This window comes from Burkholderia arboris, assembly GCF_038723655.1.
GTDB classification, from domain to species: domain Bacteria; phylum Pseudomonadota; class Gammaproteobacteria; order Burkholderiales; family Burkholderiaceae; genus Burkholderia; species Burkholderia arboris.
Map to the genome: position 1 here is coordinate 2,948,640 of NZ_CP109821.1, position 55,837 is coordinate 3,004,476.

The window sequence follows — 55,837 nt, forward strand, 5'->3', positions numbered from 1 at the left end:
GCCGCCCTTTCCGGGCGGCTTTTTTTTGCGCGGACGGGATGCGCACGACCACACCGGTGTCGCCGCCGCGCGATGGCACCCCGTACAATCGGTCGAGCGCGTGCCCCGCCCTCGCGGCGCACCGGCTTTTCAGCCGATGGGGCAGCATCGGACGGAACAACCGCTTTGCATGGGCCTTCCTAGGGGCTGAAGCGCCAAGGGCAGTCGACGCTTTGCATGGGACCTCCCTAGGCGCTGACGCACCAAGGGCAGTCGACGCTTTGCATGGGACCTCCCTAGGCGCTAAAGCGCCAAGGGCGGTCGACACCGGAGAAAGTCATGGACATTCGCGGCAACGTCTTTCTGATCACCGGCGGTGCATCGGGCCTCGGCGCCGGCACCGCGCGGATGCTCGCGCAGGCCGGCGGCACGGTCGTGCTCGCCGACCTGAACGAAGCGGCGGGCACCGCGCTCGCAACCGAGCTGGGCGGCGTATTCGTACGCTGCGACGTGTCGAGCGAGGCCGACGCGCAAGCAGCCGTCGACGCGGCAACGCACGCGGGCACGCTGCGCGGCCTCGTGAACTGCGCAGGCATCGCGCCGGCCGCGAAAACCGTCGGCAAGGACGGCGCGCATCCGCTCGACGTGTTCGCGAAGACGATCAACGTGAACCTGATCGGCACGTTCAACATGATCCGGCTCGCGGCCGCCGCAATGGCCGCGACCGCGCCGACCGCGGAAGGAGAGCGCGGCGTGATCGTCAGCACCGCGTCGGTCGCCGCCTTCGACGGCCAGATCGGCCAGGCCGCCTATGCGGCGTCGAAGGCCGGCGTCGCGGGCATGACGCTGCCGATCGCGCGCGACCTGTCGCGCAGCGGCATCCGCGTGATGACGATCGCGCCCGGCCTGTTCGAGACGCCGATGCTGCTCGGCATGCCGCAGGACGTGCAGGACGCGCTCGGCGCGATGGTGCCGTTCCCGCCGCGGCTCGGCAAGCCGGCCGAATATGCGATGCTGGTGCGCCAGATCGTCGAGAATCCCATGCTCAACGGCGAAGTGATCCGCCTCGACGGCGCGATCCGGATGCAGCCGAAGTAAGCGCCCAAGCAAAACGCCCGCGATGCGGGCGTTTTTTCCGGTTCCGGCAACGGCTCGATCGCGGCTCAGTCCTCGCCGTCGCGCTGCATCCGCTGCCGCAATTCGCTCACCTGCGACTCGACGACGGTCGCGTCGTCCGCTTCCGGCCGCTCGCCGAGATACTGCTCGAGATCCTCGAGCGCGGGGCGCAGGTAATCGAGCCGCGCATACGCGAAGCCGCGGTCGCGCACCTCGTCGAGCTGCTCGGGCAACAGGATCACGAGCCGCTGCTGCACCGCGAGCAGCCGCTGCCAGCGTTCCGTCTGCAGATAGATCGTCTTCAGGTTGCGCAGCATCCGCGCGATGATCTCGCGGCTCGTCGCCGGTTGCAGCAGCGCGCGCAACGCGCTGTCGACCGCACCGGCCGCACGCGCGACGTACGGCTCGAGCATCTCGACCATCTCGGCTTCGGACAGCGAATGGCCATTGGTCGGATCGATGATCAGATCGCCGTCCGGCAGCGTCACGCGCAGCAGGAAATGGCCGGGGAACGATACGCCGCGCGCCGGCACGCCGACCTGCTCGGCGAGCTCCAGGTACAGCACCGACAGCGAGATCGGAATCCCGCGCCGCCGTTTCAGCACGGCGTTCAGGTGGCTGTTATCGGGGTCGTAGTAATCGTTGTGATTGCACGCGAAGCCGAGCTCGCGGAAAAAGAAATCGTTCAGCGCGGCGACGCGGCCTTTCAGGTCCGCATCGTCAGTGAAGCGCCGGCGCAGCCGCGCCGCCAGCATGTCGAGTTCGGCCAGCGTGCCCTGCAGGTCGAGGTCGGGATACGCGTCCTGCGCCAGCGACAGCGCGGCCTCCGTGACGGGCAGGCTGTCGTCGTCCGCCACGAGCGTGCTGAAGTAGTCGAGGACGCGGGTCATTGCGGTCGTCACTTGGCGCGCCTTCTGAAGTAAGCGTATTTGAAGCCCATCACCCACAACATACCGAAATATAGTGCAGCGAACAGCACGAGGCACGCGGCCATCAGCGCAATGCGGTCGAGCGGCTGCGCGCGCATCCCGGTCCAGTCGAAGCTGATCGAGCACCAGTGCATCAGGCCCGCGAGCACGAGCGTCGCGCCGACGAGCTGCACGAAGAAGCGCAGCCAGCCCGGCGACGGCTGGTAGATGCCGCGCTTGCGCAGCCCGATGAACAGCAGCAGCGAGTTCAGGCACGCGCCGACGCCGATGCTCAGCGTGAGGCCCGCATGGCCGATCAGCGGCACGAACACGTAGTTCGAGATCTGCGTGACGATCAGCACGCCGATCGCGATCTTCACGGGCGTCTTGATGTCCTGCTTCGCATAGAAGCCAGGCGCGAGGATCTTGATCAGGATGATGCCGACGAGGCCGATCCCGTAGGTGGCGAGCGCCCGCGCGACCATCGTGACGGTATGCGCGTCGAACTTGCCGTAGTTGAACAGCGTCGCGGTGAGCGGCGTCGCGAAGAAGAACAGCGCGAGCGCGCTCGGCGCCGCGAGCAGGAACGTGACGCGCAGCCCCCAGTCGAGCAGCGCCGAATACTCGTGCGAATCGGCGTCGACGTGGGCCTTCGACAGGCTCGGCAGCAGGATCGTGCCGAGCGCGACGCCGAGCAGCGCCGTCGGGAATTCCATCAGGCGGTCGGCGTAGTTGATCCACGACACGGCGCCCTGCCCGAGCCGCGACGCGATGTTGGTGTTGATGATCAGCGACAGCTGCGCGACCGACACCGCGAACGTCGCGGGCACCATCTTCGCGAGCACGCGCTTCACGCCCGGGTGACGCAGCGCGCGCAGCGGGTTCAGGCCGATCAGCGGCACCATGTCGATCTTCTTCAGGCCCGGCAGCTGCACGAGGAACTGCAGCACGCCGCCGACGATGACGGCCCACGCGAGCGCATAGACCGGCACCTTCAGGTGCGGCGCGACGAACACGGCCGCGCCGATGAACGCGACGTTGAGCAGCACCGGCGCGAACGCGGGCAGCGAGAAGCTCTTGTACGTGTTGAGCACGCCGGACGCGAGCGTCGTCAGCGAGATGAACACGATGTACGGGAACATGATCTGCGTCATCGTGACCGCGAGCGGGAACGCCTGGCCATCCTTGTGCAGGCCGGACGCGACCGCGAACACGACCCACGACGCGCCGGCGATCCCGGCAACCGACAGCACGGCAAGCGCCCACGCGAGCACGGTGGACATCGCGTCGACGAGCGCCTTCGTCGCATCGTGCCCCTGCTGGTTCTTGAACTCGGCGAGGATCGGCACGAACGCCTGCGAGAACGCGCCTTCGGCCGACAGGCGGCGCAGCAGGTTCGGAATGCGGAAGGCGACGTAGAACGCGTCGGTATATTGACTGGCACCGAACGCACGGGCGATCAGCGTCTCGCGGGCCAGTCCGGTCACGCGCGACAGCAGCGTGAAGCCGCTGACCGTCAGCAGGGCTCGGAATAGATTCATGGGGCGCTTATTATACGGACGTTGCGCGACCCGGCCAGCGGCGTGATGCCGAAAAGCGCGCACGCCGCCGGCACTCCGTCCGGCGAATGTCACTTCGAACTTGCCACTCGCTTGATTTTGTTGCTATAATCGCCGGTTTCTGGGCTCGTACATGCACGGCAACTGCCGTTTTCATGTCCCTGCCTCGGTTAAAATCACCGTTTTTTTATGCGCCCCTGGGCAATCGTTCTCAGGGGACGGATCGAAAAGCAGCGCTTGGCCGTCAGGCTCCAAGCTCTGGAAACAGGACAGGATAAGGAACCGTCATGGCTAACTCCGCACAAGCACGCAAGCGCGCCCGCCAGGCCGCGAAGGCAAACTCGCACAACTCGGCGCTGCGCTCGAAATTCCGTACCGCGATCAAGTCGGTTCGCAAGGCTGTTGACGCCGGCGACCAGGCAAAGGCTGCCGAGCTGTTCAAGGCTGCCGTGAAGACGATCGACACGATCGCCGACAAGAAGATCGTTCACAAGAACAAGGCCGCTCGCAGCAAGAGCCGCCTGGCCGCAGCCGTCAAGGGTCTGCAGGCAGCAGCGTAAATCCGGTGCGCCCGCTCGCGCGGGCGTTCCTGTTTCCTGCGATCGCAAAAAAGCCCGCCTAGGCGGGCTTTTTTGTTGCCTGTCGCCTGCGCATCACGCGGGCGACGGGTTTTGCCGCGGCGAGCGCATGCGCCCTCGCCGGAAGGCCTTACTTCTTCGCGCTGTAGTCCGGCAATTCGCACGCCTCGGTGACGACGAGGTTGTTGTCCTTCGCGAAATTCAGCACGAAATCGAAAGCCATCGGTTCGATGTCGCGCAGCCGCGAATCGAGGATCACGCATTTCAGGTCGCCGAGCATCGTCGGGCGCACGTACAGCGAATACTTGAGACGCGCATTCGGCCCGCTCGCCCCCGGCCCGAAGCAGGCCATCACACCGGCCAGACGTTCCGACCAGTCGCTCGGGCGAAACTTTTTCCCGTCTTTCGTGATGCCCTGGATGAAGAATTCGGTCGGAGGGGTTTCAGCCATGTGGTTACCCAAGTGACGGCCCGGCGATGTCCAGGCAACGGCGCCTGGATACGCGAACACAAAGCTGGAACGGACGGCGGCACAAGCATTCCGATATCCCCAAAACGGGACGTCGATGCGCGCCGCCGGTAGACTGCACCGGATTTGTGCAGCGCACGGCTTGTGTCCGGCAGAGCGCGAAAAGCCTTGCCTGCCGGGCTGGAGAAAACTTTCGAATTATACCGCAGCGCGCCATCGCGCGTCGTCCCGACGGCCTCCTTCCCGCGCCGTCCGCCCCCTGTCGCGATCGTGCCCCGCTTCGTGCCACGGCTCGTCAAAGCACAGAAAATCCTTTATGCTGCTTTGAGTTATCCACACCCGACGGCGGCGCCGTCCGGCCTCGCTGCCGGGTGAAACCCGCCGTATTTCGCTTCATGACCGCCAAAACCATTCGTCACTACCTGCAGTTCAAGGATTTCTCGCTGGAAGACTACGAGTACGTGCTCGAACGCACGGGTATCCTGAAGCGCAAGTTCAAGAACTACGAGACCTATCACCCGCTGCACGACCGCACGCTCGCGATGATCTTCGAGAAGAGCTCGACGCGCACGCGCCTGTCGTTCGAGGCCGGGATCTTCCAGCTCGGCGGCCACGCCGTCTTCATGAGCACGCGCGACACGCAGCTCGGCCGCGGCGAACCCGTCGAGGATTCCGCGCAGGTCATCTCGCGGATGGTCGACATCATCATGATCCGCACGTTCGAGCAGGAGGTCATCACCCGCTTCGCGGAAAACTCCCGCGTGCCGGTGATCAACGGCCTGACGAACGACTACCACCCGTGCCAGGTGCTCGCCGACATCTTCACGTACTACGAGCACCGCGGCCCGATCGCCGGCAAGACCGTCGCGTGGGTCGGCGACGCGAACAACATGCTCTACACGTGGATCGAAGCCGCGCAGATTCTCGGCTTCAAGCTGCGCCTGTCCACGCCGCCCGGCTATGCGCTCGACATGAAGCTCGTGTCGCCCGGCAGCGCGCCGTTCTACGAGGTGTTCGACGATCCGAACGAAGCCTGCAAGGGCGCCGATCTCGTCACCACCGACGTGTGGACGAGCATGGGTTTCGAGGCCGAGAACGAGGCACGCATGCAGGCGTTTGCCGACTGGTGCGTCGACGAGGAAATGATGGGTCACGCGAACCCGGACGCGCTCTTCATGCACTGCCTGCCCGCACACCGCGGCGAGGAAGTGACGGCCGGCGTGATCGACGGCCCGCAGAGCGTCGTGTGGGACGAAGCGGAAAACCGCCTGCACGTGCAGAAGGCGCTGATGGAGTTCCTGCTGCTCGGCCGCCTCAAGCACTGACGCGCCGGAACGCACACGCGTAAAAAAAGCGCCGATCGACGATCGGCGCTTTTTGTTTGGGCGCACGGAAAACGGTGCCGTGCCCGCGCTACAGGCAGACCGGTTCCGCCTCCAGTTCGACGCCGAAGTGCGCGCGCACGTCGGCCTGGATCGCCTGCGCCAGCGCGAGCACGTCGGCGCCCGTCGCGCCGCCGCGATTGACGAGCACGAGCGCCTGCCGGTCGTGCACGGCCGCCGCGCCGAGTGCGCGGCCCTTCCAGCCGCAGCGGTCGATCAGCCAGCCGGCCGCGAGCTTGACCCGCCCGTCCGGCTGCGGATACGACACGACTTCGGGGGCGCGGGCGCGCAGCGCCTCGAACTGCGCGGCGTCGATCACCGGATTCTTGAAGAAACTGCCCGCGTTGCCGAGCACGAGCGGGTCGGGCAGCTTCGCGCGGCGGATCGCGACGACTGCGTCGAACACGTCGCGCGGCGTCGCCGCATCGGGTGCGATGCCGCGCGCGTCGAGCTCGCGCGTGACGTCCGCGTAGCCGAGCCGCGGCGTCCATTGTTTCGGCAGACGGAACGTCACCGATACGATCGCGAACCGGCCACGCCCGTCCCGCTTGAAGAAGCTGTCGCGGTAGCCGAACGCGCAGCGCGCGGCGTCGAAGCGCTCGCTGCGCCCCGTCGCCAGTTCGACCGCGACCAGCGAATCGAAATACGCCTTCATTTCGAGGCCGTATGCGCCGATGTTCTGGATCGGCGCGGCGCCGACGGTGCCTGGGATCAGCGCGAGGTTCTCGAGGCCCGGCATCCCGTGCTCGAGCGTCCATGCGACGAATGCGTGCCAGTTCTCGCCGCCGCCGGCCTCGACGTACCACGCGTCGCCGTCCTCGCGCACGACGCGGCGGCCGGCGATCTCGTCGAGCAGCACGACGCCGTCGAAATCGCGCGTGAACACGACGTTGCTGCCGCCGCCGAGCACGAGCTGCGGCAGGTTCGCGACGCGCGGGTCGCGGTGCAGCGCCTCGAACTGCGCCGCGTGCGTGACGCGCGCGGCAAAGCGCGCGCGCGCGGCGATGCCGAACGTGTTGTGCGCGGCAAGCGCATGGTCGGGAAGCAGCGACAGGGCGGAATCGTCAGGAGGCATCGGCATTCGCGGTCACGTCGGCCCGGTCCGGCAAACGGCCGGTCTTGGGCAAACGGAGGGGCATCGGTAAAATGGCAAACAGTCCGCAATTATAGCGAGTGCCCGCGCGCGAGCCGGGTGCCCGCATCTCAAGGGAGAATGCCATGCCATCGTTCGACGTCGTTTCCGAAGCGAACATGATCGAAGTGAAGAACGCCATCGAGCAGTCGAACAAGGAAATTTCGACGCGCTTCGACTTCAAGGGCTCCGACGCGCGCGTCGAGCAGAAGGAACGCGAGCTGACGCTGTTCGCCGACGACGATTTCAAGCTCGGCCAGGTCAAGGACGTGCTGATCAGCAAGCTGGCCAAGCGCAACGTCGACGTGCGCTTCCTCGACTACGGCAAGGTCGAGAAGATCGGCGGCGACAAGGTCAAGCAGATCGTCACCGTGAAGAAGGGCGTGAGCGGCGATCTCGCGAAGAAGATCGTGCGCCTCGTGAAGGACAGCAAGATCAAGGTGCAGGCGAGCATCCAGGGCGACGCGGTGCGCGTGGCCGGCACGAAGCGCGACGACCTGCAGAACGTGATCGCGATGCTGCGCAAGGACGTGACCGACACGCCGCTCGACTTCAACAACTTCCGCGACTGATCGCCAGCCGATCCGTCACGTCATTCGGCCGGGCCCCGCATGCGCGGCGCGCCCGGCGCGCGGCAAGCGCCGCGCTTTCTCAGGCTTTCCCGCCGTCCTGCGCGCCGCCGTCCGCGGCCGCCTTCTTCTTGTCGCCGATCCGGCTCTCCTGCCCCGCGAGCAGCTTCGAAATGTTGCCGCGGTGACGCCACACGAGCAGCACGCTCATCGCGAGCACGGCCCACGCGACCGGGTTGTGGCCCGTGCCGAACAGGAACACGTCGAACACCGGCGCGAACACGGCTGCCACCAGCGCCGCAAGGGACGAATAGCGGAAGAAGAACGCGACGATCAGCCAGGTCAGCGCAGTCGCGAGCCCGAGCACCGGGTGCACGGCGAGCAGCACGCCGGCCGCGGTCGCGACGCCCTTGCCGCCCTGGAAGCGGAAGAACACCGGATACAGGTGGCCGAGGAACACGGCGATCGCAACCCACGCGACCGCGACGTCGGGCAGGCCCAGGCGTCGTGCGAGCCAGACGGCAAACCAGCCCTTGAACGCGTCGCCAACGAGCGTCAGGATTGCGGCCTTCTTGTTGCCGCTGCGCAGCACGTTGGTCGCGCCGGGATTCTTCGACCCGTACGAACGCGGGTCGGCCAGGCCCATCGCAGAACTGACGACAACGGCGAACGACACCGAACCGATCAGGTAGGCAACGAGGGCGGCGAGCAGGATCTGCATGCGGAGGACTCTTCTTTCAACGTATCGGTAAAGGGACGGCCGTGCGCGGCAAGCCGGCAAGCCGAAACGGCGCCCATTCTACCGAACGGGCGCGGGGTGCCACGAAGGTGAAACCCTCAGTCGACACTCGCGCACTGCACGGGCTGCGCGCCGAGCAGCGATACGAGTACCGCCGGCGCGAGGCTGACGAGGTAGCCGCGGCGGCCGCCGTTCAGGTAGATCGTCGGCAATTCGAGGATCGTCGCCTCGACGTAGACGGGCATCGTCTTGCGCGTACCGAACGGCGACGTGCCGCCGACGAGATAGCCCGAATGGCGGTTCGCGACCTCGGGCTTGCACGGTTCCACGCGCTTCGCGCCGATCTGCCGCGCAAGGTTCTTCGTCGACACGGTACGGTCGCCGTGCATCAGCACGATCAGCGGCTTCGCGTGTTCGTCTTCCATCACGAGCGTCTTCACGACGCAGTGCTCGTCCGCGCCGAGCTGGCGCGCCGATTCGCCGGTGCCGCCGTGCTCGACGTAGTCGTACGGATGCTCGCCGAACGCCACGCCATGGCGGCGCAACAGCTGGGTCGCGGGGGTTTCGGACACGTGTCTGGATTTGCTCATGGCGGCATTTTAATGGCGAACGACCGGCAGGCGGGCGGCGACGTGCGCAGGCCGGCGGTATACTCGCGGCCCGTTTTCCGCCGGACGGCCGCCTGAGCCGCCGCCCCGATTCCGCCCGCCATCATTGCGGACATCGCGAAGGGCTATTGCCCGATTGGCCGATTGTCGCGCGCGCGACGTCATGGCACGATCGTTCGCAAACAACGTCGCGCCGCCGCCCGGCGCCCTTTTCTGGAGACGCCATGTCCTCGCCCATTCGTTCGTCCGAGTCGCTCGACGTCGACGCCCTGCTCGCCGCGCTGCCGCGCCGCATCGCCGACGTGCCCGCGCGCTGGGCCGCACAGGCGCCCGCGCACCCGGCGCTGATCGAAGACGCGCGCCGCCTGACGTACGGCGAGCTGGCGCAGGCCGTCGATGCGGCGGCCGCGCGGCTCGCGAGCCTCGGCGTGCAAGGCGGCGACCGCGTCATGATCGTCGCGGAAAACTGCGTCGCGCAGATCGTGCTGCTGTTCGCGGTGGCCCGCCTCGACGCGTGGGCGCTCGTGTCGAACGCGCGGCTGTCCGCCGGCGAACTCGATGCGATCGCCGCGCATGCGCGCCCGAAGCTGGCCGCATTCGCGACGGACGCATCGCCCGACGCGCGCGCGCATGCCGCGCGGCTCGGCGCGACACCCGCCGGCGCGCTGCCGGTCGACATCGGCGCGTGGTCGTATCGCGTCGACGCGAGCGCGCCCGCCGAACCGGTCACGGCAGACGGCGCCACACAATGCGCGGCGCTGATCTACACGACCGGCACGACGGGCGCACCGAAAGGCGTGATGCTGTCGCACCGCAACCTGCTGTTCATCGCCGCAACGTCGAGCACGCTGCGCCGCGTGTCGCCCGACGACGTCGTCTACACGGTGCTGCCCGTGTCGCACGTGTACGGGCTCGCGTCGGTCTGCCTCGGCAGCCTGTACGCAGGCGCGACGCTGCGGCTCGCGCCGCGCTTCTCGCCGGAGGCCGTGCGCGTCGCGCTCGCCGACGAAGGCGTGACGATCTTCCAGGGCGTGCCCGCGATGCACGCGAAGCTGCTCGAGCACCTGCACACGCACGGCCACACGTGGCATGCGCCGCGCCTGCGCTTCGCGTATTCGGGCGGCTCGCCGCTCGACGCGAACCTGAAGGCGCGCGTCGAGCGTCAGTACGGCGTGCCGCTGCACAACGGCTACGGGATGACCGAAAGCAGCCCGACGATCACGCAGACGCCGCTCGACGCGCCGCGTGCCGACAGTTCGGTCGGCGTGCCGATTCCGGGCGTCGACATGCGGATCGTCGCGCCGGACGGCACCGACGTGGCGCCGGGCGACGTCGGCGAGATCCGCGTGCGCGGGCCGAACGTGATGCTCGGCTACTACCGCAACGCGGACGCGACGCGCGCCGCCGTGTCGCCGGACGGCTGGCTGAGCACCGGCGATCTCGCGCGGCAGGAGCCGGACGGCGCGGTGACGATCGCCGGCCGCAGCAAGGAACTGATCATCCGGTCGGGCTTCAACGTGTATCCGGTCGAGGTCGAGCAAGTGCTGAATGCGCATCCGGACGTCGTGCAGGCGGCCGTGATCGGCCGCGCGGTCGAGGGCAACGAGGAAGTGCTCGCGTTCGTCGAGCTGGTGCCGGGCGCGACCGCGGACGAAGCCGCGTTGCACGCGTGGTGCGCGGAGCGGCTCACGCCTTACAAGCGCCCTGCGTACATCCGCGTGCTCGATGCGCTGCCGGCCGCATCGACCGGCAAAGTGCTGAAGCACAAGCTGCGCGAGCTGGTCTGACGCCGGCCGCTGCGCGCCTGCGTACGCGTCGAGCGCGTACCGGCGCCCGCGCGGCGCCGGATGCGCGCGCCCCGCGTACTAACCGCGCGGGTGGTGCTGCGCGTGCAGCGTCTTCAGCCGCTCGCGCGCGACGTGCGTATAGATCTGCGTGGTCGAGATGTCGCTGTGGCCGAGCAGCAGCTGCACGACGCGCAGGTCGGCGCCGTGGTTCAGCAGGTGTGTCGCGAATGCATGCCGCAGCGTATGCGGCGACAGGTGCGCGCGCACGTCGGCCTGCTGCGCGTGACGCTTGATGATGTTCCAGAACTGCTGGCGCGTCATCCCGTCGCCGCGCGCGGTCACGAACAGCGCGTCGGCCGCGCGCGCGCCGAGCAATGCCGGCCGTGCACCGCGCAGGTAGCGCTCGATCCAGCCGTGCGCCACTTCGCCGAACGGCACGAGCCGCTCCTTCGAGCCCTTGCCCATCACGCGCACGACGCCTTCGTTCAGGCCGACCTCGACCGTCTTCAGCGTCACGAGCTCGCTCACGCGCAGCCCGCTCGCGTACATCAGCTCGAGCATCGTGCGGTCGCGCAGGCCGAGCGGCGTGCCGACGTCGGGTGCGCCGAGCAGCGCCTCGACCTGCGCCTCCGACAACGTCGACGGGAACCGCGCCGCCTGTTTCGCGGACGTGATCCGCAGTGTCGGGTCGGCGCACGCGCGATGCTCGCGCACGGCCCAGCCGTAATAGCGACGGAACACCGACAGCCGCCGGTTCGACGACGTCGCCTTGCCGTCGCTGCGCGCGGCGATGTAGCCCGTCACCATCGCTTCGTCGGCCGCATCGAGCGGCGCATCGTGCGTCTCGGCCAGCCATTGGGAAAACAGCACCAGATCGCGCCGGTACGCGTCGAGCGTGTTGCGCGCGAGCCCGTGCTCGAGCCACAGCGCATCGCAGAACACGTCGATCGACGCGCGGCTCGCGAGCAGCGCGGGTGACGCCGCGGCGGCATCGCCGTCGGCTTCGGGGGAAATCATGGGTTCACTCATCAGTACGGCACGCCTTCGTGCGCCAGCAGCCAGCGCTTCACTTTCTGGTAATAGCCGTTGTCGTCGTGGTTCGCGAAGCCGCCGAGGCCGCCCGCCGCGACGACGCGATGGCACGGAATCACGAGCGGGAAGTAGTTCGCGCCGCACGCCTGGCCGACCGCGCGCGGTGCGCTGCCGATCCGCTTCGCGACCTGGCCGTAGGTCAGCACGGTGCCGGGCGGGATATCGCTGATCACGTCCCACACGCGGTGCTGGAATGCGCTGCCGACTTCCGCGAGCGGCAGGTCGAAGCGCGCCGACGCACGCTCGAAATAACGTTCGATCTGCTTGACCGCGCGCTTCGCGAGCGCCGAATCCGGATCGACCGACTTCACCGATTCGGGCAGATAGACGATCTCGCGCACCACCGCGGCATCCGTACGGATGCCGACCTTGCCGAACGGCGCGTCGATGACTGCGTTGAACATTGCCTTCTCCTGACCGGGGGATGCGCGCGGCACCGCCACGCGCCGACGACACTTTACGCCGCCTTCACGCGGCACGCAGCGCCCATTCGACATGCTCGCGCACGACCGGCGACGGGTCGTCGGCCCGCGCGCGCAACGCGGCGACGATCGCGTCGCGCGCCGGCGGCGCGAGCCGGTCCGGACCCACGCGCAGCGCATTGCCGAGCCCGACCGCGAGATTGCGCAGCCAGCTTTCGTAGCCGATGCGCCGGATCGCGCTGCCCTGCATCCGCGTGTCGAATGTGTCGGCATCCCATGCAAACAGATCGACGAGCGTCGCGCGGTCGAGACCGTGCCGCACGTCGAAATCGGCGACGGGCGCGGCCTGCGCGAACTTGTTCCACGGACACACGAGCTGGCAGTCGTCGCAGCCGTACACGCGATTGCCGATCATCGGCCGCAACGCTTCGGGGATGCTGCCTTTCAGTTCGATCGTCAGGTACGAGATGCAGCGGCGCGCGTCGACGCGGTACGGCTCGACGATCGCACCGGTCGGGCACGCGTCGATGCAGCGCGTACAACTGCCGCAGTGCGCGCCGGGCGTCTCGGGTGCGGTGTCAGGCGACGTGTGCGCGTCGGCCGGCAACGGCAGGTCGACGTAGATCTCGCCGAGGAAGAACAGCGAACCGGCATCGCGCTGCAACAGCAGCGTGTGCTTGCCGCGCCAGCCGACGCCCGCCTTCTGCGCGAGTTCGACCTCGAGCACGGGCGCCGAATCGGTGAACACGCGGTAGCCGAATGCGCCGATCTCGCCCTCGATGCGCTCCGCGAGCGTCTGCAACCGGTTGCGCAGCACCTTGTGATAGTCGCGGCCACGCGCATAGATCGACACGACGGCCGCCTGCGGATCGTCGAGCCGCGCCCGTTCGCGTGCGCGCCAATCGTGCGGCACGAGCGCGCCGGGCTCGCCGCCCGGTGCATCGTCGGCGAGCGTTTGGGCCGGCAAATAGGCGAGCCGCACGGAAATCACGCGTCGCGTACCGGCCACAAGTTCGGCCGGACGCGCGCGTTTCATCCCATGTTTCGCCATATAATCCATTTCGCCGTGGTATCCGGCTTCCAGCCAGGCGGCGAGGCCTGCTTCGGCATCCGAGAGATCGGTATCGCTGATACCGATCGCCCCGAAACCCAATTCGCGCCCCCACGCCCTGATGCGAGCGGCAAGCGCAGTCAACGCCGCATCATCGAGCGCGCACGGCGCCGCGCCTTCGGCTTGAGTCGAAGGCCTGTCGGATGCGGCGAGTTCCGGTAATCGGTTCATCGCACTATTTTACGAGAATGCCAGCCACGTCCAGCCAATCGCCTCATGACGCCATGCTGCCCGCCCCGCTCGCGGAGCGCGTGATCGCGCTCGCCGACGAAGCGGCGACCGAGGCCTTCGGCACCCGCTTCGCGCACGCGCTCGACGCGGCGCGCATCGAACTCGACCGCGCGCATGCGTTCGACGGGCTGCAAATCCAGCTGGTCGGCGATCTCGGCGCAGGCAAGACGACCCTCGTGCGCGCGATCCTGCGCGGCCTCGGCCACCCGGGACGCGTGCGCAGCCCAACCTATACGCTCGTCGAGCCATACGCGCTCGAACGCGACGATGGGGAACTCGAGGTCTATCACTTCGATCTGTATCGATTCAACGATCCGGCCGAATGGTCCGATGCAGGCTTTCGCGAATATTTCAATTCCAGCGCGATCTGCCTCGTCGAATGGCCGCAACAGGCGGGCACCCTGCTCGGCGTGCCCGATCTGGTTTTCTCGCTCGACGTGGATGGCGACGGCCGCGCCCTCACCGTCCGGGCGTATAGCGCTTCAGGAAAGGCATGTCTCGAAAGATGTTGATCAAACCGTTCCGCTCGATCGAATCGGCGGCCACCGCGACGCACAACTGGCGCCGCCGCCAGATTCTGTGCGCGGGCGCGTCGACGCTGGTGCTCGGTCTCGTCGCGCCGCGGCTCGCGCACGCGTCGTCGGTGCTCGGCGTGCGCGTGTGGCCCGCGCGCGATTACACGCGCGTCACGATCGAATCCGACCAGCCGCTGCAGAATAGCCAACAGCTGCTGCAGGGTCCCGACCGCCTCGTCGTCGACCTGACCGGCCTCGACCTCGACCAGGCGCTGCGCGACCTCGTGTCGAAGATCGCGCCGAACGATCCGCAGATCCAGTCGGTGCGCGTCGGCCAGTATCAGCCGCACGTCGTGCGGATGGTGTTCGACCTGAAAGGCTCGGTGAAGCCGCAGGTGTTCACGCTGCCGCCCGTCGGCACCTACAAGTACCGGCTCGTGTTCGACCTGTATCCGGCCGTGGCGCCCGATCCGCTGTCCGACCTGATCGCGCAGACGGAACGCAAAGAGCAGGCGCTCAACGATACGGCGCGCGCGCAGCAGATGCAGCCGCCGACCACGCTGGCCGGCCCGGGCACGCCGCCGCCCGGCGCGGGCGACAACAGCGACGCGTTCTTCCAGCGTTTCGCGCAGAACACGCCGGCCACGCCGCACACGCCGCCGGCGGCCGGCACGCCTTCGACGCCCGCGAAGCCGGCCGTCAAGCCGCCGCCCGTCATCGCGCGCCGCGACGACAGCGACGACGACGGCGACACCTACAAGTTCACCGCGCCGAAATCCGGCAAGGGCAGCACCGTGCGCCTGCTGACGGTCGCGATCGATCCGGGCCACGGCGGCGAGGATCCGGGCGCGATCGGCGGCGGCGGCACCTACGAGAAGCACATCGCGCTCGACATCGCGAAGAAGCTGCGCGCGAAGATCGACGGCGCGCCGAACATGCGCGCGATGATGACACGCGACGCCGACTTCTTCGTGCCGCTGAACGTGCGCGTGCAGAAGGCGCGCCGCGTCGGCGCCGACCTGTTCGTGTCGATCCACGCGGACGCGTTCACGACGCCGTCCGCGCGCGGGTCGTCGGTGTTCGCGCTGTCCGACCACGGCGCAACGAGTGCCGCGGCGCGCTGGATGGCGAACAAGGAGAATTCGTCCGACCTGATCGGCGGCATCAACATCAAGACGGCGGACGCGGCCGTGAACCGCGCGCTGTTCGACATGTCGACGACCGCGCAGATCCGCGACTCGCTGCGCTACGGCAACTACGTGCTGAAGGAAGTCGGCGGCATCAACAAGCTGCACAAGGGCTCGGTCGAGCAGGCCGGGTTCGCGGTGCTGAAGGCGCCCGACATTCCGTCGATCCTCGTCGAGACCGCGTTCATCAGCAACCCGGACGAAGAGCGCCGGCTCAACGACGACAGCTATCGCGACGAGATGGCCGACGCGATCTTCCGCGGCATCAAGCGTTACTTCTCCGCGAATCCGCCGCTCGCGAAGAACCGGATGGCCTGACGGCCGCCCGTTCCCTGCCGCCGGCACGCGCTGCGTGCCGGCGCGTCACGACGCCGCGAAGCGGCGCACCAGTTTCCCGCCGAACACGTTCACCGCGAGCCCGCCCATCACGAGCGCGGTGCCGATCAGTTGCGTGCGCGTCAGATGTTCGTCGAGCAGCAGCGCCGACGACGCGAGCCCGACGACCGGCACCAGCAGCGAGAACTGCGCGACCTGCGCGGCCGGGTAGCGCGACAGCAGCCGGCTCCACAGCCCGTAGCCAAGCAGCGTCGCGACGAACGCGAGATAGACGACCGCGAAGATCGACGCGCCGTTGAGCCCGGCGAGCGCGGTCGCGATGCGCTGCGGCCCTTCGAACCACAGCGACAGCAGGAAGAACGGCACGGGCGGCACGAGGCTCGCCCACACGACGAGCGACACGAGATTCGCCTTCCCGACCTTCTTCGTGACGATATTGCCGAACGCCCACATCGCGGCCGAGCAGATCGTCAGCAGGAAGCCCGCGAGCGTCATCGCGCGGCCGCCCTGCGCGGCGATCACGACGAGGCCGCCCGCGGCGATCGCGAGCCCGATCAGGTTCTGCACGTGCAGCCGCTCGCCGAGGAACAGCATCGCGAACACGAGCGTGAAGAACGCCTGCGACTGCAGCACGAGCGACGCGAGGCCGGCCGGCATGCCGACGTACATGCCGGTGAACAGGAACACGAACTGGCCGAGCTGGATCGTCGCGCCGTACAGCACCAGCAGGCGCCACGGAATCTGCGGCCGGCGCACGAAGAACACGGCGGGCACGGCCGCGAGCGTGAAGCGCAGCGCGCCGAGCAGCATCGGCGGCATGCCATGCAGGCCGACCTTGATCACGACGAAGTTCACGCCCCACGCCAGGATCACGACCAGCGCGAGCAGCAAGTCCTTCGGGGCCATCATCGGCGTCTCCTCGATTCGAATCATTGTGCCAGGCCCCCACCCTGTCGCTTCGCGCCAGGCACTCCGAGGGGGTCAGGAAAACTTGGGGCGGCCCAGCGTTTTCCCGAGAAGCGCGTCAGTCTACCGGGTTTCGCCGGGGGCCCGATACCCGCGCGGCGCGCATGGAATCGGCGGCGGTCGGCCAGTACAATGACCGGCATCCCCTGCCGCCCCACTGGAGCCGCCATGACCGACTCGATCAAAGCCCTGCTGAAGCCGCACGTGCGCGACATCGGCAACCTGCAGGTACGCCGCACGCTGCCCGCGCTCGCCGCACGTCTCGTCGGCCCGTTCATCTTCTTCGATCACATGGGCCCCGCTACGCTGCCGGCCGGCACAGGGCTCGACGTGCGCCCGCATCCGCACATCGGGCTCGCGACCGTCACCTACCTGTTCGACGGCGCGATCCTGCACCGCGACAGCCTCGGCTCGCTGCAGGCCATCGTGCCGGGCGACGTGAACTGGATGACGGCCGGCCGCGGGATCGTCCACTCCGAACGCACGCCCGACGCGCAGCGCGCCAGCGGCCATACCGTGCACGGGATCCAGACCTGGGTCGCGCTGCCGCAAGCGCACGAGACGACCGAGCCGTCGTTCGAGCACCATCCGGCCGACACGCTGCCGAAGCGCAACGAAGACGGCGTATCGCTGACGGTGATCGCGGGCGACGCGTTCGGGCTGCGCTCGCCCGTCACGACGTTCTCGCGCACGCTGTACGTCGCGGCCGACTTCGCGGCCGGCGGCCGGCTCGAACTCGACGCGTCGCACGAGGAGCGCGCGGTCTACGTGGTCGACGGCGAGCTTGCGATCGACGGCACGCCGGTGCCGGCCGAACAGATGGCCGTGCTCGCACCGGGCGCGACGGTCACGCTGACGAGCGGCAGCGGCGCACGCGCGATGCTGCTCGGCGGCGACAAGATCGACGGCGAACGCTTCATCGAATGGAATTTCGTCGCCAGCAGCCGCGACGCGATCGAGCGCGCGAAAGCGGCCTGGACGCGCCAGGAAATGGGCAAGGTGCCGGGCGAGACCGAGTGGATCCCGCTGCCCGAGTCGAAACCGCGTTGAAAAAGGGGCGCACCGCCCCCATCCTGACGATATTCGAACCGAAGAGAACGACATGGACACCACGCTTGCCACTTTCGAGAAAGACGTCATCGAGGCGTCGCTGGACACGCCCGTGCTGGTCGACTTCTGGGCGCCGTGGTGCGGCCCCTGCAAGACGCTCGGCCCGCTGCTGGAAAAGCTCGAAGCCGACTACGAAGGCCGCTGGAAGCTCGTGAAGGTCAACGTCGACGAGAACCAGGAACTTGCCGCGCACTTCCAGACGCGCAGCATCCCGCACGTGATCGCATTCGCCGACGGGCGCCCGGTCGACCAGTTCGTCGGCGTGCTGCCCGAAGGCCAGTTGCGCGCGTTCCTCGACCGGCTGCTGCCGGCGCCCGAGGAAGCCGAGCGCCGCGCCGCGCAGTACGCGATGGCCGAGCAGCGCTTCGACGACGCGCTCACGCACCTCGAAGCGGCGCTCGCGCTGAACCCCGGTTTCGACGACGCACGCCTCGACCTGATTGAACTGCTGCTCGCGAGCAACCAGGTCGATGCCGCCCGTGCGGAGACCGAACGCCTGTCGCCGCAGACCGTGCAGAACGGCGATCCGCGCTACCAGGCGATCAAGACCCGTTTCGACGCGCTCGAGGCCACGGCCGACCTGCCGCCGACCGACGCGCTCGAAGCACGCATCGCGGCGAACCCGGCCGATCTCGACGCGCGCTTCGACCTCGCGCAGAGCCTGATCGCGCGGCGCGCGTACGAAGGTGCGGTGGAGCAGTTGCTGGAAATCGTCACGCGCGACCGCGCGTACGGCGACGATCTCGGCCGCCGCACGCTGATCTCGGTGTTCGAACTGGCCGGCGATCGCCCGGACCTCGTCGCCGGGTGGCGACGCAAGCTGAGCATGGCGCTCAACTGACGCGCGGCACGCCGGGCCGCGATGGCCCGGCCGGGCCGCCGTCTCGCTTGCGGCGCACTACCCGCGCCGCAGCCTCATCCCGCTACGCCCGCGCGGCGCGGGCTCAGCCGGCCGCCTGCGCCGCGATCGCGCGCAGCGCATGCGCGGCGGCCGCGAACCCGAAGCTCGCGGTCACGCACACGCTCGAACCGAATCCCGCACAGTTGAGCCCCGCGACATGCGCCGCGGCGGACGGCTCCGCACCGTCCTCGATGTCGCACGCGGCGGCTTCCGGATAGATCAGCGGCTCGTCCGAATACACGGCGCTGACCTTGAAGCGCGCCTTCGGCCCGCGCGGAAAGCCGTGCTGCTTGCGCAACTGCGCGCGCACCTTCGACAGCAGCGGATCCTGGATCGTCAGCGCGAGATCGTCGATGCGGATGCGCGTCGGGTCGAGCTGCCCGCCCGCGCCGCCGACGACGACGAGCGGCTGCCGCTTCGCGACGCACCACGCGATCAGCGCGACCTTCGTGCGCACACTGTCGATCGCGTCGATCACGTAGTCGAAGCCGCCGCCGAGCAGCGCGTCGAAGTTGTCGGGTTCGACGAAATCCTCGATCCGGTTCACGCGGCACGCGGGATCGATCAGCGCGATCCGCTCGGCCATCGCGTCGACCTTCGGCTTGCCGTAATTGCCGTCGAGCGCGTGGATCTGCCGGTTCGTATTGCTTTCCGCGACGTTGTCGAGATCGATCAGCGTCAGCGTGCCGACCGCGTTGCGCGCAAGCGCCTCGGCCACCCACGACCCGACGCCGCCGATCCCGATCACCGCGACGTGCGCACGCTCGAACGCGGCGGCGGCCGGCGCGCCGTACAGGCGCGCGACGCCGCCGAAGCGCCGGGCGCGATCCACGTCAAGCTGGATTTCCGGGGTCGGGGTAAGATCAGAAGAACTGGGCGGGGAAGCTTCGGCAGCGGACATGGCAGCAAGGAAAACGTAAGTCGTGCAGCCCTCTATTTTGCCTGAACTCCCCGCTCGCACGCGCCACTGTGCACGCACGATTCTCGCGCGTTCGCTATACTGGCCCCAGATTGAAGCGTTTGCATAACATGACGACTCTCGCCGATCTCCGCATCAACTATTCACGTGCTTCGCTCGACGAAGCCGATGCCGCCCCCGACCCCCTCGCCCAGTTCGATCGCTGGTTCAAGGAGGCGCTCGCCGCCAAACTGCCCGAGCCGAACACGATGACGCTCGCGACCGTCGGCGCCGACGGCCGGCCGTCGGCACGGATCGTACTCATCAAGGGCGTCGACGAACGCGGGTTCGTCTTCTTCACCAATTACGAAAGCCGCAAGGGGCACGACCTCGCCGTGCATCCGCAAGCCGCGCTGCTGTTCTACTGGATCGAGCTCGAGCGCCAGGTGCGCATCGAAGGCCGGATCGAGAAAACCAGCGCCGAAGAAAGCGACCGCTATTTCGCGTCGCGCCCGCTCGGCTCGCGCATCGGCGCGTGGGCATCGGAGCAGAGCGCCGTGATCGACAGCCGCGCGACGCTCGAAGCGCGCGAAAAGGCCATCAGCGAACGCTACGGCGACAACCCGCCGCGCCCGCCGCACTGGGGCGGCTACCGCCTCGTGCCCGACGCGATCGAGTTCTGGCAAGGGCGCCCGTCGCGGCTGCACGACCGTCTGCTCTATACGCGCGACGCCGCGGCGTCGCCGGGCTGGACGATCTCGCGCCTGTCGCCGTAAGCGCGGCGCCGGCGCACGCCGGTCGTGTCTCGTGTTGCATCCGGGTGCCCGCTTCGCAAGCGGCGGGCGCCGGTCAAGATACTTGGCTGTATTCGATTCAACGAACAAACGGAGAATCCAAATGTTCTGGGAAAAGAAGCTGGCACAGTGGGCGGACGAAGTACGGGCGAAAGCGAACATACCGGCGCGCCTCGTGCTGTGGAACGGCGATCAACTCGATTTCGGCACCTTCAGCGCACCGCAGGTCACGCTGAAGGTGAACAGTGCGTCGGCGTTGCCGCTGCTGCTCGATCCGAGCCTCGACAATCTCGGCGAAGCGTACGTGAAGGGCAAGATCGACATCGAAGGCAGGCTGTCCGACATCATCAACATCAGCTACTCGCTCGCGCGCAGCACGGTAACGAGCGCGAGCAAGCTGGCGCGCGTGAAGCGCTACTTCAATCACTCGAAGAGCACCGACAAGAAGGCGATCCAGTATCACTACGACGTCTCGAACGAGTTCTACCGGCTGTGGCTCGACGAGAACATGGTGTACTCGTGCGCGTACTTCGAGAACGGTGACGAGGATCTCGCCACCGCGCAGATCAAGAAAATCGACCACATCCTGACGAAGATCCGGCTCGAGCCCGGCCAGCGCCTGCTCGACATCGGCTGCGGCTGGGGGGCGCTCGTGCTGCGCGCCGCGCAGAAGTTCGGCGCGACGTGTCTCGGCGTGACACTGTCGCAGAACCAGTTCGACCTCGCGACCGCGCGCGTGAAGGCCGCGGGGCTCGAAGACAAGATCGAGATCCGCCTGCAGGATTACCGCGAGATCGACGGCCAGTTCGACCGCATCACGAGCGTCGGGATGTTCGAGCACGTCGGCCGCAAGAACCTGCCGCTCTACTTCTCGCGCGTGCATGACCTGCTCGCCGACGACGGCATCGCGATGAACCACGGGATCACGTCGACCGATGCGGAAAGCGGCGAAACGGCGCTCGGCGGCGGCGAATTCATCGACCGCTACGTGTTCCCGGACGGTGAGCTGCCGCACATCAGCCTCGCGCTCGAAGCGGCGCAGCGCGGCGGACTCGAGGCGGTTGACGTCGAAAGCCTGCGGCGGCACTATGCGCGCACGCTCGAGATCTGGACGGAGAACTTCGAGGCGAAGGCCGACCAGGCGAAAGCCCTCGTCGACGACGAAAAATTCCGCATCTGGCGCGTATATCTTGCCGGCTGCGCGTATGCATTCGAGCACGACGACGTGTCGATCTTCCAGATCGTGTGCCGCAAGGCCGGACGCAGCGCGAAAACGCTGCCGTGGTCGCGGCGCTATATGTACGAACACGCGCTGCCGCGCTAGGCGGCGCTTCACGCTGGGCATGCATGGGTGACGGCAGGACGCGGCGCAAGGCGCCGCCGGAACGACAGCGGCGCGACGATGCGGACGAGTCGCACGCCGACGGGCAATTCGACCTGTTCGGCGTGCCGGCGGATGGCGCACGCGCGTCGCCGGCGCCGGCGGACGATGGCCGCCCCGCCAGCCCCGATGAGCACGTAACACCGCACGGGCAGGACGATCCGCGGCCTGCCCCTACTCCCCCGCGCCCTGTCGACGACGAACCGGCACCTGCCTCCGGCCTGCTGTGGGACGAGCCGTCGCCGCCCGCCGCGCCGCCGAAGAAAGGCCGGCGCAAGCGCGGCGTGCTGCCCGCGCCGATCGCGGCGGACGTCGCCGACGCCGCGGCCGGCCTGCCGCCGAACGTCCGGCTCGGCACGTCGTCGTGGTATTTCCCCGGCTGGAACGGCATCGTCTACGACGGCGATTTCGCGCAGACGAAGCTGTCGCGCGAAGGGCTCGAAGCATACGGCGCGCATCCGCTGCTGAGGAGCGTGAGCCTCGACCGGTCGTTCTACGGCCCGCTGTCGGTGGCCGACTACCTGCGCTACGCGCAGCAGGTGCCCGACGATTTCCGCTTCGTCGTGAAGGCGCCGGCTTCGGTGACCGATGCGGTGATCCGCGGCCGCCGCGGCGAGCCGTCGGGGCCGAACCCGACCTTTCTCGACGCATCGCTCGCGACCCGCGAATTCGTGCAGCCGTGTCTCGAAGGGCTCGGCCGAAAAGCGGGCGTGCTCGTGTTCCAGTTTTCGCCGCTGCCCGATCAATTGCTTGCCGAACCGGCTGCGCTGATCGACCGGCTGACCGCGTTTTTCGCGGCGCTACCGCCGCTGCCGCCGGAAGCCGACGGCACGCGCTACGCAATCGAGATTCGCGACGCGAGCCTGCTCACGCCGCGCTTCATCCGTGCGCTCGCCGCGCTCGGCGTGCGCTACTGCGTCGGCCTGCATGCGCGGATGCCCGACCCGTTGCGCCAGGCCGCCGCGCTCGCGCTGCTCGACGGCGACGCGCCGGGGCCGCTGATCGTGCGCTGGAGCCTGCACGGCGGCTTCAAGTACGAACAGGCGAAAGCGAAATACGAGCCGTTCGACAAGCTCGTCGACGAAGATCCGGCGACGCGCTCGGCGCTCGCCGAACTGGCCGCGCGCTACGCGCTGGCCGGGCAGCCGGTGATCATCACGATCAACAACAAGGCGGAAGGCTCCGCGCCGTTGTCGTGCATCGCGCTCGCGCGCGAAATCGCCGCCGCGTGCGCGCAGTGGCGCAACGAGGCGGCGTAACGCGCGTTTCCGCCGGCTGTCGCCGGTCATGCGCTTACGCGCCGCGCAGCGACTTCAGCCGGTGCGAGAACTTCTGCCGGAACTTCGCGAGCTTCGGCCCGATCACGACCGAGCAATAGCCCTGCCCCGGGTTCTGCGCGTAATAGTTCTGGTGATAATCCTCGGCCGGCCAGTAGTTGCCGTCGAGCGGCACCACCTGCGTGACGATCGGCTGCCCGAACACCCGCTCGCGTTCCAACTCGCGGATCACGTCGAGCGCGGTGTCGCGCTGCGCATCCGAATGCGTGAACACGACCGACCGGTACTGCGTGCCGACGTCGTTGCCCTGCCGGTTCAACTGGGTCGGATCGTGCGTCGCGAAGAAGATCTCGAGAATCTCGCGATAGCCGATGCGCGCCGGATCGAACGTCACGTTGACGACTTCCGCGTGGCCCGTATCGCCTTCGCAGATGTCGCGGTAGCCGGGATTGCGCGTATGGCCGCCCGCGTAACCCGACTGGACGGCCGTCACGCCGTCGACGTCGAGAAACACGGCCTCCGTGCACCAGAAACACCCGCCTCCCAACGTCGCGGTTTCAAGCATCTCGTTCCCCATGAAATCAGTCCCTCGTTGATGACGGCAACCGCTACGCATGTACCGGCGCCGCCGTTTCGTCTCGCCGCCGCCCGCACGCGGTGCGGACGCAGCGGCACTCCGGCAAGTATCTCACTCGCGCGCGAACCTGGCAGAGCGGACAGGTGCCGCACGCGACCGTGCCGCACATTTCTCGTCTACACTTAGGCACGCGCAAGCGGCGGCAAACCCGTCGCGCCAGCCAAGCGTCCGATGCACGCCCGACCCTGATGCAAACATCATCTGCCGGAACATCGATATGCATGCCTTAGCAGACATCTCCCGCATCGCGGGCCCGGTCGCCGCCACCTCGCGCGCCGGCACCTCAATCGCACCATCGCGATGCCGCACGGCCGTCCCGCCCCGGGCACGGCGGTCCAGTACCTCGTCTTTTCCCGCTTTCACGATCTGATGCACGGCGCCGTACGCGTCGCCGACGCGTGCATCCGCCTGCCGATCGCGCCCGCCGGCGCCATCCACGCCGAACGGCACCCGCAGTCCGCACGCCCGCAACGAACGGCCGTGCGTCCACGATCCCAACCCATCGAGAGGGCATCACCATGAGCATGCGGCCTGACCCGACGTTTCACGCCTCGCCGGCGCTTGCGATGCAGGCACCCGCCGAAGAATTTGCCTATACGTTGTTGCTGAGCCCCGATTTTTCCAGACCCGACGCGCTTGCCGTGATCGACGTGAAGCCCGGTTCGCCGACTTACGGAAAGATCGTGCATACGGTAACGATGCCGAACACCGGCGACGAGTTTCACCACTTCGGCTGGAATGCGTGCTCGTCGTCGCTGTCGCCGCTGACCGGCCATGCGTTCCTCGAACGCCGCTTCCTGATCATCCCCGGCCTGCGCTCGTCGCGCATCTACGTGATCGACACGAAGCCGCATCCGACACAGGCGCGCATCCACAAGATCATCGAGCCCGACGAGATCTTCGCGAAGACCGGCTATTCGCGTCCGCACACCGTACACTGCGGCCCCGAAGGCATTTACGTGAGCACGCTCGGCGGCGCGGGCAAGGACGGCACCGACGGCGCGCCCGGCATCTTCATCATGGATTGCGAAACCTTCGACGTGCTCGGCCGCTGGGAGATCGACCGCGGCCCGCAGGACAAGCACTACGACTTCTGGTGGAACCTGCCGCGCGACTACATGGTGTCGAGCGAGTGGGCGCTGCCGCCGCAGTTCGAAAACGGGATCGTGCCGGCAGACCTGCTCGAGAACAAATACGGGCACCGGCTGCATTTCTGGGACCTGCGCGCGCGGCGCAACGTGCAGACGATCGATCTCGGCGCGCAGCACCAGATGGCGCTCGAGGTGCGGCCCGCGCACGACCCGGCGCGCGAATACGGGTTCGTCGGCGTCGTGGTCGATACGACGAATCTCGAAGGCTCGATCTGGACCTGGTGGCGCGAAGGCGGCAAGTTCCATGTGAAGAAGACCGCGACGATCCCGGCCGAGCCGGCCGCGGCCGACGAGCTACCGCCGCTGCTGAAATCGTTCGGCGCGGTGCCGCCGCTCGTGACCGACATCGACCTGTCGCTCGACGACCGCTTCCTGTACGTGTCGTGCTGGGGGACCGGCGAGATGCGCCAGTACGACGTGTCGGATCCGCACAACCCGGTGCTCGCGGGGTCGGTACGCATCGGCGGCATCGTGCGCCGTGCGCCGCACACGAACGGGCGCAGGTTCGCGGGCGGCCCGCAGATGGTCGAGATCAGCCGCGACGGCCGGCGCGTGTACTGGACCAATTCGCTGTATTCGACGTGGGACGACCAGTTCTATCCGGACGGCGTGCCGGGCGCGCAGGTGCTCGCGCATGCGGGGCCGGAAGGCGGGCTGACGCTCGCCGAAGATTACTGGGTCGAATTCCCCGACGGCTACCGTGCGCACCAGATCCGGCTCGAAGGCGGCGACTGCTCGACCGACTCGTTCTGCTATCCGTCGGTCCGGCGTTGAGCACCGGCCTGCACGCGCAGGCCGCCCTGTGGGCGGCCGTGCTCGCGAGCGGCATCTATCACGGGCTCAATCCCGCGATGGGCTGGCCGCTCGCGGTGTCGAACGCGCTGATGACGCGCCGCGGCGCCGCGCTCGTCGCGGCGCTCGGCTATCTCGCGCTCGGCCATGCGCTCGCGGTGTTCGCGGTGATGCTGCCGTTCGGGCTGCTCGCCGCGCTGCTCGCGTGGCAGTCGGCGATCCGGATCGGCGCGAGCGCGCTCGTGATCGGCTTCGGCGCCGTGCTGCTGATCCGGCGCAGGCATCCGCGCGCGCTCGCGCGGATCCCGCCCGCGCGGCTCGGCCTGTGGTCGTTCGCGGTCGCGCTCGCGCACGGCGCGGGGCTGATGCTGGTGCCGATCTATCTCGGGCTGTGCGGGCTCGACGGCGATGCCGGCCACCGCGCGGCCGCGATGCTCGTCGATGCGCATCTCGGGATGGCGCTCGTCGTCGCGGCCGTGCATGCGGCCGCGATGATCGCCGCCGGCGGCGGGCTCGCGTGGCTCGTGTACCGCTATCTCGGGCTGAAGTTCGTATCGCGAAGCTGGTTCAATCTCGATGCGGTGTGGGCATCGAGCCTGATCGTGACAGGCGCGCTGTCCCTCGGGCTGGCAGCGGCGCGCTAGCGCGGGGATCGATGGCAGGCGTGATGCGGCGCTGCCGGTTGGCGCAGCAGGCCTGCTTGAAAAACGCGACAGAACGGCGATGCCGGCCGCCCGCGATGCGCATCGAGCAGCGCGCCGCAGTGTTCGGTACGCCACCTTGCCCCCGCAATGCACCGTCCGGCCGGGCCCGGCGGCTGCGATTCCGCTAAAATCGGGCCATGCGCACCCCTTCCCAATCGACCGCCTTGTCGCCTTTCGTCCGCCGTGCCCGCCCCGTCCGCGTCGCGCCGCGCCTGCCCGTCTCGTTCCGGATGGTGGCCCGATGAGCCGCGCCAACCCGCCGGATTTCGACGCGGCCGCGTTCCGGCAGGCACTCGGCCAGTTCGCGACGGGCGTGACGGTGATCACGACGCGCGCGCCGTCCGGGCAGCTGATCGGCATCACCGCCAGCTCGTTCAACTCGGTCTCGCTCGATCCGCCGCTCGTGCTGTGGAGCCTCGCGCACAAATCGGCGTCGACGCCCGTGTTCCGCGGCAACAGCCATTACGTGGTGAACGTGCTCGCGGCGTCGCAGCTCGACCTGTGCAAGCGTTTCTCGACCTACAAGGGCGACCGCTTCGAAGGGATCGCGCATGCGGCCGGCAACTCGGGGATGCCCGTGCTCGACGGCGCGCTCGCCTGGTTCGAATGCCACAACCGCAGCCGCTACGATGAAGGCGACCACGTGATCTTCGTCGGCGAAGTCGAACGCTGCGGCGTGCGCGCGGTATCGGACACGGCCCCGCCGCTCGTCTTTCACGGCGGCGGCTTCCACGGCCTCACACCGCTTTGATCGCCCCCGTGCGCGCCAGCCCGACCGGCGCGCCCGCTTCATCCTTCAGCGTCTGCAGCACGATGTTCGAACGGATGTCCATCACCCCGGGCGCCTTGTAGAGCCGGTTCAGGACGAAATCCGAATAGTGCTTGAGGTTGTGCGCGAGCACGCGCAGCAGATAGTGGCTCTCGCCCGTCACGACGAATGCGCCGACCACCTCCGGCCATTCGCGCAGCGCTTCCGCGAAGCGCTCGTGCCATTGATTCTCTTCGTTGCGCATCGACACCTGCACGAATGCCTCGAGCTCGAAGCCGAGCTTCTCGCGGCTCAGGCACGCGCGATAGTGCTCGATCACGCCCTGCTCCTCGAGCAGGCGCATGCGGCGCAGGCAGGCGGATGGCGAAAGCGAAATGCGTTCCGCCAGGTCGAGATTGCTGATTCTGCCCTCCTCCTGCAGTACCGCCAGAATCCGGCAGTCGGTGGCATCGAGCGTGATCGCGTGCATTTTTGGTCCCCGTTTTCCCTCTGAGTCGAATTATCTGCCAATCCGGCGGATTGTCCATGTTTATTTCGCAAGCACTTTCTGCGAGCGTCCACCTATCATTCGAAGGATCGATTCACCGATTCGTCATGCCATGGACACTCTCTGGGACATCTCGCCGCCCGTCAGCCCCGCCACCCCCGTGTGGCCGGGCGATACGCCGGTTTCCGTCGAACGCGTGTGGCGGATGGAGGCCGGCTCGCCGGTCAACGTCGCGCGCCTGACGTTGTCGCCGCACACGGGCGCGCATTGCGACGCGCCGCTGCACTACGACGCCGACGGCGCCCCGATCGGCGCCGTGCCGCTCGACACCTATCTCGGCCCGTGCCGCGTGATCCATTGCATCGGCGCGTCGCCGGTCGTGCAGCCGGCCGACATCGCGACCGCGCTCGACAACGTGCCGCCGCGCGTGCTGCTGCGCACGTATGCGCGTGCCAACGTAGAACAGTGGGACAGCCATTTCTGCGCAGTCGCGCCCGAAACCGTCGATCTGCTCGCCGCGCATGGCGTGAAGCTGATCGGCATCGATACGCCGTCGCTCGACCCGCAGGAATCGAAGACGATGGATGCCCATCACCGCGTGCGTGCGCACCGGATGGCGATCCTCGAAGGCATCGTGCTCGACGACGTGCCGCCCGGCGACTACGAACTGATCGCACTGCCGCTGAAGTTCGCGACGCTCGACGCGAGCCCGGTGCGCGCGGTACTGCGCGCCCTGCCTGCACGTGCCTCCTGATTACCCCGACCCACGACCCCACATCATGATCAAGACCCGTGAAGACGCGCTCGCGCTCGACCGCGACGACCCGCTCGCCCCGCTGCGCGGCCAGTTCTCCCTGCCCGATGGCGTGATCTACCTCGACGGCAACTCGCTCGGCGCGCAGCCGAGCGCCTCGGCCGCCCGCGCGCAGCAGGTGATCGGCGCCGAATGGGGCGAAGGCCTGATCCGCAGCTGGAACACGGCCGGCTGGTTCGCGCTGCCGCGCCGTCTCGGCGACAAGCTCGCGACGCTGATCGGCGGCGCACCGGGCGAAACGGTCGTCACCGACACCATCTCGATCAACCTGTTCAAGCTGCTGTCGGCGATGCTGCGCCATCAGGCCGAACGTGCGCCCGAGCGCCGCGTGATCGTGTCGGAGCGCTCGAACTTCCCGACCGACCTGTATATCGCGCAGGGGCTGATCGAACAGCTCGGCGGCGATTACGAGCTGCGCCTGATCGACGATCCGGCCGACCTGCCGGCCGCGCTCGGCGCGGACACGGCCGTCGCGATGATCACGCACGTGAACTACCGCACCGGCTACATGCACGACATGCCGGCCGTCACGCAGCTCGTGCACGACGCGGGCGCGCTGATGCTGTGGGATCTTGCGCACTCGGCCGGCGCGGTGCCGGTCAATCTCAACGGCGCACGCGCGGACGGCGCGGTCGGCTGCACATACAAGTACCTGAACGGCGGCCCCGGCTCGCCCGCGTTCGTGTGGGTGCCGCAGCGCCATCTCGCGCATTTCTCGCAGCCGCTGTCGGGCTGGTGGGGCCACCGCGCGCCGTTCGCGATGCAGCCGGCCTTCGCGCCCGATCCGGGCATCGCACGCTTCCTGTGCGGCACGCAGCCGATCGTGTCGATGTCGATGGTCGAATGCGGGCTCGACGTGTTCCTGCAGACCGACATGCACGCGATCCGCCGCAAGTCGCTCGCGCTGACCGACGCGTTCATCGCGCTCGTCGAAGCGCGCTGCGCAGGCCTGTCGCTCAAGCTCGTCACGCCGCGCGCACATCACCAGCGCGGCTCGCAGGCAAGCTTCGAGCATCCGCACGGCTACGAAGTGATGCAGGCGCTGATCGCGCGCGGCGTGATCGGCGACTACCGCGAGCCGTACGTGCTGCGCTTCGGCTTCACGCCGCTCTACACGCGTTTCGCCGATGTGTGGGATGCCGTCGAGACGCTGCGCGACATCCTCGCCACCGACGCGTGGAAGGCGCCCGAGTTCGCCGAACGCGGCGCGGTGACCTGACCGGTTTTGCCCGGCGCGCGCGCCGCGCGCCAGGCCCCCCGTCATTCAAATCTGGAGAGAGTCGTGAATTCTGGTCATATGCAGCCACCCGGCGAAGACGCGCCGGCGGGCTGCCCGTTCTCGGGCGCACGCGCCGCACAACCGGCGCAGGCCGCGCACGAGGCGCCGCACGTGCCGGGCGATGCCGGCTGGCACAACGCGCAGCTCGATTTCTCGAAGTCGATGAGCTATGGCGACTACCTGTCGCTGAATTCGATCCTCGACGCGCAGCATCCGCTGTCGCCCGATCACAACGAGATGCTGTTCATCATCCAGCATCAGACGAGCGAGCTGTGGATGAAGCTCGCGCTGTTCGAACTGCGCGGCGCACTCGACGCGGTGCGCACCGACGCGCTGCCGCCCGCATTCAAGATGCTTGCGCGCGTGTCGCGGATTCTCGAGCAGCTGGTTCAGGCGTGGAGCGTGCTGTCGACGATGACGCCGTCCGAATACTCGGCGATGCGTCCGTATCTCGGCCAGTCGTCCGGCTTCCAGTCGTACCAGTACCGGCAGCTCGAATTCCTGCTCGGCAACAAGAACACGCAGATGCTGCAGCCGCACGCGCACCGGCCCGACATCCTCGAACAGGTGCGCGCAACGCTCGAAGCGCCGTCGTTCTACGACGAAGTCGTGCGCCTGCTCGCGCGGCGTGGTTTCCCGATCGCGCCCGAGCGGCTCGAGCACGACTGGACGCAGCCGACGCGGCACGACGAAACCGTCGAAGCCGCGTGGCTCGAGGTGTATCGCCACCCGCAGCAACACTGGGAGCTGTACGAGATGGCCGAGGAGCTGGTCGACCTCGAAGACGCGTTCCGCCAGTGGCGCTTCCGTCACGTGACGACGGTCGAACGCATCATCGGCTTCAAGCAGGGCACCGGCGGCACGAGCGGCGCGCCGTACCTGCGCAAGATGCTCGACGTCGTGCTGTTTCCGGAACTCTGGCACGTGCGCACCACGCTGTAACGCGCGTCCCGCGCCCGCCGTCACGACGATGTGCGGGCCAGCTCCTCCCCTTCGCGCGGCGCCGCCTGCGCGCGCGACAGCCGCGGAATGTGCCGCCGCACCGCGAGCAGCGCGATGCACACGACACCCATCGCGACGGCCAGCATCGTCAGATACGCGCCCGCGCCGCCCGTCGTGATCACGATTGCGCCCGCGAACGCGCTGAGGATCGCGCCGAGCCGGCCGAACGCAAGCGCACTCGCGGTGCCCGTCGCACGCACGGCCGTCGGATAGATGTACGCGCAAAGCGCATACATCGTCGACTGCACCGCGTTGACGAACAGCCCGTGCAGGCCGAGCCCGACGATCAGCCAGCTCGTATGGCGGCCGGCATCGACCCCCATCAGCCACACCGCACTCGCCGCGCCGCCGATGCTGCACAGCGCGAGCGGCCAGCGCGACCCCGCATGCGCGATCGCCCATGCGCACAGCAGCGCGCCGATCACGCCGCCGAGGTTGTACGCGGTGAGCCCCGCCCCCGCGACCGACACGCTCAGCCCGCTCGCCGCGAGCATCGTCGGCAGCCAGCTGAACGCCGCGTACACCGCGAGCAGGCACATGAAGAACGCACACCACAGCGCGATCGTGTCGCGCGCCTGACCGCTCGCGAACAGCGCGCCGAAGCCGCTGCGGCCGCCGGCCGCGCGCGCGTCCTTCATGTCGGTGAACACGGTGCCCGGTGCGACCGGCCGCTGCATCCTGGCGAGCAGCGCGGCGAGTTCCGGCCAGCGCGCGGGACGCCGCGCGAGATAGCGCGGCGATTCCGGCAGCGCACGCACGAGCACGAAACCAAGCACGAGCGGCAGCGCGCCGCCCGCGAAGAACAGCCCGCGCCAGCCGTAGCGCGGCAGCACCTCGTGCGCGAACAGGCCGGCCAGCATGCCGCCGAGCGGCACGCAGACGATCGTTGCCGTCACCATCATCGTGCGGCGCCGCGCAGGCGTGTATTCGGCCGTCATCGTCGTGGCTGTCGGCAGCGCGCCGCCGATCCCGAGCCCCGCGACGAAGCGCAGCACCGCGATCGCCGCGACGTCGGGCGCGAAGCCGATCGCGCAGGTCGCGATGCCGAACAGGAACACGCTGCCGATCACGGCCTGGCGGCGGCCGAAGCGGTCCGCGACGATCCCCGCGCACGCGCTGCCGATGCCCATCCCGATCAGCCCGGCCGCGACGGCCGGCGCGAACGCGCCGCGCGTAATGCCCCATTCGCGGATCAGCACCGGAATCGCGAAGCCGATCAGTTGGCCGTCGAAGCCGTCGAGCACGATTGCGAGCGCGGCAAGCAGCACCACGCAGCGCTGCATCGTCGTGAACGGCCCGTCGTCGAGCGTCGTGCCGATGTCGACCGACGGCGCCGGCAATCCGTCGCGCGTGCTCATGCGGCCTCCCGTGCACCGCCCATCGGCGGCAACGTGCGCGACCGGCGCGCGGCAAGACAACGGCATTCGATGGCTTTCATGGCGTCTCCAGTTGCCCGGGCTGGCGCGCGCACGCGTGCCCGGATCGCTTGCAGCGCGGCCGGCGTCGATGCGCCGGTGCCCGCGCGGTGTCCCATCCGTGTCGATCCGGCGCCATCGGCTATAGGTCGTGCGCGCGGCTCGTCATGCGGCGCCAGCCGGCCGCCGGCCTGATGCTCAGTTCATCCGTGCGTCGATCAGCCGGACGAGCGCGAGCATCGTCTCCGCATGCGGCACGGGGACACCCGCTTCACGCGCGGCCGCGACGACCTTGCCGCCGATCGCGTCGATTTCCGTACGGCGGCCCGCCAGCACGTCCTGCAACATCGACGGGCGATGGCCGCGATGTTCGCGAATGGCATGTTCGACGTTGCGCGCGATGCGCTCGCCATCGACGGCGATCCCTTTCGCACGCGCGACCGCTGCGGTCTCGGCCGCGATCGCCAGCGCGAGCCGCGGCCCGTCGTGATGATTGCCGAGCTGGTCGACCGTGCAGCCGGTCGCCGCGCACAGCGTGTTGAGCGCCGCGTTGAACGCGACCTTCTCCCAGATCGCGGCCCACACGTCGGCGTCGAGCGTGCACGCCAGCCCCGCGCGCGACAGCGCATCGGCCACGGTCGCCGCGAACGGGCGTACCGCGCCGTCGGCCGTCATCATGCGGATCGTGCCCGCGCCGTGCGAGCGCACGTGTGCAGGCCCGGCCGCATCGGCCGGCCACGTCGTCACGCCGACCAGGATGCGGTCGAGCGGCACGAACGCATTCAGCGCCTCGACATTGCCGAGCCCGTTCTGCAGCGTCAGCACGGCCGTGTCCGGCGTCAGCAGCGCGTGCACGCCTTCGAGCGCCGCGCGCGTGTGCAGCGACTTCGTGAAAACGATCAGCAGGTCGAACGGTGCATGGGGCGACGCAAGCGCTTCGGCGTTCGCCGCTTCCGGCCGCACGGCCTGCAATGTGCGGATACGTCGCTCGCCGTGGTCGTCGTCGATGCGCAGCCCGTCGCGGCGAATCGCGTCGAGATGCGCGTCGTTCACGTCGATCAGCGTGACGGCCTCACCGCTTTCGGCGAGCAACCCGCCGAACAGCGAGCCCATCGCGCCCGCTCCCAGAATCGCGATCCTCATCGTCGGCAGCCTCGTCAGAACGGATAGTGGCGCGGCGCGGTCTGCACGGTGATCCAGCGCAGGTCCGTGAATGCGGCGATGCCGGCCTTGCCGCCGAAGTGGCCGAAGCCGCTGTCCTTCACGCCGCCGAACGGCATCTGCGCCTCGTCGTGCACGGTCGGGCCGTTCACGTGGCAGATGCCCGATTCGATGCGCGCCGCGACGCGCAGCGCACGCGCGACGTCGCGGCTGAACACGGCCGACGACAGCCCGAATGCGTTGTCGTTCGCGCAGCGGATCGCGGCCTCCTCCCCGTCGACGCGCACGATGCCCTTCACCGGGCCGAACGATTCTTCCGCATAGATGCGCATTGCCGGCGTCACATGGTCGAGCAGCGTCGCGGGAAACAGCGTGCTGTCCGCGTTGCCGCCGCACAGCAACGTCGCGCCATGCGCGAGCGCATCGTCGATCAGCGCGTTGCAGCGCTCGACGGCCTTCATGTCGATCAGCGAACCGAGCACGACGGGCCCGTTGCGCGGATCGCCGAGCGGCAGCGACGCGGCCTTGTCGGCGAGCTTCGCGACGAACGCATCGGCGATCGACGCATCGACGACGATGCGCTCGGTCGACATGCAGATCTGCCCGGAATTCGCGAATGCGCCGAACGCGGCCGCCGCGACCGCCGCGTCGAGATCGGCATCGTCGAGCACGACGAACGGCGCCTTGCCGCCAAGCTCGAGCACCGACGGTTTCAGGTGGCGCGCGCAGGCTTCGGCGACGATCCGTCCGACACGCGTCGAGCCCGTGAAATTCACGCGGCGCACGGCCGGATGCGCAATCAACGCATCGACGACGGCACCTGCGTCGTCGGGCGCATTCGTGACGAAGTTGACGACGCCCGGCGGCAACCCGGCTTCCTGCAGCGCCTCGACGATCAGCCCGTGCGTGACGGGACACAGCTCCGAGCCCTTCAGCACGACCGTGTTGCCGCATGCGAGCGGCAGCGCGAGCGCGCGCGTCGCGAGGATCACCGGCGCGTTCCACGGCGCGATGCCGAGCACGACGCCGGCCGCTTGCCGCACGCCCATCGCGAGCGAGCCCGGCACGTCGGACGGAATCAGCTCGCCGCCGACCTGCGTGGTCAACGACGCGGCCTCGACGAGCCCGCTCGCGGCGAGGTGCACGTTGAAGCCGGCCCACAGCGCGGACGCGCCCGTCTCGGCCGCCATCGCGGCAACGAACTGCTCGTGCTTCGCTTCAAGTGCGGCGGCCGCCTTCAGCAGCAGCGCGCGACGCGCGCCGGGGCCGAGTGCGGCCCAGCCGGGAAACGCGCGGGCGGCCGCGTCGGCCGCCGCACGCGCATCGTCGACGGTGCATGCGGGCGCTTCGGACGCGACTTCGCCGTCGAGCGGATTGCGGCGCACGAAGGTCGCGCCACTGGACGCATGACGGCGTTCGCCGTCGATCAGCATCGATACGGTTTGCATGAATTCTCCGGAAGGACGCGCGCGGGGCGCGTCAGGCAATCTCGACTTCGACGACGACCGGCGTCGCGGCGCGCAGCGCGTCGGTCAGCGTGTCGCGCAATTGCGCCGCATCGGACACGCGCACACCGCGGCAGCCCATCCCTTGCGCAAGCGCGACGAAATCCAGGTCCGGCAGATCGGTGCCCTGCACCGGGTCGTCCGGGCCGAAGCCGAACACGGGCGCGAAATCCTGCAGCGCGGCGTAACGCCGATTGTTCAGGATCACGAACGTGATCGGCAACTTCAGCTGCGCGGCGCTCCACAGCGCCTGGATCGAATACAGGCTCGAGCCGTCGCCGATCAGCCCGATCACCCGCCGCGCCGGGTGCGCAAGCGCGACACCGACGGCGGCCGGCATCCCGTAGCCGAGCCCGCCGCTGTCCATCGTGTAGAACGTGCCGCTGCGCGTGAACGGCAGGTGTTCCTGCATCACCGGCCGCGCGCTCGGCGCCTCCTCGACGACGATGTCGTGCGCGTCGCGCACGTCGGCAAGCGTCTGCAGCGCGAATGCGACCGACATGCGCTCGCCGGCAGCGGGTGCGTCGACGCGCACGCGCGGCGCGCGCGGCGCGGGCATCGGCCGCTCGAGCGGCGCCGGACGCGCCAGCAGGTCGCGCGCGGCCAGCCGCAGGTTGCCGACGACGGCATCGCCCGACGGCGTCCACGCGGCGACGCCCGGATCGTCGACGAGCTGCACGAGCGTCGCGCCCGGCGGCACGTGCGGACCGAAGCCTTCGATGTGATAGGTGAACGCGGGCGCGCCGAACGCGAACACGAGGTCGTGCCCGTCGAGCCGCGCGACGATCTTCTCGCGGATCGCGGGCAGGAAGCCGGCGAACAGCGGATGGTCCTCGGGGAAACTGCAGCGCCCCGACATCGGCGCGACGTACACGCGTGCGCGGTGCCGCTCGGCGAGCCGCACGACGTCGTCCCACGCACCGGCGCGATCGACGGCCGCGCCGACCACGAGTGCGGGACGCCGCGCGGCGTCGAGCGCGTCGCCGAGCCGCGCCAGCGCATCGGGATCGGGCCGCACGACGCTGCTGACGTCGCGGCGCGGCAGCAACGCGGCCGGCTGGTCCCAGTCGTCGACCGGAATCGACACGAATACGGGGCCGCGCGGCTCCTGCATCGCGATGCGGTACGCCCGCGCGATCGCGGCCGGCACGTCCTGCGCGCGCGCAGGCTCGATGCTCCATTTCACGTACGGCTTCGGCAGCTCGGCGGCTTGCGTCGCGCCGAGGAACGGATCGAACGGCAAAATCGCGCGCGCCTGCTGGCCCGCGGTCACGATCAGCGGCGTACGGTTCTTGAATGCGGTGAAGAGGTTGCCCATCGCGTTGCCGGTGCCTGCCGCCGAATGCAGGTTGACGACCGCCGCATTGCCGGTGGCCTGCGCATGGCCGTCGGCCATCCCGACCACGACGGCTTCATGCAGGCCGAGCACGTAGCGGAAATCGTCCGGGAAGTCGCGGAACATCGGCAGCTCGGTCGAGCCGGGATTGCCGAACACGCGGTCGATGCCGAACTGGCGAAGCAGGTCGATGACCGAATCGCGTACGGTGATCGGTGCGGCGGATGGGGGCGAATGGCCGGACATGCTCGGGTGTCTCCTCGATGGCTTGGCGGTTTCCACAGTATCGAAGTGCAAGCCATTCTCGGATACTGTATTTTCTGTCCAAAGCCATTACGTTCCGGCATGACTTTCGATCTCCGACAATTGCGCGCGTTCACGACGATCGTCGCGTGCGGCAGCCTCGGCCGCGCGGCCGACGCGCTGCATGTGACGCAGCCTGCGCTGAGCCGGATCCTGAAGCGGCTCGAGGACCAGGTCGGCGCGCCGCTGTTCGAGCGCCACTCGAAGGGCGTGCAGCTCACCGCGTTCGGCGAAGCGCTGCTGCCGCATGCGACGCTGCTGCAGCATGAGGCCGAGCATGCGCGCGAGGAGCTCGACGCGATGCGCGGGTTCGCGAAGGGCACGATCAAGGTCGGCACGGTGGGCAGCATCGCGAGCCTGGTGCTGCCGGTCGCGGTCGGCCGCGTGCTTGACCGCTGGCCGAACCTGCGTGTCGAGATCATCGAAGGTGTGTGGGACCGGCTCGCGGAAGGGCTGAACAAGCACGAGATCGATCTCGCGCTGTCCGCGCACGGTCCCGATACCGACGAGATCGTCGCGATTCCCGAATGCCGCTGGGAAGATCGCAGCCACATCGTTGCGGCGCCGCACCATCCGCTGCGCGCGCTCGGCCGCGCGCCGACGCTTGCCGATACGCTGCACGCGCGCTGGGCGATTCCGCCGCGCGGCACCGCGCCGTTCGACCACATGCGCGCGACCTTCGACGCGCATGGGCTCGCGCTGCCCGACATCGCGGTCGAAACGCGCTCGGTCACGACGCTGAAGAGCCTCGTGGCGCACGCGGGCTTCCTGAGCTGGATGGCCGAGCCGATGTACGGCGCCGAACAGCGCGCCGGCACGATCGATACGCTGCCCGTGCGTGAAGTCGTCGCGGTGCGCACGCTCACCGCGTTCCGGCGCCGCCACGGCATCCTGCCGGGGCCGGCCGGCAAGCTGCTCGACGAACTCGTCGCACTGACGCGCGAAGGGCGCTGACGCCGTTTTTCCGTCCGGCCTTTCGCGCTCGCCCTGGCCGCGCGCCACCGCAGCGCACCATCGAAATGCCGTTTCCCCGCCTTGACTTTCGTTCGCCTGAATACGATCATTCGCTCACACAAAGAGCAAATGATCGTATTCGACTGGAAAGACAGGCACGAACAGGAGACACCGGATGAGCGAATCGTCCTCTGCCCGCGCGCCCGTGCTGCTGCACATCGGCGCAGGCTCGTTTCACCGCGCGCACCAGGCGTGGTATCTGCATCGCGTGAACGCGGCCGTGCCGGCCGGCGAACGCTGGTCGTTGAGCGTCGGCAACATCCGCGACGACATGCGCGCGACGATGGACGCGCTCGCCGCGCAGCACGGCGAATACACGCTCGAAACCGTCACGCCGCAAGGCGAACGCGCCTACGAGACGATCCGCGCGATCACGCGCGTGCTGCCGTGGTCGCTCGACCTCGCCGCGCTGATCGACGCCGGCGCCGACCCGGCCTGCCGGATCGTGTCGTTCACCGTCACCGAAGGCGGCTACTACCTCGACGAACACAACCGGCTCGACCTCGCGAACGCCGATCTCGCCGCCGACCTGCAGGGCGCGCGCACGACGCTGTACGGTGCGCTCGCGGCGCTGCTCGCCGAACGCGCGCAGCGTGACGCGGGCCCGCTCACGCTGCAGAGCTGCGACAACCTGCGCAACAACGGCGCGCGCTTTCGCGCGGGGATGCGCGAATTCCTCGAACGGCGCGGGCAGGCCGACCTGCTCGCATGGTTCGACGCGCACGTCGCGACGCCGAGCGCGATGGTCGACCGCATCACGCCGCGCCCGACCGCCGACGTGCGCGAGCGTGTGCGCGCGGCCACCGGCTTCGACGATGCGTGCCCGGTGATGGGCGAATCGTTCATCCAGTGGGTGATCGAGGACCGCTTCGCGGCCGGCCGGCCGCGCTGGGAACTGGCCGGCGCCGAGCTCGTCGACGACGTGCATCCGTACGAGGAAGCGAAGATCCGCATCCTCAACGCGACCCACAGCTGCATCGCGTGGGCCGGCACGCTCGCGGGCCACACCTACATCCACGAAGGCACGCACGACGCGGCGATCCGCCGCTTCGCGCACGACTACGTGACGCAGGACGTGATCCCGTGCCTCACGCCCAGCCCGCTCGATCTCGCGCGCTACCGCGACGTCGTGCTCGAGCGCTTCGGCAACCCGTACGTGCTCGACACGAACCAGCGCGTCGCCGCCGACGGTTTCTCGAAGATCCCCGGCTTCATCGCGCCGACGCTCGTCGAATCGTTCGCGCGCGGCGCGGCGCCGGTCGCCACCGCGGTGCTGCCCGCGCTGTTCCTGCGCTTTCTCGAACGCTGGGCGCGCGGCACGCTGCCGTATGCGTACCAGGACGGCGTGATGGACGACAGCGCCGCGCGCGCGATCGTCGACGCCGACGACCCGGTCGTCGCGCTGTGCGCAAGCCGCCCGCTGTGGGGCTCGCTCGCGGGCAACGCGGCGCTGTTCGAGGCGCTGCGCGCCGGGCTCGCGCGCGTCGACGCATGGCTCGCGGCGCGCTGATGCGCGCACGCCGGCGCCCGGCCGCCCGGCCGGGCGAACCCGCTTGGCACAGGCCGGGCGGCACGGCTAAAGTAGCGGCTCCTCTCTGACGGAACGGATCGCTCATGTATCTCGGCATCGACCTCGGCACCTCGGAAGTGAAGGTGCTGCTGCTCGCCCCGGACGGCGCGGTCGTCGGCACCGCCGGCTCGCCGTTCACCGTGTCGCGGCCGCACCCGCGCTGGGCCGAGCAGCATCCGGACGACTGGTGGCACGGCACGCTCGCCGCGCTCGCGGCGCTGCGCGAACGGCACCGCCAAGCGTTCGCGCAGGTGCGCGGCATCGGCCTGTCGGGCCAGATGCACGGCGCCGTGCTGCTCGACCGCGACGATCGCGTGCTGCGGCCCGCGATCCTGTGGAACGACATGCGCAGCGCCGACGAATGCGCACTGCTCACCGAGCGCGCGCCCGATCTCCATGCACTGGCCGGCAACCTCGCGATGCCCGGCTTCACCGCGCCGAAACTGCTGTGGGTCGCGAAGCACGAACCCGACGTGTTCGCGGCAACCGCGTGCGTGATGATGCCGAAGGACTACCTGCGGTTCCGGCTGACCGGCGCGAAAGTGTCCGATCCATCGGACGCCGCCGGCACGCTGTGGCTCGACGTCGCGCGCCGCGACTGGTCCGACGCGCTGCTCGCCGCGTGCGGGATGACGCGCGACCAGATGCCCCGCATCGTCGAGGGCAACGCGCCGTCCGGCACGCTGCGTGCGGACGTCGCCCGCGAACTCGGGCTGTCGGAGGCCGTCCTGGTCGCGGGCGGCGGCGGCGACAACGCGACGAGCGCGCTCGGCATCGGCGCGATCCATGCGGGCGACGGCTTCGTATCGCTCGGCACGTCCGGCGTGCTGAGCGTGGTCGGCGACCGCTTCATGCCGAATCCCGCATCGGCCGTGCACGCGTTCTGCCACGCGATTCCCGATCGCTGGCAACTGATGAGCGTCGTGCTGTCGGCCGCGAGCTGCCTGCGCTGGGTCTGCAAGCTGACCGGCACCGACGAGCCCGCGCTGCTCGCCGAAGTCGAGGCGCTCGACCCCAACGCGCTCGCGACGGCCCCGCTGTTCCTGCCCTACCTGTCCGGCGAGCGCACGCCGCACAACGATCCGTACGCGCAGGGCGTGTTCTTCGGGATGACGCACGCGACCGAACGCGCGCACCTCGGCTACGCGGTGCTCGAAGGCGTGACGCTCGGCCTTGCCGACGGCCTCGACGCGCTGCACGCGGCCGGCGTCGAAACCGACCGGTTGTCGCTGATCGGCGGCGGCGCGCGCAGCGCGTTCTGGGCGCAACTGATCGCGGACGCGCTGAACGTCAGCACGCGCCAGATCGGCGGCGGCGAAACGGGCGCGGCGCTGGGGGCGGCACGGCTCGGCTGGCTGGCCGCCGGCGGCGATCCGCATACGGTGCTGACCAAGCCGCCGGTGCGCGCCGAATATGCACCGGACCCCGCCCGCCATGCGCTGCTGCGCGAACGCCTCGACGCATTCCGGACGCTGTACCGCCACGTGCGCCCGCTGTACGAACCGTCGCGCGCACGACTCGCGTAGGCGCCGCGGCCGTGCGCCCGGCCGTCGGCCGCGCGCGCGACATGCGGTACAGTGGATGCCGTCATGCGGCCCGCCGGCCGGTCCGCGGGGCGGCCCCCAGATCCGAACCGAATCGCTATCGTGTCCAAGTCCTCAGAAAAACTCGATCTCGCCACGCGCGCCGCGTGGCTCTATTACGTCGCGGGCGACACGCAGAACGAAATCGCCGAAAAGCTGCAGGTATCGCGTCCCGTCGCGCAGCGCCTCGTCGCGTTCGCGGTCGAGAAGAACCTGATCCGCGTGCGCGTCGACCACCAGCTTGCCGACTGCCTCGATCTCGGCGCGCAGTTGTCGAAGCGCTACGGCCTCGCGATGTGCGAAGTCGTGCCCGTCGACACCGATGCGCCCGACGCGATCGACCGCAAGCTCGCGGTCGCCGGCGCGCAGGTGATGGAGCGCTACCTGAACGAAACCCGGCCGATGGTGATCGCGGTCAGCAGCGGCCGGACGCTGAAGGCCGCGGTCGCGCAGATCGCGCAGATCGACCGCCCGCAGCACCGGCTCGTGTCGATGGTCGGCGCGATCGCGGCCGACGGTTCGTCGAACCGCTACGACGTCGCGCAGTACATCTCCGAGAAAACCGGCAGCAAGCATTTCCTGCTGCCCGCGCCGCTGTTCGCCGACAGCAACGCGGAACGCGCGCAGTGGTGCAATCACCGGCTGTACCGGATCGTCGAGGCGCTGTCGGGCGAAGCCGACGTCGCGTTCGTCGGGATCGGCAACATCGGCCCGCACTGCCCGCTCTACGAAGACGGCTTCATCACCGAGCAGGAGCGCGACGAGATGACTGCGCTCGGCGCGGTGGCCGAACTGCTCGGCGTGCCGATCGACGCGCAGGGTACGCAGATCACCGTGTCGACCAGCGCGCGCGTGACAAGCGTGGCGCTCGCCACGCCGCCGAAACTGCCGACGATCGCATTCGCCGGCGGCCCGAAAAAACGCGACGCGGTGATTGCCGCACTGCGTGGCGGCTGGCTGTCGGGGCTCGTCACCGACGAAACCTGCGCACGCGCCGCGCTCGACGCGAAGGCGGCCTGACGCCGCCGTCGAACGCGCTGTCTCAGGCCGCGCGCGGCGCCGGAAACGCATGCCGGCGCGCGCGCCACGCGCCGACCCACGCGGCCGCCAGCAGCACGACGAGCACCCACGGAATCGCGCCGGCACCCGTGGCGCCGAGCAGCATCCCGCCCGCGATGCCGCCGCCGGCGATCGCGAGATTCCATACCGTCACGAGCATCGACTGCGCGACATCGGCCGACTCCCCGGCCGCGTTCGCGGTGGCCGTCTGGAACAGCGTCGGCGCGCCGCCGAACGCGAGCCCCCACAGCACGACGCCCGCATAGACGACCGTCATCCCGGAACCCGCGCCGAGCAGCGCGGCCGCCAGCGCGAACAGCGCGATGCTGGCGAGCGTCAGGCGTCGTTGCGCGGCGCCGATCCATGCACCCGTCAGCGCGATGCCGGCCAGCGACGCGATGCCGAACACGAACAGCACCACATCGACCTGCGCGCCCATGCGCACGCCCGCGAGGAACGGCGCGACGTACGTGTACAGCATGTTGTGCGCGAGCACGTACGCGAACATCACCGTCAGCACCGGCCGCACGCCGGGCAGCGCCATCACGCCGAGCACCGGCTCGCGCGCGCCGGCCGGCTGCCCCGGATAGTCGGGCACGCGCACGCGGATCCAGCCGATCAGCGCAAGCGCCGCCAGCGTGATGCCCGCGAACGCGACGCGCCAGCCGAACGCCGCGCCCAGCGCGGTGCCGGCCGGAATACCGATCGACATCGCCACCGGCGCGCCGAGCATCGCGACCGCGATCGCGCGGCCGCGCAGCGACGCATCGACCATCCGGCTCGCATAGCCGGCCAGCAGCGCCCACAGCAGCCCGGCCGCCATGCCCGCGACGAAGCGCGCGGCAAGCGTGAGCGCGTAGTACGGCGACACGGCCGTCACCGCATTCGACACGACGAAGCCGGCCAGCGCCGCGAGCAGCAGGCCGCGACGCCGCATCGCGCGCGTCGCGGCAACGAGCGGAATCGCCGCGACGATCGAGCCGAGCGCATACACGGTCACGAGCTGGCCGATCAGCGCCTCGGGCACGCGCAGGTCGGCGCTCATCAGCGGCAAGAGGCCCGCCGGCAACGCTTCGGTGAGGATCGTGATGAAACCGGCCGTCGCGAGCGCCAGCAGGTTCGAGACCGGCAGGCGTTCGCTCGCCTGCGCCGGCTGGCCGGCAACCCGGTCGTCCATCAACGGGCAATCGCTCATGACGCGCTCCCGGTTTCGACGCCGTAGACCGCATCGCGCACCGCGGTCACGATCCGTCCGTCGAGGCCCTTGTACAGCGTGTTGGTCAGCGCAACGACCGTCAGCCCGGCCGCGCGGTCGACGAACCACGTATGCCCGTACGCGCCACCGCCGCGCCAGGTGCCGACCGACTCCGGCGACTGCGCGGCGGCCGGATCGCGCAACACCGAAAAGCCGAGCCCGAAGCCGAAACCGGGCGCGTCCGGCAGTTCGCGCGCCCCCGGCTGGACACGCGCCATCTCGTCGCCCCATGCGGGGTCGAGCCAGCCGTCGCGGCCCGTGCGCAACGCGTCGAGCAGCGTCACGCAGTCGCGCGCGGTGCCGGCCATCCCCGCGCCGCCCGACGGCCAGGCATCGGCATCGAACACGCGCGCCGGCTCGAAACGGATGCCGATCGTGCCGTCGAACACCGGTACGAGATCGACGTCCGCCATCCGGCGCGGCGCGCCCGGCGTGGTCACGTATGGCGTCGCGAAGCGTGCGGCGTCGTGCGCGACGAACGCGGTGTCGGTCATCCCGAGCGGTGTCGTGACGCGCTCGGCCACCGCGTCGGCGAGCGGCCGCCCGTCGACCGCCTCGATCAGCGCGCCGACCACGTCGAGCGCGAGCGAATAGCCCCACGACGTGCCCGGCGCGAACTGCAGCGGCACGCTGGCGATGCGCCGCAGGTTTTCGGCGAGCGAGAGCCCCGCGCGATCCATTCCGTCGGACACGCCGGCGCGCGCATACGGGCCGTCGCCGTCCGCTTCGAGGAAGCGGTAGCCGAGGCCGGCCGTATGCGACAGCAGATGACGCAACGTGATGACGGCAGGCGTGCCGTCGGTCAACGTCGGGCGGAATTCGGGCAACCAGCGAGCGACCGGTTCGTCGAGCGTGATGCGTCCCGCCGCGACGAGCCGCATCGCGGCGGCCGCCACGACCGGCTTCGTGACCGACGACAGACGGAACAGCGCGTCTTCCCGCATCGGCGTGCCGGCTTCGCGATCGGCGAGCCCGACGGCGCGCGCATAGCGCAGCTCGCCGTCCTGGGTGACCCGCACGACCGCGCCGACCATGCGCTCGTCGGCGAGCGCGCGATCGAGTGCGTCGTCGAGCCGGTGGCGCAACGCGGCGTCCGGTGCCACGCGGAAAGCGGTGACAGGCAGGGATGACATGACGTGACCTCATACGGTGAACGAGCGCTCATCGTAGGGAGCCGACGCAAGAAGAAAAACCGGGTTAGAGTTCCGGACAATCCGGACGTGGAAGTCCGCAATCGGGAACCTGCATGGAAAATCTGGGCGGCTTCGTCGTGTTCGTTCAGGTCGCGGAAACGCGCAGTTTCGTCGCGGCGGGCCGCGCGCTCGGGCTGTCGGCATCGGCGATCGGCAAGCGCATCGCGCGGCTCGAGGCGCGCCTGAACGTGCGGCTCTTTCACCGAAGCACGCGCAGCATCACGCTGACGGCCGAAGGCGCACGCTTTCTCGAACGGTGCCGGCGCGTGATCGCCGAGATCGACGCGGCCGAACAGGAACTGACGCACAGCGCGGAAGCGCCGCGCGGGCGGCTACGCGTGAGCCTGCCGACGATCGGCACGCTGCTGTTGCCGGTGCTCGCCGATTTCATGGCCGCGTATCCGGAGATCGAACTCGACATCGATTTCAGCGACCGGCTCGTCGACGTCGTCGACGAAGGGTTCGACGCGGTGCTGCGCACCGGCCAGCCGTCGGATTCGCGCTTGTCGTCGCGGCTGCTCGGCCACTTTCGCCAGCACCTCGTCGCGTCGCCCGACTATCTCGACCGGCACGGCACACCGCGCACGCCGGCCGATCTCGCGCAGCACCGCTGCCTGCACTACCGCTTCCCGACCAGCGGCAAGCTCGAGACCTGGCCGCTGCGCGCGCCGCGCGCGGGCACGCTGCCCGAGGTACCGGTCGCGATGGTCAGCAACAGCGCGGAAGCGCGGCTGTGCTTCGTGCTGCGCGGGCTCGGCATCGCGTGCCTGCCCATCTTCTTCGTGCGCGACGCGCTCGCCGCCGGCACGCTGCACGCGGTGCTCGACGAACACGTCGCGAGCTGCACGCCGGTCTACGTGCTGTGGCCGTCGGGCCGGCACCCGACGCCGAAGCTGCGTGCGTTCGTCGACTACATGGCCGAACACCTGCGCATCTGAGCGGCGCCGGCGCCACCCGTCACGCGGCCTTTGCGTGCGCGCTCAGCCGGCGGAACGCCTGACCGTGCTCGTCGAACAGATGACAGTGCTCGGCCTGAGCGTGCACGCGCAGTGCCTCGCCGGTGCGATACGTGTCGAGCGGCGGAATCCGCGCGATCAGCCCGTCCGGCGCAACGGCCGACTCCGCATACAGGTACGCGGCATCGCCGAGCGATTCGACGGCCATCGTCCGGGCGGCAACGCCCGTGCCGGCTGCATCGACCAGCAGGTGTTCGGGCCGCACGCCGACTGTCACCGTGGCGCCGCGTTGCAGCCCCGCCGCTTCCACCGCGACGCGCTGCGTCTCGCCGCTGTCGAAGCGCACGAGCACGCCGCCCGCATCGGCCGATTCGACCGTGCCCTTCAGGAAGTTCATCTTCGGCGAGCCGATGAAGCCCGCGACGAACTGGTTCGCCGGCGCGTGATACAACGCGTTCGGCGTGCCGACCTGCTGCACCGCGCCGCCTGACAGCACGACGATCTTGTCCGCGAGCGTCATCGCTTCGACCTGGTCGTGCGTCACGTAGATCATCGTCGTCTTCAGCTCGTCGTGCAGCCGCGCGAATTCCAGCCGCATCTTCACGCGCAATGCGGCGTCGAGGTTCGACAGCGGCTCGTCGAACAGAAACACCTTCGGCTTGCGCGTAATGGCGCGGCCGATCGCGACGCGCTGCCGCTGGCCGCCCGACAGCTGCTTCGGCTTGCGGTCGAGCAGGTGATCGATGTGCAGGATCTTCGCGGCCTGCTTCACGGCCTGGTCGATCTCGGGCTTTTTCGCGCCCGCGAGCTTGAGGCCGAATGCCATGTTGTCGTACAGCGTCATGTGCGGGTACAGCGCATACGACTGGAACACCATCGCGATGCCGCGTTTCGCGCTCGGCACGTCGTTGACCTTCGCGCCATCGATCAGCAGGTCGCCGTTCGAAATATCCTCGAGGCCCGCAATCATCCGCATCAGCGTGGATTTGCCGCAGCCGCTCGGCCCGACGAACACGACGAATTCGCCGTCGGCGATGTCGAGGTTCACGTTGCGCAGCACTTCGGTGTCGTCGTAGCGCTTCGCGATGTTGCGCAGGAGCACGCTTGCCATGATCTGTCTCCGTTCGTTCGTGATGCGCCGCCTTGCCGGCAGCGCGCAATCGTTGCTAGTTCGGCAGCACCGCGCCCGTCGCCTGCCAGCGCGCGACGTAGCCGGGCAGCTCGTGCATGTCGTCGAATACGTGACGCGCGCCGATGCTGCGCAGCGCGTCGATCTGGGCCGCCGACGCGTGCCCGCCGCCGACGAAGCCGAGCACGGTCATGCCGGCCGCGGCCGCCGCGGTGATGCCGGTCACGCTGTCCTCGACGACGAGGCAGTGTGCGGGCGCCGCGCCGAGCGTGCGCGCAGCCGCGAGATACACGTCGGGCGCCGGCTTCGGCCGCGCAACCGAATCCGCGCAGAACAGCCGGTCGCCGAAGAAACGTGCGAGGCCCGTGCGTGCGAGCGCCGCCTCGACGTACGCGCGATAGCTGTTGCTCGCGCACGCCGTCGTCAACGGGATCGCGGCGAGCGCCGTGTCGATGCCTTCGACCATCGGCGCGTTGACGGCGGCCGCCTCGACCGCGCGGCGGATCGCCTCGACGTCGGCGGCCGACAGCGTGCGGCCGACGGCCTCGCCCGCGCCGGCCAGCACCCGCTCGATGCGCAGCCCCAGCAGCGGCATCACGGCCGGCCGCGCGTCGACGCCCGGCCAGCGGGCATCGAGTTCGCGCACGATCACGTCGGCGGCCACGGCCTCGCTGTCGATCAGCACGCCGTCGCAATCGCAGATCAGGATATTCACGCTCATTTGACCGCCCCGAACGTGAGCCCGCGCACGAGCTGCTTCTGCGACAGCCAGCCGACGATCAGGATCGGCGCGACGGCCAGCAGGGAAGCCGCGGACAGCTTCGCCCAGAACAACCCTTCGGGGCTCGAATAAGACGCGATGAACACGGTCAGCGGCGCGGCGTTCGAACTCGACAGGTTGATGCTCCAGAACGCCTCGTTCCACGACAGGATCACGAGCAGCAGCGCGGTGGACGCGAGCCCCGGCAGCGCCATCGGCATCAGCAGGTAGACGATCTCCTGCCATGTCGACGCGCCGTCGATCCGCCCGGCTTCGAGGATGTCCTTCGGAATTTCGTTGAAGTACGTGAAGGTCATCCACACGGCGATCGGCAGGTTGATCAGCGTGTAGACGATCACGAGCCCCGACACCGTGTCGAGCAGCCCCGCGTTCTTCCACAGCAGGTAGATCGGCACGAGCACACCGACCGACGGCATCATCTTCGTCGACAGCATCCACAGCAGCACCTTCTGCGTGCGGTGGTTCGGGAAGAACGCCATCGCGTACGCGGCCGGCACCGCGAACAGCAGCGAGATCACCGTGACGCCCGCCGAGATCAGCACCGAATTCCACGCGAACGCGAAGTAGTTGCTGCGCGCGAACACCTCGCGGAAGCTGTCGAGCGTCGGCACGAAGAACAGCGTCGACGCGTACGCCTGCTGCTCGGTCTTGAACGCGGTGATCGCCATCCAGAAGATCGGGAAGAACAGCAGCAGCGCGATCAGCCACGCGAGCGTGCCGGGCAGCGCGCGCCGCACGAGGTCGAACACGGCCGGCACGCGCCGGCGTTCGAAGGTCAGGTCGCTCATTTCTCGTACTCTCCCTTCAGGTTGCGCGCGAGCATCCGCACGAGGAAGAACGACACGACGTTCGCGACCACGACGGCGATGATGCCGCCCGCGGACGCGAGGCCGACGTCGAACTGCTGCAGGCCGAGCGCGTAGATCAGGTAGGACAGGTTGGTCGTTGCGTCGCCGGGGCCGCCGCCGGTCGTCGTATAGATTTCCGCGAAGATCGACAGCAGGAAGATCGTCTCCATCATCACGACCACGGCGATCGCGCGCTTCAGGTGCGGCAGCGTGATGTAGAAGAACATCGCGATCGGGCCGGCGCCATCGATGCGCGCGGCTTCCTTCTGCTCCTGGTCGAGCGACTGGATCGCGGTGAACAGGATCAGGAACGCGAACGGCAGCCACTGCCACGCGACGATGATGATCACCGCGGTGAGCGGGTAATCGGCGAACCAGTCGATCGGCGTCATCCCGAGCGCGCGCATCGCGTTCGCGACGAGCCCGTATACCGGATGCAGGATCATGTTCTTCCAGATCAGCGCGGACACCGTCGGCATCACGAAGAACGGCGCGATCGCGAGCAGGCGCGCAACACCCTGCCCGTAGAACTTGCGGTCGAACAGCACGGCCATCAGCACGCCGCCGACCACCGTGATCGCGAGCACCGCGCCGATCAGCACGAGCGTGTGCCAGATCGCGGGCAGGAACGACGGATCGGTCGCGAGGAAACGGTAGTTGTCGAGCCCCGCGAAGCCCTTCACGTCCGGGTTCAGCAGGTTGTAGCGCGAGAACGAATACCAGATCGTCATCGCGAGCGGAATCGACATCCACAGCAGCAGCACCGCGACGGACGGCGACACGAGCCAGCTCGCGCCGCCGCGCGCGCGGCGCGGCGCGCCGGGTGGCGACGACGCGTCGCCGACCGACGGCGCGTGACTCAGGGGAAGACGCAGGTGACGCATGATCGGAGTCCCTCCGGTTGATGCGCGGGCGCGAACGACCTGCCCGCCTTTCAGCTTCGCCGGCCCGCAGCGTGTGCAACGGCGCACGCTGCGGGCCGCGTGACTGCTTGAGCGTTACTTCTTGTAGCCGGCCTGCCGCACTGCGCGGTCGGCCGCGGCCTGCCCGGCGGCGAGCGCCTGGTCGACCGTCATCTGGCCCGCGACCGCACCGGCGATCGACTGGCCGACCACCGTGCCGAACGACTGGAATTCAGGAATCCCGACGTACTGCACGCCCGTGTACGGCACCTTCTTCAGCGACGGATCGTTCGGGTCGGCCGTCTCGATCGCCTTCAGCACGAAGTCCGAGAACGGCGCGGCGGCCTTGTACTCGGGGCGCTGATACGTCGACGTGCGCGTGCCCGGCGGCACCGATGCCCAGCCTTCGTCCTTGCCGGCCATCTCGATGTACTGCTTCGACGTCGCCCACGCGATGAACTTGCGCGCGGCGTCCTGCTGCTTCGACGTCTTCGGCACGGCCAGCGCCCATGCCCACAGCCAGTGCGAACCCTTCGGTGTGGCCGCCACCGGCGCGGCCGCGAAGCCGATCTTGTCGGCCACCTGCGACTGCTGCTTGTTGTAGAGCATGCCGGCCGCGACCGTCGCATCGATCCACATCGCGCACTTGCCCGATGCGGTCAGCGTCAGGTTCTCGTTGAAACCGTTCGAGCTCGCTCCCGGCGGGCCGTCCTTCTTCAGCAGGTTCACGTAGAACGTGATCGCCTTCTTCCATTCGGGCGACGTGAGCTGCGCGTTCCAGTTCTCGTCGAACCAGCGCCCGCCGAACGTGTTCACGACCGTCGACACGTACGCCATGTTCTCGCCCCAGCCGGCCTTGCCGCGCAGGCAGATCCCGTAGGTGCCCTTCGCCTTGTCGGTGAGCTTGTCCGCGAAGTCGGCGATCTGCTCGTAGGTCGGCTGGTCGGGCATCTTCAGCCCCTTCGCCGCGAACAGGTCCTTGCGGTAGAACGTCATCGAGCTTTCGACGTAGAACGGCAGCGCATAGAGCTGGCCGTTGTACGACAGGCTGTCACGCGCGGTCTTCACGATGTCGTTCAGGTCGTAATCGGCCGGCAGGCCCGTGATCGGCGCGAGCCAGCCGCGCTTGCCCCACTGCGGCGTCTCGTAGGTGCCGATCGCCATCACGTCGAACTGGCCGCTGCCGGTCGTGATGTCGGTCGTCGCGCGCTGGCGCAGCACGTTCTCCTCGAGGATCACCCAGTTCAGCTTGATGTCCGGGTTCGCCTTCTCGAATGCCGGCGACAGCTTCTTCAGCTCGATCATGTCGGGGTTGTTCAGCGTCGCGATCGTCAGCGTGCCGGCGGACGCGGCGCAGGCCGCCGTCGCGAGCGCGGCTCCGGCGAAGCAGCGTGCGGCGGCGTCGAGCATCTTTCGTTGCATGGCATGTCTCCTGTGTTTGTTCGAAGTGTCGTCGGTGTTGCGTCGTTTCCTTCGCGGCCCGTCATGCCGGCCGCTGCATGCCGCACGCGCGCGCATAGTGCGCGATCACGTCGCGTATCCGGTGGCGCACCCACGCGCGCGGCTCTTTCGCGAGCCCGCCCGCGCGGCATGCCGCGTAGACATCCGGCAGCCACTGCGCGACGAGCGTCTCGGGCACCGGCTGCCGCGCGAGGTTGCCGAACAGTTGCTCCACCGCGGCCGCGACGGCCGGCTGCAGCCAGTAGTAGCGGATGCGGTCGCTGTAGCTGAACTGGCGCGCGAGCCGCTGCGCGCTCTCGTCGCCGCGGTAGTACGGCGCCCAGTGTTCGGGCTGCGCACGCATCGCGGCATCGACGACGTCGCGCAACCGCGAGCGCTGCGCGACGTCGTCGATCAGCGCCTCCTCGATGAAGGTCAGCGCAAACAGGGCCTCGCGCAGCGCGAACGTCAGCGCGGGGCCGACCTTCAACACCGCGAAGTGGTCGCGCACGAGCGCGGCGAGCGCATCTTCGGTCTGGTAATCGGTCGAATGTGCCTCGAACACGAGGCGTGGCGTATGCAGGATACTCGCCCCAAGCGACGCTGCCTTGGCACTGTCGTAGTCGAGCACGTGGCGATCGTCGAAATCGACGCCCGGCTGCGCGACGATCGCGACGACGCGCGTCCATGCGTCGTCGAGCCCGGCCGCCGCGAATGCGCGGCGGTGCGCGTCGAGCGTCGCGTCGATGCTGTCGCTGCGCGTGACCGCGATTTGCGCGATCGCATCGCTGCCCGCTTCATCGCCCGCATCGCCGCTGACTTCGCCGCCCGGCGTCGGGACCTCGGTGCCGATCACGTAGACGGGCGCCGTGCCGGCGCGCCGGGCGGCATCTTCCGCCGCGCGGCACAGCTCGGCCGCGCGCGCGGCGATCGTCCGGTCGTCGAGCCGCTCGGGATCGTCCGCGCACGCCATGCTCGCATCGAGGTGGATCTTTTCGAAGCCGGCCTCGACATACGCGGCGACCATCGCGACGGCCTCGCGCATCGCGTCGGCCGCACGACGGTGCCGCCACGGGTTCGGGCCGAGATGGTCGCCGCCGAGCACGAGCGCCGACGGCGCAAGCCCGCAGCGCGCGGCGATCGCGTCGACGTCGCGGCGGAAATCGGCCGGCGTCATGCTCGTATAGCCGCCGAGGTGGTTCACCTGGTTGCAGGTCGCCTCGATCAGCAGCGGCGAGCCGTCCGCGCGCGCGGCTTCGCACGCGGCCTCCAGCACGAGCCGGTGCGCGCTGCAGATCGAATAGATGCCGCGCTGCGCGTCCGCGCGGTTCGCGTCGAAGATCATCCGCAGCACGGCGTCCGCGTGCGCATGGCGCGGGCGTTCGGCAAGGGTCGTCAGGCCGGACATGCGATACCTCGTTCGGTCAGGAAGCGGTCGATCTCGGCCGCACTGCTGTTGCCTTCCATCGGGCCGCGCCGCGTGACCGCGATCGCGCCGGCCGCGTTCGCGCGGCGCAGTGCGACCTCGATCGGCACGCCCGCGACGAGGCCTGCGACCAGCGTGCCGCCGAAGCAGTCGCCGGCGCCGGTCGGGTCGGTTTCGTCGACCGGAAAGGCCGGTGCGTCGACGCGGCTCGCGCGGTCGAACGCGACGCTGCCTTGCGCGCCGCGTTTCAGCACGACGCGCTCGAGCAGCGGATGCGTCGCGAGCAAACCTGCGATCGCGCGCTCGGCCGGCTGCGGCCCGCAGAAGAACGGCAGGTCGGCCTCGCTCGGCAGGAACAGATGGCATGCGGCGAGCATCTGGTCGAGCGCCGCGCGCATCGGGCGGAAACCCAGCATCTCGGGCCGCACGTTCGGATCGAACGACACCTTCGCGCCGGCACGCGCAGCCTCGATCACGCCGCGCTGCACGGCCGCGATCGCCGATTCGCTCGTCAGCGACGAGCCCATCACGTGGAAGTAGCGGCAGCCGTCGAACATTGCGCTATCGACGTCGGATGCATCGACGCACGCGGCCGCGCTGGTGGACAGCGTGAACACGAAGCTGCGCGAGCCGTCGTCGCGATACGCGACGAACGCGGTGCCGGTCGGGCGCGCGACGCGGCGGATGCGCGCGACGTCGACGCCGTCGCGTTCGAGCCGCGCGACGATCGCATCGCCGAACGCGTCGCGGCCCACGCAGCCCGCATACGCGACGCGCGCGCCGAGCCGCGCGGCCTGGTCGGCGAAGATCGCCGGCGCACCGCTCGGGAACGGTCCTGCGAACAGGCCCGGTGTATCGAAGCCCTGGCCGCGCTCGGCGGCGACGAATTCGGCGAGCAGTTCGCCTGCGACGACGATCTCGGCCATCAGGCGGCCCCTCCTGGTACGACGGCGGCCGCGGCGCGCGGCGATGCCGCAGCGTCGCGGGCCGGCCGGCGGGTGGCGCGTGCGAGCGGCGCCACGTCAGCTCATCCAGTTGCCGCCGTCGACGTTCAACGTCTGGGCGGTGACGTAATCGGCGTCGGCCGACGCGAGGAACAGCGCGGCGCCCGTCAGGTCGCCCGGCACGCCCATGCGGCCGAGCGGCACGGCTTCGCCGACGAGCCGCTTCTTCTCGCCGAGCGGACGGTTCTCGTAGCGCGCGAACAGCGCATCGACCTGCTCCCACATCGGCGTGTCGACGACGCCCGGCGCGATCCCGTTCACGTTGATCCGGTGCGGCGCGAGCGCGAGCGCGGCCGACTGCGTATAGCTGATCACCGCGGCCTTGGTCGCGCAGTAGTGCGAAACGAGTGACTCGCCGCGACGGCCCGCCTGCGACGACATGTTGACGATCTTGCCGCCGCGCCCCTGCTCGACCATCCGCTGCGCGACGGCCTGCATCAGGAAGAACAGCCCCTTCACGTTGACCGAGAACAGCCGGTCGAACACGTCCCACGATTCGTCGAGGATCGGGCGCATGTCGAACAGCGCCGCATTGTTGAACAGGATGTCGACGCCGCCGAAGCGCTCGACCGCCGTCGCGACGATCCGCTCGATGTCGTCGCGGCGCGTGACGTCCGCGGTGACGGCCACCGCGCGGCCGGGGTTCGCCTCGATCAGCCGCGCGAGCGAGCCGCCTGCCGGCTTCACGTCGACGAGCACGCAGCGCGCGCCCTCGTCCAGATAGCGTTGCGCGACCGCCTCGCCGATGCCGCTTGCGGCGCCCGTCAGGATCGCGACCTTGTCTTCCAGTCTCACTGGCTGTCTCCGGTTCGTTCTGCTGTACGACGGTCACGAGGTGAGCGAACGCTCTCTGACCGATCAATTGCTCTGTTGTTGATCGAATGATCGGATACGCGATTCGCGCTGTCAAGACGACGTGACGGCTTTCTATGACGCGCTGCGGCACGGCGGCGCACGACGGCGGCCCGATGCGTACGCCCGGCAAGGCGCGGGGCGCGCGGTGCGGCGCAGTGGGACCGGCGATGAAGGGGACGAAGCGAGGACGGAAAGGGGAAATCGCGCTGCACGGCGCGGCGATACGTTATATCATCGCCATACTGTGTTTCATCGCCCTGCTTCACGCCATGGCTACCTCATCGTCCATTGACGCCCGGCTGTCCCGGGCCGACGCATTCGCCGCCGAGCACGGGCTCGCGTGGACGCCGCTGCGCCGCCAGGTCTACGAACGCGTGCTGGCCGCGCAGCGCCCGATCGGCGCGTACGACCTGCTCGCCGAACTCGAACCGCAGCGCGGCCGCGTGCCGCCGACGACCGTCTATCGCGCGCTGGATTTCCTCGTCGAGCACGGCTTCATCCACCGGATCGAATCGAAGAACGCGTTCTTCGCGTGCTGCGAGATCGGCGTGCCGCACGAAGGCCAGTTCCTGATCTGCGATTCGTGCGGCGACACCGTCGAGATTCCCGGCGGCGACCTCGCGAAGCAGCTGTCCGCGAGCGAGCCCGCGCACGGTTTCGAAGTCCACCACCAGGTCGTCGAGCTGAGCGGCCTGTGCGGGCACTGCAAGCGCAAGCCCGCGCAACGCTGACGCCGAATCGCGCGGCCACGCGCCGCCCCTTCCCACGAGGAGTTCCATGTCCATTGCCCTGAAGCGCGCGCCGCGGCGTGCCCTGTCGCCTGTCCGCTGGCTCGCCGCCGCCGTTGCCGCGCTGTCGCTCGCGGCGCCCGCGTTCGCGCAGGCCGCGACCGTCAACGTCGTCGCCGCCGAGAATTTCTACGGCGACGTCGCGACGCAGATCGGCGGCAGCCACGTCGCGGTCACGAGCATCCTCAGCAATCCCGACCAGGATCCGCACCTGTTCGAAGCGAGCCCGAAGACGGCCCGCGCGCTCCAGCACGCGCAGGTCGTGATCTACAACGGCGCCGACTACGATCCGTGGATGGGCAAGCTGCTCGGCGCGTCGAAGCAGGCGAAGCGCGCGACGATCGTCGTCGCCAACCTGGTCGGCAAGAAGGCCGGCGACAACCCGCACCTGTGGTACGACCCGGCGACGATGCCGGCCGCCGCGCGCGCGATCGCGGCCGAGCTCGGCCGTGCCGACCCGGCGAACAAGGCCGAGTACGACGCGAACCTGCAGAAGTTCGTCGCGTCGCTGAAGCCCGTCGACGACAAGGTCGCCGCGCTGCGCGCGAAGTACAAGGGCGTGCCGGTGACGGCCACCGAGCCCGTGTTCGGCTACATGTCCGACGCGATCGGTCTCGACATGCGCAACCAGCGCTTCCAGCTCGCGACGATGAACGACACCGAAGCCAGCGCGCAGGACGTCGCCGCGTTCGAGAACGACCTGCGCAAGAAGCAGGTGCGCGTGCTGATCTACAACAGCCAGGCCGAAGAACCGATGACCAGGCGCATGCTGAAGATCGCGCGCGACGGCGGCGTGCCGACCGTCAGCGTCACCGAGACGCAGCCGGCCGGCAAGACCTTCCAGCAATGGATGGCCGGCCAGCTCGACGCGCTCGGCAACGCGCTGTCGGCCGGCAAGCAATAAACAACCGTAACGACATGACCGACACTCCCCACGCACTCGCCGTCGATCGCGTCACGCTCGAACTGGGCGGACGCACGATCCTGCGCGATGTCAGCTTCTCGATCGAACCCGGCGAATTCGTCGGCGTGCTCGGGCCGAACGGCGCGGGCAAGACGACGCTGATGCGCGCGGTGCTCGGCCTCGTGCCCGTGTCGGCCGGCACGCTGTCCGTCGGCGGCGTGCCGGTCGTGCGCGGCAACCCGTCGATCGGCTACATGCCGCAGATCAGGAGCGGCCTCGCGAACCGCCGGATGCGCGGCTACGACTTCGTCGCGATGGCCGCCGACGGCCACCGCTGGGGGCTGCCGCACACGAACGCGGCCACGCGCCGCGACGTCGATCGCGTGCTCGATCTCGTCGGCGGCCCGTCGCTCGCGCGCCGGCCGCTGTCGGAACTGTCGGGCGGCGAGCGCCAGCGCCTGCTGCTCGCACAGTGCCTGCTCGGCAATCCGAAGCTGCTGCTGCTCGACGAGCCGCTGATCAGCCTCGACCCGAACCACCAGCGCGGCGTCGTCGAACTCGTGCGCAACGTGCAGCGCGAGCTCGGCATCACCGTGCTGTTCTCCGCGCACGAACTGAATCCGCTGCTGAACGCGCTCGACCGCGTGCTGTATCTCGGCAACGGCGTCGCGGCGCTCGGCACCGTCGACGAGGTGATCACGAAGCCCGTGCTGTCGCGGCTCTACGGG

General features: G+C 69.0%; 53 protein-coding genes (1 of these 53 running past the window's edge). 26 read left to right on the forward strand and 27 right to left on the reverse strand.

Going from position 1 to position 55,837, the window contains the following annotated elements:
* The first annotated feature begins 318 nt into the window (after positions 1–318).
* On the forward strand, positions 319–1,077 hold the full coding sequence (locus OHZ10_RS13860) for an SDR family NAD(P)-dependent oxidoreductase (RefSeq protein ID WP_059233377.1): 759 nt from the start codon (positions 319–321) through the stop codon (positions 1,075–1,077).
* Between the two features lie 65 nt (positions 1,078–1,142).
* On the opposite strand, the gene OHZ10_RS13865 is transcribed toward OHZ10_RS13860, so the two are convergent.
* Both OHZ10_RS13865 and murJ read right to left on the reverse strand, forming a co-directional pair.
* Entirely contained in the window at positions 1,143–1,985 is an 843-nt protein-coding gene (locus tag OHZ10_RS13865; RefSeq protein WP_059233376.1) for a SirB1 family protein, read from the reverse strand.
* 8 nt (positions 1,986–1,993) lie between these two features.
* On the reverse strand, positions 1,994–3,544 hold the full coding sequence (murJ, locus tag OHZ10_RS13870; RefSeq protein WP_059233375.1) for a murein biosynthesis integral membrane protein MurJ: 1,551 nt from the start codon (positions 3,542–3,544) through the stop codon (positions 1,994–1,996).
* Positions 3,545–3,849: 305 nt separating this feature from the next.
* Between murJ and rpsT the strand changes: the two genes are divergently transcribed.
* The gene (gene rpsT / locus OHZ10_RS13875; protein ID WP_059233374.1) at positions 3,850–4,122 is read left to right on the forward strand and encodes a 30S ribosomal protein S20; all 273 of its coding nucleotides are present in this window, start codon (positions 3,850–3,852) and stop codon (positions 4,120–4,122) included.
* A gap of 148 nt (positions 4,123–4,270) precedes the next feature.
* Here the strand turns inward: rpsT and OHZ10_RS13880 are convergent, their stop codons facing one another.
* Entirely contained in the window at positions 4,271–4,591 is a 321-nt protein-coding gene (locus tag OHZ10_RS13880) for a DUF3579 domain-containing protein (RefSeq protein ID WP_048245154.1), read from the reverse strand.
* A 413-nt stretch (positions 4,592–5,004) separates the two neighbouring features.
* On the opposite strand from OHZ10_RS13880, the gene argF reads away from it, so the two are divergent.
* Entirely contained in the window at positions 5,005–5,934 is a 930-nt protein-coding gene (gene argF / locus OHZ10_RS13885) for an ornithine carbamoyltransferase (protein ID WP_059233373.1), read from the forward strand.
* Between the two features lie 88 nt (positions 5,935–6,022).
* Here the strand turns inward: argF and murB are convergent, their stop codons facing one another.
* The gene (gene murB, locus OHZ10_RS13890) at positions 6,023–7,072 is read right to left on the reverse strand and encodes a UDP-N-acetylmuramate dehydrogenase (protein ID WP_342702781.1); all 1,050 of its coding nucleotides are present in this window, start codon (positions 7,070–7,072) and stop codon (positions 6,023–6,025) included.
* A 137-nt stretch (positions 7,073–7,209) separates the two neighbouring features.
* On the opposite strand from murB, the gene OHZ10_RS13895 reads away from it, so the two are divergent.
* The gene (locus tag OHZ10_RS13895) at positions 7,210–7,695 is read left to right on the forward strand and encodes a YajQ family cyclic di-GMP-binding protein (RefSeq protein ID WP_059233371.1); all 486 of its coding nucleotides are present in this window, start codon (positions 7,210–7,212) and stop codon (positions 7,693–7,695) included.
* Between the two features lie 79 nt (positions 7,696–7,774).
* On the opposite strand, the gene plsY is transcribed toward OHZ10_RS13895, so the two are convergent.
* Together plsY and ybaK are read right to left on the reverse strand one after the other, a co-directional pair.
* Entirely contained in the window at positions 7,775–8,413 is a 639-nt protein-coding gene (gene plsY, locus OHZ10_RS13900; protein WP_059233370.1) for a glycerol-3-phosphate 1-O-acyltransferase PlsY, read from the reverse strand.
* Between the two features lie 116 nt (positions 8,414–8,529).
* Positions 8,530–9,021 (reverse strand): Cys-tRNA(Pro) deacylase, encoded by a 492-nt coding sequence (gene ybaK / locus OHZ10_RS13905; RefSeq protein WP_059233369.1) that lies wholly within the window; start codon positions 9,019–9,021, stop codon positions 8,530–8,532.
* Between the two features lie 242 nt (positions 9,022–9,263).
* On the opposite strand from ybaK, the gene OHZ10_RS13910 reads away from it, so the two are divergent.
* The gene (locus OHZ10_RS13910; RefSeq protein ID WP_342702782.1) at positions 9,264–10,826 is read left to right on the forward strand and encodes a class I adenylate-forming enzyme family protein; all 1,563 of its coding nucleotides are present in this window, start codon (positions 9,264–9,266) and stop codon (positions 10,824–10,826) included.
* A 78-nt stretch (positions 10,827–10,904) separates the two neighbouring features.
* Here OHZ10_RS13910 and xerD read toward each other — a convergent pair whose 3' ends face one another.
* From xerD to queG, 3 genes are all read right to left on the reverse strand, one after another.
* Entirely contained in the window at positions 10,905–11,855 is a 951-nt protein-coding gene (xerD, locus tag OHZ10_RS13915) for a site-specific tyrosine recombinase XerD (RefSeq protein ID WP_342702783.1), read from the reverse strand.
* The gene (locus OHZ10_RS13920; protein ID WP_059233366.1) at positions 11,855–12,322 is read right to left on the reverse strand and encodes a methylated-DNA--[protein]-cysteine S-methyltransferase; all 468 of its coding nucleotides are present in this window, start codon (positions 12,320–12,322) and stop codon (positions 11,855–11,857) included. Before OHZ10_RS13920 ends, xerD begins: the two co-directional genes overlap by 1 nt.
* 64 nt (positions 12,323–12,386) lie before the next feature.
* On the reverse strand, positions 12,387–13,622 hold the full coding sequence (queG, locus tag OHZ10_RS13925; RefSeq protein ID WP_059233365.1) for a tRNA epoxyqueuosine(34) reductase QueG: 1,236 nt from the start codon (positions 13,620–13,622) through the stop codon (positions 12,387–12,389).
* A 17-nt stretch (positions 13,623–13,639) separates the two neighbouring features.
* Here queG and tsaE point away from each other — a divergent pair, with 17 nt between their 5' ends.
* Both tsaE and OHZ10_RS13935 read left to right on the forward strand, forming a co-directional pair.
* Entirely contained in the window at positions 13,640–14,194 is a 555-nt protein-coding gene (tsaE, locus tag OHZ10_RS13930) for a tRNA (adenosine(37)-N6)-threonylcarbamoyltransferase complex ATPase subunit type 1 TsaE (protein WP_059233364.1), read from the forward strand.
* Positions 14,176–15,702, forward strand: a complete 1,527-nt coding sequence (locus OHZ10_RS13935) for an N-acetylmuramoyl-L-alanine amidase (RefSeq protein WP_059233363.1) — start codon at positions 14,176–14,178, stop codon at positions 15,700–15,702. Before tsaE ends, OHZ10_RS13935 begins: the two co-directional genes overlap by 19 nt.
* Positions 15,703–15,747: 45 nt before the next feature.
* On the opposite strand, the gene OHZ10_RS13940 is transcribed toward OHZ10_RS13935, so the two are convergent.
* On the reverse strand, positions 15,748–16,626 hold the full coding sequence (locus tag OHZ10_RS13940; RefSeq protein ID WP_174994297.1) for an EamA family transporter: 879 nt from the start codon (positions 16,624–16,626) through the stop codon (positions 15,748–15,750).
* 228 nt (positions 16,627–16,854) lie between these two features.
* On the opposite strand from OHZ10_RS13940, the gene OHZ10_RS13945 reads away from it, so the two are divergent.
* Entirely contained in the window at positions 16,855–17,736 is an 882-nt protein-coding gene (locus tag OHZ10_RS13945) for a pirin family protein (protein WP_340624401.1), read from the forward strand.
* Between the two features lie 52 nt (positions 17,737–17,788).
* On the forward strand, positions 17,789–18,637 hold the full coding sequence (gene trxA, locus OHZ10_RS13950) for a thioredoxin (RefSeq protein WP_174994279.1): 849 nt from the start codon (positions 17,789–17,791) through the stop codon (positions 18,635–18,637).
* 103 nt (positions 18,638–18,740) lie between these two features.
* On the opposite strand, the gene OHZ10_RS13955 is transcribed toward trxA, so the two are convergent.
* The gene (locus OHZ10_RS13955; protein ID WP_059233359.1) at positions 18,741–19,598 is read right to left on the reverse strand and encodes a tRNA threonylcarbamoyladenosine dehydratase; all 858 of its coding nucleotides are present in this window, start codon (positions 19,596–19,598) and stop codon (positions 18,741–18,743) included.
* Positions 19,599–19,726: 128 nt separating this feature from the next.
* Between OHZ10_RS13955 and pdxH the strand changes: the two genes are divergently transcribed.
* The 3 genes from pdxH (at position 19,727) to OHZ10_RS13970 (ending at position 23,029) form a co-directional block, all read left to right on the forward strand.
* Complete coding sequence (gene pdxH, locus OHZ10_RS13960; protein WP_059233358.1) at positions 19,727–20,371, forward strand: pyridoxamine 5'-phosphate oxidase; 645 nt, start codon at positions 19,727–19,729, stop codon at positions 20,369–20,371.
* A gap of 121 nt (positions 20,372–20,492) precedes the next feature.
* A complete protein-coding gene (locus OHZ10_RS13965) occupies positions 20,493–21,713 on the forward strand; it encodes an SAM-dependent methyltransferase (RefSeq protein WP_059233357.1) in 1,221 nt (406 codons plus the stop codon).
* 23 nt (positions 21,714–21,736) lie between these two features.
* Complete coding sequence (locus OHZ10_RS13970) at positions 21,737–23,029, forward strand: DUF72 domain-containing protein (protein ID WP_256085218.1); 1,293 nt, start codon at positions 21,737–21,739, stop codon at positions 23,027–23,029.
* Between the two features lie 34 nt (positions 23,030–23,063).
* On the opposite strand, the gene msrA is transcribed toward OHZ10_RS13970, so the two are convergent.
* The gene (msrA, locus tag OHZ10_RS13975; protein ID WP_342702788.1) at positions 23,064–23,624 is read right to left on the reverse strand and encodes a peptide-methionine (S)-S-oxide reductase MsrA; all 561 of its coding nucleotides are present in this window, start codon (positions 23,622–23,624) and stop codon (positions 23,064–23,066) included.
* Positions 23,625–24,202: 578 nt separating this feature from the next.
* On the opposite strand from msrA, the gene OHZ10_RS13980 reads away from it, so the two are divergent.
* The 3 genes from OHZ10_RS13980 to OHZ10_RS13990 all read left to right on the forward strand — a co-directional run bounded on the left by OHZ10_RS13980 (position 24,203) and on the right by OHZ10_RS13990 (position 27,082).
* Entirely contained in the window at positions 24,203–25,609 is a 1,407-nt protein-coding gene (locus OHZ10_RS13980) for a selenium-binding protein SBP56-related protein (protein ID WP_059233353.1), read from the forward strand.
* Positions 25,606–26,271, forward strand: a complete 666-nt coding sequence (locus OHZ10_RS13985; RefSeq protein ID WP_059233352.1) for a hypothetical protein — start codon at positions 25,606–25,608, stop codon at positions 26,269–26,271. Before OHZ10_RS13980 ends, OHZ10_RS13985 begins: the two co-directional genes overlap by 4 nt.
* A 301-nt stretch (positions 26,272–26,572) precedes the next feature.
* The gene (locus OHZ10_RS13990; protein ID WP_059233351.1) at positions 26,573–27,082 is read left to right on the forward strand and encodes a flavin reductase family protein; all 510 of its coding nucleotides are present in this window, start codon (positions 26,573–26,575) and stop codon (positions 27,080–27,082) included.
* On the opposite strand, the gene OHZ10_RS13995 is transcribed toward OHZ10_RS13990, so the two are convergent.
* A complete protein-coding gene (locus tag OHZ10_RS13995) occupies positions 27,069–27,569 on the reverse strand; it encodes an Lrp/AsnC family transcriptional regulator (protein WP_006477992.1) in 501 nt (166 codons plus the stop codon). The genes OHZ10_RS13990 and OHZ10_RS13995 overlap by 14 nt on opposite strands.
* A 130-nt stretch (positions 27,570–27,699) precedes the next feature.
* On the opposite strand from OHZ10_RS13995, the gene kynB reads away from it, so the two are divergent.
* The 3 genes from kynB to kynA all read left to right on the forward strand — a co-directional run bounded on the left by kynB (position 27,700) and on the right by kynA (position 30,622).
* Positions 27,700–28,341: an arylformamidase gene (gene kynB, locus OHZ10_RS14000; RefSeq protein ID WP_174994282.1), complete on the forward strand. Its 642-nt coding sequence runs from the start codon at positions 27,700–27,702 to the stop codon at positions 28,339–28,341.
* Between the two features lie 25 nt (positions 28,342–28,366).
* The gene (gene kynU, locus OHZ10_RS14005) at positions 28,367–29,620 is read left to right on the forward strand and encodes a kynureninase (protein WP_059233349.1); all 1,254 of its coding nucleotides are present in this window, start codon (positions 28,367–28,369) and stop codon (positions 29,618–29,620) included.
* Between the two features lie 78 nt (positions 29,621–29,698).
* Positions 29,699–30,622, forward strand: coding sequence for a tryptophan 2,3-dioxygenase (kynA, locus tag OHZ10_RS14010; protein ID WP_059233348.1), 924 nt, complete (start codon positions 29,699–29,701; stop codon positions 30,620–30,622).
* A gap of 20 nt (positions 30,623–30,642) precedes the next feature.
* Here the strand turns inward: kynA and OHZ10_RS14015 are convergent, their stop codons facing one another.
* From OHZ10_RS14015 to mdlC, 4 genes are all read right to left on the reverse strand, one after another.
* On the reverse strand, positions 30,643–32,040 hold the full coding sequence (locus OHZ10_RS14015) for an MFS transporter (RefSeq protein ID WP_342702793.1): 1,398 nt from the start codon (positions 32,038–32,040) through the stop codon (positions 30,643–30,645).
* A gap of 255 nt (positions 32,041–32,295) precedes the next feature.
* Positions 32,296–33,240, reverse strand: coding sequence for a ketopantoate reductase family protein (locus OHZ10_RS14020; protein ID WP_256085223.1), 945 nt, complete (start codon positions 33,238–33,240; stop codon positions 32,296–32,298).
* A gap of 14 nt (positions 33,241–33,254) precedes the next feature.
* Positions 33,255–34,706: an aldehyde dehydrogenase gene (locus OHZ10_RS14025; protein ID WP_174994285.1), complete on the reverse strand. Its 1,452-nt coding sequence runs from the start codon at positions 34,704–34,706 to the stop codon at positions 33,255–33,257.
* A 31-nt stretch (positions 34,707–34,737) separates the two neighbouring features.
* Positions 34,738–36,345 (reverse strand): benzoylformate decarboxylase, encoded by a 1,608-nt coding sequence (gene mdlC, locus OHZ10_RS14030; RefSeq protein WP_342702795.1) that lies wholly within the window; start codon positions 36,343–36,345, stop codon positions 34,738–34,740.
* 99 nt (positions 36,346–36,444) lie between these two features.
* Here mdlC and OHZ10_RS14035 point away from each other — a divergent pair, with 99 nt between their 5' ends.
* The 4 genes from OHZ10_RS14035 (at position 36,445) to OHZ10_RS14050 (ending at position 41,589) form a co-directional block, all read left to right on the forward strand.
* Positions 36,445–37,356, forward strand: a complete 912-nt coding sequence (locus OHZ10_RS14035; protein ID WP_174994286.1) for a LysR family transcriptional regulator — start codon at positions 36,445–36,447, stop codon at positions 37,354–37,356.
* Between the two features lie 175 nt (positions 37,357–37,531).
* Positions 37,532–38,926, forward strand: a complete 1,395-nt coding sequence (dalD, locus tag OHZ10_RS14040) for a D-arabinitol 4-dehydrogenase (protein WP_342702796.1) — start codon at positions 37,532–37,534, stop codon at positions 38,924–38,926.
* Between the two features lie 104 nt (positions 38,927–39,030).
* Entirely contained in the window at positions 39,031–40,512 is a 1,482-nt protein-coding gene (xylB, locus tag OHZ10_RS14045) for a xylulokinase (RefSeq protein WP_342702797.1), read from the forward strand.
* Between the two features lie 63 nt (positions 40,513–40,575).
* Entirely contained in the window at positions 40,576–41,589 is a 1,014-nt protein-coding gene (locus OHZ10_RS14050; RefSeq protein ID WP_081051894.1) for a sugar-binding transcriptional regulator, read from the forward strand.
* A 22-nt stretch (positions 41,590–41,611) separates the two neighbouring features.
* Here OHZ10_RS14050 and OHZ10_RS14055 read toward each other — a convergent pair whose 3' ends face one another.
* Both OHZ10_RS14055 and OHZ10_RS14060 read right to left on the reverse strand, forming a co-directional pair.
* A complete protein-coding gene (locus OHZ10_RS14055; protein WP_342702798.1) occupies positions 41,612–42,823 on the reverse strand; it encodes an MFS transporter in 1,212 nt (403 codons plus the stop codon).
* Entirely contained in the window at positions 42,820–44,016 is a 1,197-nt protein-coding gene (locus OHZ10_RS14060; protein WP_342702800.1) for a serine hydrolase domain-containing protein, read from the reverse strand. The genes OHZ10_RS14055 and OHZ10_RS14060 overlap by 4 nt, the downstream gene beginning before the upstream one ends.
* A gap of 113 nt (positions 44,017–44,129) precedes the next feature.
* Between OHZ10_RS14060 and OHZ10_RS14065 the strand changes: the two genes are divergently transcribed.
* Complete coding sequence (locus tag OHZ10_RS14065; protein ID WP_059233337.1) at positions 44,130–45,014, forward strand: LysR family transcriptional regulator; 885 nt, start codon at positions 44,130–44,132, stop codon at positions 45,012–45,014.
* 19 nt (positions 45,015–45,033) lie between these two features.
* Here the strand turns inward: OHZ10_RS14065 and OHZ10_RS14070 are convergent, their stop codons facing one another.
* The 8 genes from OHZ10_RS14070 to OHZ10_RS14105 all read right to left on the reverse strand — a co-directional run bounded on the left by OHZ10_RS14070 (position 45,034) and on the right by OHZ10_RS14105 (position 53,357).
* Positions 45,034–46,143, reverse strand: a complete 1,110-nt coding sequence (locus OHZ10_RS14070; protein ID WP_059233336.1) for an ABC transporter ATP-binding protein — start codon at positions 46,141–46,143, stop codon at positions 45,034–45,036.
* 55 nt (positions 46,144–46,198) lie between these two features.
* The gene (locus OHZ10_RS14075) at positions 46,199–46,882 is read right to left on the reverse strand and encodes an HAD family hydrolase (RefSeq protein ID WP_059233335.1); all 684 of its coding nucleotides are present in this window, start codon (positions 46,880–46,882) and stop codon (positions 46,199–46,201) included.
* Positions 46,879–47,730, reverse strand: coding sequence for a carbohydrate ABC transporter permease (locus tag OHZ10_RS14080; protein WP_059233334.1), 852 nt, complete (start codon positions 47,728–47,730; stop codon positions 46,879–46,881). The genes OHZ10_RS14075 and OHZ10_RS14080 overlap by 4 nt, the downstream gene beginning before the upstream one ends.
* Positions 47,727–48,674 (reverse strand): carbohydrate ABC transporter permease, encoded by a 948-nt coding sequence (locus OHZ10_RS14085; protein ID WP_059233333.1) that lies wholly within the window; start codon positions 48,672–48,674, stop codon positions 47,727–47,729. Before OHZ10_RS14085 ends, OHZ10_RS14080 begins: the two co-directional genes overlap by 4 nt.
* A gap of 114 nt (positions 48,675–48,788) precedes the next feature.
* A complete protein-coding gene (locus OHZ10_RS14090; RefSeq protein ID WP_256085231.1) occupies positions 48,789–50,114 on the reverse strand; it encodes an ABC transporter substrate-binding protein in 1,326 nt (441 codons plus the stop codon).
* 61 nt (positions 50,115–50,175) lie between these two features.
* Complete coding sequence (locus OHZ10_RS14095; RefSeq protein ID WP_174994292.1) at positions 50,176–51,540, reverse strand: D-tagatose-bisphosphate aldolase, class II, non-catalytic subunit; 1,365 nt, start codon at positions 51,538–51,540, stop codon at positions 50,176–50,178.
* Positions 51,528–52,484 carry a sugar kinase gene (locus OHZ10_RS14100; RefSeq protein WP_256085233.1) on the reverse strand — a complete coding sequence of 319 codons (957 nt, stop codon included), beginning with the start codon at positions 52,482–52,484 and terminating at the stop codon, positions 51,528–51,530. Before OHZ10_RS14100 ends, OHZ10_RS14095 begins: the two co-directional genes overlap by 13 nt.
* A gap of 96 nt (positions 52,485–52,580) precedes the next feature.
* On the reverse strand, positions 52,581–53,357 hold the full coding sequence (locus OHZ10_RS14105) for an L-iditol 2-dehydrogenase (protein ID WP_059233329.1): 777 nt from the start codon (positions 53,355–53,357) through the stop codon (positions 52,581–52,583).
* Between the two features lie 329 nt (positions 53,358–53,686).
* On the opposite strand from OHZ10_RS14105, the gene OHZ10_RS14110 reads away from it, so the two are divergent.
* The 3 genes in view from OHZ10_RS14110 to OHZ10_RS14120 are tightly spaced (at most 46 nt apart) and all read left to right on the forward strand, a layout consistent with a single transcriptional unit that may run on beyond the window.
* Positions 53,687–54,148, forward strand: coding sequence for a Fur family transcriptional regulator (locus OHZ10_RS14110; protein WP_011546084.1), 462 nt, complete (start codon positions 53,687–53,689; stop codon positions 54,146–54,148).
* Between the two features lie 46 nt (positions 54,149–54,194).
* Entirely contained in the window at positions 54,195–55,109 is a 915-nt protein-coding gene (locus tag OHZ10_RS14115; RefSeq protein WP_174994294.1) for a metal ABC transporter solute-binding protein, read from the forward strand.
* 14 nt (positions 55,110–55,123) lie between these two features.
* Positions 55,124–55,837, forward strand: partial view of an ABC transporter ATP-binding protein gene (locus OHZ10_RS14120; protein WP_059233327.1) — the 5' portion only. 177 nt of this gene lie beyond the right edge of the window; only the first 714 of its 891 coding nucleotides appear in the window; it begins with the start codon at positions 55,124–55,126; the stop codon falls past the right edge of the window.

Bases quoted from the DNA above. Each gene is read 5' to 3' on its own strand.
- OHZ10_RS13860 (WP_059233377.1), top strand. From the start codon at position 319: ATGGACATTCGCGGCAACGTCTTTCTGATCACCGGCGGTGCATCGGGC.
- OHZ10_RS13865 (WP_059233376.1), bottom strand. From the start codon at position 1,985: ATGACCCGCGTCCTCGACTACTTCAGCACGCTCGTGGCGGACGACGAC.
- murJ (WP_059233375.1), bottom strand. From the start codon at position 3,544: ATGAATCTATTCCGAGCCCTGCTGACGGTCAGCGGCTTCACGCTGCTG.
- rpsT (WP_059233374.1), top strand. From the start codon at position 3,850: ATGGCTAACTCCGCACAAGCACGCAAGCGCGCCCGCCAGGCCGCGAAG.
- OHZ10_RS13880 (WP_048245154.1), bottom strand. From the start codon at position 4,591: ATGGCTGAAACCCCTCCGACCGAATTCTTCATCCAGGGCATCACGAAA.
- argF (WP_059233373.1), top strand. From the start codon at position 5,005: ATGACCGCCAAAACCATTCGTCACTACCTGCAGTTCAAGGATTTCTCG.
- murB (WP_342702781.1), bottom strand. From the start codon at position 7,072: ATGCCGATGCCTCCTGACGATTCCGCCCTGTCGCTGCTTCCCGACCAT.
- OHZ10_RS13895 (WP_059233371.1), top strand. From the start codon at position 7,210: ATGCCATCGTTCGACGTCGTTTCCGAAGCGAACATGATCGAAGTGAAG.
- plsY (WP_059233370.1), bottom strand. From the start codon at position 8,413: ATGCAGATCCTGCTCGCCGCCCTCGTTGCCTACCTGATCGGTTCGGTG.
- ybaK (WP_059233369.1), bottom strand. From the start codon at position 9,021: ATGAGCAAATCCAGACACGTGTCCGAAACCCCCGCGACCCAGCTGTTG.
- OHZ10_RS13910 (WP_342702782.1), top strand. From the start codon at position 9,264: ATGTCCTCGCCCATTCGTTCGTCCGAGTCGCTCGACGTCGACGCCCTG.
- xerD (WP_342702783.1), bottom strand. From the start codon at position 11,855: ATGAGTGAACCCATGATTTCCCCCGAAGCCGACGGCGATGCCGCCGCG.
- OHZ10_RS13920 (WP_059233366.1), bottom strand. From the start codon at position 12,322: ATGTTCAACGCAGTCATCGACGCGCCGTTCGGCAAGGTCGGCATCCGT.
- queG (WP_059233365.1), bottom strand. From the start codon at position 13,622: ATGAACCGATTACCGGAACTCGCCGCATCCGACAGGCCTTCGACTCAA.
- tsaE (WP_059233364.1), top strand. From the start codon at position 13,640: ATGCCAGCCACGTCCAGCCAATCGCCTCATGACGCCATGCTGCCCGCC.
- OHZ10_RS13935 (WP_059233363.1), top strand. From the start codon at position 14,176: ATGTCTCGAAAGATGTTGATCAAACCGTTCCGCTCGATCGAATCGGCG.
- OHZ10_RS13940 (WP_174994297.1), bottom strand. From the start codon at position 16,626: ATGGCCCCGAAGGACTTGCTGCTCGCGCTGGTCGTGATCCTGGCGTGG.
- OHZ10_RS13945 (WP_340624401.1), top strand. From the start codon at position 16,855: ATGACCGACTCGATCAAAGCCCTGCTGAAGCCGCACGTGCGCGACATC.
- trxA (WP_174994279.1), top strand. From the start codon at position 17,789: ATGGACACCACGCTTGCCACTTTCGAGAAAGACGTCATCGAGGCGTCG.
- OHZ10_RS13955 (WP_059233359.1), bottom strand. From the start codon at position 19,598: ATGTCCGCTGCCGAAGCTTCCCCGCCCAGTTCTTCTGATCTTACCCCG.
- pdxH (WP_059233358.1), top strand. From the start codon at position 19,727: ATGACGACTCTCGCCGATCTCCGCATCAACTATTCACGTGCTTCGCTC.
- OHZ10_RS13965 (WP_059233357.1), top strand. From the start codon at position 20,493: ATGTTCTGGGAAAAGAAGCTGGCACAGTGGGCGGACGAAGTACGGGCG.
- OHZ10_RS13970 (WP_256085218.1), top strand. From the start codon at position 21,737: ATGGGTGACGGCAGGACGCGGCGCAAGGCGCCGCCGGAACGACAGCGG.
- msrA (WP_342702788.1), bottom strand. From the start codon at position 23,624: ATGGGGAACGAGATGCTTGAAACCGCGACGTTGGGAGGCGGGTGTTTC.
- OHZ10_RS13980 (WP_059233353.1), top strand. From the start codon at position 24,203: ATGAGCATGCGGCCTGACCCGACGTTTCACGCCTCGCCGGCGCTTGCG.
- OHZ10_RS13990 (WP_059233351.1), top strand. From the start codon at position 26,573: ATGAGCCGCGCCAACCCGCCGGATTTCGACGCGGCCGCGTTCCGGCAG.
- OHZ10_RS13995 (WP_006477992.1), bottom strand. From the start codon at position 27,569: ATGCACGCGATCACGCTCGATGCCACCGACTGCCGGATTCTGGCGGTA.
- kynB (WP_174994282.1), top strand. From the start codon at position 27,700: ATGGACACTCTCTGGGACATCTCGCCGCCCGTCAGCCCCGCCACCCCC.
- kynU (WP_059233349.1), top strand. From the start codon at position 28,367: ATGATCAAGACCCGTGAAGACGCGCTCGCGCTCGACCGCGACGACCCG.
- kynA (WP_059233348.1), top strand. From the start codon at position 29,699: ATGCAGCCACCCGGCGAAGACGCGCCGGCGGGCTGCCCGTTCTCGGGC.
- OHZ10_RS14015 (WP_342702793.1), bottom strand. From the start codon at position 32,040: ATGAGCACGCGCGACGGATTGCCGGCGCCGTCGGTCGACATCGGCACG.
- OHZ10_RS14020 (WP_256085223.1), bottom strand. From the start codon at position 33,240: ATGAGGATCGCGATTCTGGGAGCGGGCGCGATGGGCTCGCTGTTCGGC.
- OHZ10_RS14025 (WP_174994285.1), bottom strand. From the start codon at position 34,706: ATGCAAACCGTATCGATGCTGATCGACGGCGAACGCCGTCATGCGTCC.
- mdlC (WP_342702795.1), bottom strand. From the start codon at position 36,345: ATGTCCGGCCATTCGCCCCCATCCGCCGCACCGATCACCGTACGCGAT.
- OHZ10_RS14035 (WP_174994286.1), top strand. From the start codon at position 36,445: ATGACTTTCGATCTCCGACAATTGCGCGCGTTCACGACGATCGTCGCG.
- dalD (WP_342702796.1), top strand. From the start codon at position 37,532: ATGAGCGAATCGTCCTCTGCCCGCGCGCCCGTGCTGCTGCACATCGGC.
- xylB (WP_342702797.1), top strand. From the start codon at position 39,031: ATGTATCTCGGCATCGACCTCGGCACCTCGGAAGTGAAGGTGCTGCTG.
- OHZ10_RS14050 (WP_081051894.1), top strand. From the start codon at position 40,576: ATGCGGCCCGCCGGCCGGTCCGCGGGGCGGCCCCCAGATCCGAACCGA.
- OHZ10_RS14055 (WP_342702798.1), bottom strand. From the start codon at position 42,823: ATGAGCGATTGCCCGTTGATGGACGACCGGGTTGCCGGCCAGCCGGCG.
- OHZ10_RS14060 (WP_342702800.1), bottom strand. From the start codon at position 44,016: ATGTCATCCCTGCCTGTCACCGCTTTCCGCGTGGCACCGGACGCCGCG.
- OHZ10_RS14065 (WP_059233337.1), top strand. From the start codon at position 44,130: ATGGAAAATCTGGGCGGCTTCGTCGTGTTCGTTCAGGTCGCGGAAACG.
- OHZ10_RS14070 (WP_059233336.1), bottom strand. From the start codon at position 46,143: ATGGCAAGCGTGCTCCTGCGCAACATCGCGAAGCGCTACGACGACACC.
- OHZ10_RS14075 (WP_059233335.1), bottom strand. From the start codon at position 46,882: ATGAGCGTGAATATCCTGATCTGCGATTGCGACGGCGTGCTGATCGAC.
- OHZ10_RS14080 (WP_059233334.1), bottom strand. From the start codon at position 47,730: ATGAGCGACCTGACCTTCGAACGCCGGCGCGTGCCGGCCGTGTTCGAC.
- OHZ10_RS14085 (WP_059233333.1), bottom strand. From the start codon at position 48,674: ATGCGTCACCTGCGTCTTCCCCTGAGTCACGCGCCGTCGGTCGGCGAC.
- OHZ10_RS14090 (WP_256085231.1), bottom strand. From the start codon at position 50,114: ATGCAACGAAAGATGCTCGACGCCGCCGCACGCTGCTTCGCCGGAGCC.
- OHZ10_RS14095 (WP_174994292.1), bottom strand. From the start codon at position 51,540: ATGTCCGGCCTGACGACCCTTGCCGAACGCCCGCGCCATGCGCACGCG.
- OHZ10_RS14100 (WP_256085233.1), bottom strand. From the start codon at position 52,484: ATGGCCGAGATCGTCGTCGCAGGCGAACTGCTCGCCGAATTCGTCGCC.
- OHZ10_RS14110 (WP_011546084.1), top strand. From the start codon at position 53,687: ATGGCTACCTCATCGTCCATTGACGCCCGGCTGTCCCGGGCCGACGCA.
- OHZ10_RS14115 (WP_174994294.1), top strand. From the start codon at position 54,195: ATGTCCATTGCCCTGAAGCGCGCGCCGCGGCGTGCCCTGTCGCCTGTC.